This window comes from Sodalis sp. CWE (assembly GCF_019646055.1).
Taxonomy (GTDB): domain Bacteria; phylum Pseudomonadota; class Gammaproteobacteria; order Enterobacterales; family Enterobacteriaceae; genus CWE.
Genome location: NZ_JAESFE010000001.1, coordinates 519041 through 576711 on the forward strand (window position 1 = coordinate 519041; position 57671 = coordinate 576711).

The window sequence follows — 57671 nt, forward strand, 5'->3', positions numbered from 1 at the left end:
TGGTTTAAATCAGGATTAAAACAGTGGGATATTTGCCGAGATGCGCCCTATTTTGGTTTTAAGATTCCAGATATGCCTGGAAAATTTTTCTATGTTTGGATGGATGCTCCAATCGGATATATGGCAGCATTTCAAGACTTATGCAAGAAAAGAAATGATATTTGTTTTGATGAATTCTGGAATATAAACTCTAAAACCGAGTTATATCATTTTATTGGGAAAGATATTATCTATTTTCATTGCTTATTTTGGCCGGCTATCTTAGAAGGTAGTCAATTTCGTAAACCGACTAATCTATTTGTGCATGGATACGTCACTATAAATGGAGCTAGAATGTCTAAATCACGCGGTACTTTTATTAAGGCTAGTACATATTTAGCTCATTTAGATGCAGACTGTCTTCGTTATTATTACGCTACTAAATCATCTACGTGTATTAGTGATATCGATTTAAATTTGAAAGATTTTGTTCAGCGATTTAACGTTGATATTGTAAACAAAATTATCAATTTAGCCGCACGAAGTGCTAGTTTTATTAATAAACGATTTAATAATCGACTGTCAGATGTAATTTGTGATGATAATCTTTATGCGACTTTTATTAATGCCGAAACTTCAATAGGTAAATCCTTCCATGATCGAGAAACTAGTCGCGCAACTCGTGAAATTATAACTCTAGCAGATTTAGCTAATCGCTACATTGATAAGCAAGCTCCTTGGATGATAGCGAAACAAAAAAATTCTGAAATAAACTTACATAATGTTTGCTCAATGGGAATCCAATTGTTTCGGATATTGATGATCTATTTAAAACCAATTCTTCCAGCTTTAGCAAAGCGATCTGAACTATTTCTTTCTACTTCTCTTTCTTGGGATCTCCTTTCAAAACCTTTACTATCACATAAAATTTGTTCATTCGAAATATTGTTTAGCCGTATTAAAGAAGAACAAATCATGGAAATAATCAAACAATCGCTAATTAAAAAAAATATCTAATGAATTGATAGGATTATTTGAGAAATTTTTGTTAATTAACTCTCCAAAACTGCTACTTAAAATAGCAAAAAATTTTTAAAAACTTTTTTCTAAAAAAAGGAATAATAATTATTGGCTAATTGATTCTTTTATTTTTTAATTAGAAGCATTAATTAAAAATTAATTAAAATGTTTCTAATTAATATAGAACACTAAACTAGTATGTCTACTTGATTATGAATAGTTAAAAATATTGTTTATTAGTAATAATTACTATTAGCAACATAACCTATGCGCACTAATTTTACTAAATTTAATAGTAAAATGCCTAAAAAGATCTTCTAATAACTATATTATAATCTTTTCTCTAAAATAGAAATACATTATTAGAAATGTACGTTTATTTTAGATCCATGGATGCACTGTTCTCTCTTCTATAGAAGAGAATGTTATACCGTATTTTAGAATAAAAATTAGTTACAAAAAAAACTATTTTAAATAGCATTACTTATTTTTTTATTTGCAAATAATATTATATCTTTATTTTAAATATCGCTTTCTTCTAGGCCAGAAGAAAGCGATATTCTTTATATTGATTATTAAGAATATATAGTATTAATTTCGTTGAAATTTCTCGTTTATTATTAATTTAATATTTGTAAAATACAGCATGTTATTTTGAATAAAAAGACATTTGTCCTATAACTACTTTTATAACGAATAAAAAAAAGCATAATAATTAAAATTTTTTTATTTAAAAGTAATTTATGATAGACTCAATAAACGATGTTAAAGTTATTTAAATAAATTGTGTTTAGTTAATTTTTTATTATTGAAATGATCTTCTTTCTCTTTTTAATTAAAAATTTTTTATAGAAATATTCTATTTTTGAGATAAATCGGTAATTGATCTTTCTTTGAAAGAAAGAACAAACAATACTATTGCTTCGTAACGCATAACTATAAAATGCTGATAATATTTGCTGTGTTAAAAGTGATAGGGAAAGCTTCCTACCTCTTTTAATTAATTTGTTCCTTTTTAACAACTTCAAAAACTAGACATATCCCTTTAATTAAGAAGTTTACTGATACAAGTTCTTTAGTAAAAGAAAATAAAATGTATCTATACTTACTACCGACGATTGATTTATCAAAAAAAGATTACTTTTTTCTTTTCTGCTATCCTTCTTATTACAGATAATATGATTTGTTCACTTATAAATAATGGCGCAACTATCTATGCCACATCTATTCACCAATATAGGAGAATATCCTACTGGTTTAATGTTAGTGTTCGCATTAGTTTTTGTTTTAATTTATGAGGCCATCAATGGTTTTCATGATACAGCTAATGCTGTTGCCATTGTGATTTATACTCGTACTTTGTGCTCCAAATTAGCAGTTATTATGTCCGGAGTGTTTAATTTTTTTGGAGTATTAACGGGTGGATTGAGTGTGGCTTATACTATCATTCATTTATTTCCAACTGAACTTTTACTCAATATTAGCTCAATTTGTGGTTTGGCGATGATGTTTTCTATGTTATTAGCAGCTATTTTGTGGAATATAGGAACATGGTATTTTGGATTACCTACATCTAGTTCGCATACTCTTATTGGTTCAATCATTGGAATTGGTTTAACTAATGCTTTAATAAGTAACACTTCCATGATCCAGGCATTAAATGTATCAAAACTGATCGAAGTTTGCCTATCTCTTATCATTTCACCGATTGTTGGTTTAGTTCCAGCTGGAGCGATAGTGTTTTGTTTTCGTCATTATTGTAATGATAAAAAAACATATTTTCGTATTAATCTAACCCCAACAGAAAGAGAAAAAAAAGACGGAAAGCAAAAACCACCTTTCTGGACTCGTATTGCTTTAATCCTTTCGGCTGCCGGTGTGAGTTTTTCCCATGGTTCTAATGATGGACAAAAAGGCATAGGGCTTATTATGTTAATGTTGATAGGTATAATGCCGGCAAAATTTGTAGTCAATATGAATGCCAACGACTATGATATCAGTCGTACTTACGACGCAGTGAGTCGTTTAGAACGGTACTATATGCAACATTATTCAAATGAATTGATTTCAAATCCTATTATTATATATTCGACCAATAAAAATGTACTAACAGTTTTCAATAGTCAGACATTGAATCAAATAAATCATCATGTATGCTCTCAAGCTAAAACGAATAATTGTGGTACACCTGAAAGAGTTCTATGTGCAATCAATTATTTATTATTGTTATTAAATAACTTGGATAATTATGAAACACTTAATGCTGATCAGCGTTCCAGTGTGCGATACTTGCTGATATACATTGCTGATATCGCTGATAATATGGCATTACTACCTGAAATGCCAACTGTAGATAAACGTCTATTACTAAATTTACGTAAAGATTTACTTAATACTATTGAGTACGCTCCAACTTGGGTTATTTTTGCCGTAGCGCTTTCACTCTCTATAGGAACTACAGTAGGGTGGCGTCGTGTGGTTACGACTGTTGGAGAAAAAATTGGAAAAAAAAATATGACTTACGCTCAGGGGCTTTCTGCACAATTGACAGCAGCAATATCTATTGGAATTGCCAGCTATACTGGAATGCCAGTTTCTACTACTCACGTAGTATCATCAGCAGTAACCGGCTCCATGTTAATCGATGGAGGGGGATTACAAATTACAACTATAAAAAATATTCTTTTAGCCTGGATACTGACCCTTCCGGTAACAATCATTCTTGCCGGAAGTTTATATTGGACATTGTTTTGTTTAATCTAAAAAAATTGGCAACTAGGATTATTCTAAATAAAGCCTTTTACAACACCAACAATCAGCTGTGAGATCTCTAGATCATTTTTTAGTTTTTTTATTAAATAGAGTGAAGTTTATTAAATATTCAACCATAATAAAAATTAATAATATTTATTCGCTCTAATAAATATCTTCTAAAAAGTCTAAATAACTTTTTTAAAACAATTTTATTTAGGAAATTTTTTGAACGTATTGTAACGAATTCCATGAAATACGATCAAACAGAAATTATTTAGGCTGCTTTTTATAAAAAAATCACTAAAAGTACCCTTTAGACGTTAAAACTAAAATTGAAAAAAAATAATAATTCTATTCGTCACAAGATACCGCGTTTAGAGATACATATTAGCAATGTTGTTTTTCATCAAAAATAATCTTCTATATTAGAATTTTCTTGATCAAAAGAAAAAAACGGTTTATTCAAACTAATTTAAATGTAATTGTTCTGAATGAATTCTCGAGTTAATTTTTAATCGAATAAAAATTGAAAAAATATTATAGATCAATCTTAAAATTATTTCATAACATCTCTAGTTTACTTCTTTTATTGATTTATTATATATACTCTAAATCACTAGAAATGAGTTCTATTTAAAATCAAAACAAACACTTCAATATTTAATATTCTTAATTATATTAAGATTTCTAATTTAGAATTAGATATTTGTTAAATACATGTGCATTACTAACTTTTTAAAAAAGTCCCATCTTTGTAAGAGAGATAAAAAAACCTTTTTAAAAAATCATCGTGATATGTATTTCGTATTGATTAATTAATTATCAAAACCGCTCGTTGCTAACATTCACGCTGAACGGCTCTCATAGGTAATTTTAATGAAAATATCTGTGGTTTAGAATATGACCCCTTTTATTATCATTAAATAATGACATTAATTTGCTTCAAGAGTTTAAATATCCAATGAATTATAAGTATATCTTGAATGCTGATTTTTATTCTTGAAAACCATAATGACGAAGCATAGTCTGTAATTTCGGTTTACGTCCACGAAATCGAGAAAAAAGCACAATCGGATCTTCAGATCCTCCGCGTGAGAGTATTGTTTCGAGAAACAATTTACCAACGCTTCTATTAAAAATTCCTTCTTCTTCAAATCGAGACCAAACATCTACTGCTAGTACATCTGCCCATAAATAACTATAATATCCTGCCGCATAACCACCAGAAAAAATATGGTTAAATGCATGTGGAAATCGCCCCCATGGCACACTAGGAATTACCGATACCTGTCTTTTTACTTCTATTAGTGTATTTAAAATACATGAATCATATTCCGGAGCAAACTGGCAGTGAATAAGAAAGTCGAATAAACTAAGTTCTAGTTGACGAAGCATAAATAGCGCCACTTGATAGTTTTTTAGCTTTAAAATTTGTATTAATAACTTATTAGGAATTGGTTCATTGGTTTCATAGTGGCCAGAAATGAGTGCAATTGATTCAGACTTCCAACAGTAATTTTCCATAAACTGACTTGGCAACTCAACAGCATCCCAAGGAACACCATTAATGCCAGCTACTCCAGGTGTATCAACACAAGTAAGAATATGATGCAACCCATGACCAAATTCGTGAAATAAAGTTACTACTTCACTATGTGTCAGTAAAGCGGGTCTATTCCCCATTGGACAACTAAAGTTGCAAGTGAGATAAGCTATCGGTTTTTGCAGTTCCCCATTTTTTTTACGTAATAAACTAACATATTCTTCCATCCAAGCGCCACTGCGTTTATTATCACGCGTATATAAATCTAAATAAAAACTACCACAGAGCTCTCCATTTTCATTAAATAAGTCAAAAAAACGAACATCAGGATGCCATGTATCTATGTTAGTGCGTTCTTTAGTGGAAATGCCATAAATACGTTTAATGACTTCAAATAAGCCGTTAATAACACGCGCAACTGGAAAATAAGGACGAAGTTCTTCTTCGTTAATTGAGAAAAAATATTGTTTTTGTTTTTCTCCATAGTAGGAAATATCCCACGGATGTAATGTATCGCAATGAAAATAATGTGCTGAAAATGAACGTAATTTCGCTAATTCCTTTTTTCCATAAGGGCGAACAAGCTTTATTAAATCCATAAGGAAATCTAATACTTTCTGTGGATTTTTTGCCATTTTTGTGACTAAAGATTTTTCAGCATAATTGTTAAAACCTAGCAATTTCGCTAATTCATAACGCAATGCAAGAATTTCTTTCATAACAGGACTATTATCCCATTTACCAGCATTTGGTCCCTGATCGGAAGCTCGAGTATTATAAGCATGATAAATTTCTTCTCGTAGAATTGCATTGTCACAATAAGTAAGTACAGAAAGATAACATGGAGCATCAAGAGTTAATAACCATCCTTCTTTCGCTTGATCCTTTGCACGAGCACGTGCAAAAGAAACCGTACTTTCGGGAATTCCAGTCAATTCCTTTTTATTGGTAATCAACTTACTCCATCCCATGGTTGCGTCTAAAACGTTATTACTATAAGTTGATCCCAATGCAGATAATCTAGAAACTATTTGCCTGTATCTTTGCTGGTCTTCTTTCGATAGGTTAATACCAGATAACTCAAAATCACGCAATGCGTTATCTATTGCTTTTTTCTTTGGAAGATCCATTGTTTTATAGCATTTACTTTCGCGAAGAGTTTGATAAGCTTCATATAAATTCTTGTTTTGTCCTATCCAAGAACTATAATCAGATAGCAATAAAAGACTTTTTTCGTAAGCTTCACGTAATTCTTTACTATTTTTTACTGCATTTAAATGATTAATTGGTCCCCAGATCCTACTTAAATTATTATCTGCTTCTGCTATAGGCTGACAAAGGTTTTCCCAAGTAAAAGGACCAGATTGTGCTATGACTTTTTCAACTGTATTACGACAGTGTTTAAGAGCGCTTGTTACTGCCGGTACAACATATTCAGGAATAATGGAAGAAAATGGAGGCAAAAAAAACGACTTTAATAAAGGGTTAATCATATGAAGTCCTGCTTCCTTAACTGACAAATGAACGATAAATGTATAATCTGTTTTGCTTTTTTTTAAAGAAGAAAAGAAAAAGTATAATAATTTAAATGATTCATAAAGGAAATACCATTTTTTTTAAAAAAATTCATTTGTGAATTAAAAAATATATTTAATAAATAAAGGTTTATGTTTATTGTTTGTTGAAAACAATAACCGCAATTAGGATTTTTTTTGATCATAAATTAATAGCTTATGCTATTAATTTATGATCAAAAAAATCAAAAAAAAATAATATTTTCTTAATTTCCCTATATTTGGTTAACTTTATATGTACTATTAATACTAATAATCTACTTGAGCAGGAAGTGCATAAATGAAATAGGTGTCCTATTTGTTCGATTTTAATCATCTTGATTTATAAGATTATTTATTCTACTCAATTACCAGTAGAATATTTTAACTACATTTATAAGCAAAATTATTATCAATATAGTACGATTTTGCAAACAATACGTAAAAATTAATTAAATTTATCAATTTTTAAAAACTCCCATTTATGGTTAAAAAAATAGTTGAGCAAATTCTTTCTACATAGATAGAAAGACCTACGTCTTATTAAAATTATTAAATCATTGAGCACATTCTAAATTTTGAATAACTAACAGCTTATTTAAATATTAAAATTTCCTAAATATATCATTTAAACATTAATAAACATCGTACATTAAAAATTTTATGTTAACCTTGAGAGCATATGTTTTAATCAACATAAATACTTCTCTAATATATTTTTGGTTATACATTGCATAGTTACATATAAAAAACGTAAAAATTGGTTAGTTCAAAAGTTAAATTTTCAATTATATGTTTTTGTCAAAATTGGAAATAATTACTATGTAATAGCGCTTTGTAACAGCTAGAATAAATTGCTGAATTTCTTTTTAAGAGAAAGCTCGCTTTTATTTACTAGTTTTTTCTAGATTGACAAGCCCAAGCAGAATGATCAGATTCAATTTTTCATTTTGAATACTAAAAACTGTATAGAAAATCTTTTTGTTTGTAAATGCCAATCAGGCTATCTCTAAGTAAATGGTCCGTCTTATAAAACCATAAAAATTGAAAAATTCAGCTCGTGGAGATAATGGGAAGGAGGCTATTAAGTATGTTTGAACTTTTTAAAGAAGTTGGTTTAGGCCTAATAATGCTGCTTCCTTTAGTAAATCCACTTGCTACCATAGTATTATTTCTTAGTCTTAGTGAAGGAATGAGTGTAGCAGAACGAAATAAACAGGCCCTTCTAACTTCGGTATGCGTTTTTACTACTATGGTGATTACTTTTTATGCTGGAACGTTGATTATGAATGTTTTTGGTATTTCTATGTCAGGTTTACGAATTGCTGGAGGTGTTATTGTATTTTTTATCGGTTTTCATATGTTATTCCCAAAGGAAATTGATAGTGATTTAGATTATTTTAAATTTGATATACAAAAAAATCATAAAAAAACTACCACTAGTATTGCTTTCGTACCGTTAACTATGCCAAGTACGGTAGGTCCGGGGGCTATTTCAATGATTATTAGTTGGGTTTCAACCTTTAATAAAACTCTTTATTTTTCCTATTTAGTTGTTTTATTTGCGCCGATATTAGTTTTTTTATCTATTAGCTTTCTTGTTTGGATAGGGTTACGTGGCTCATGTGTCATCATGAATTTGATTGGTGCAACTGGAATTAAGGCAATTTCGAGAATAATGGGATTTATTTTAGTATGCATGGGGGTCCAATTTATCATTAACGGTATATTAGAAATCATTACTAACTGTCATCTTTAATTCTACTTTAAGTTTCGAAATCAAACACATTGATTCTAGTTAAAAATTAAAAGTGATAACTGCACAAATAGAAAACTGATGCTGTTTTAGCATAGTGAAAAACAATATTTTCTTCTTTAGAAGAGAATAATTAAACGATTAGAATACTTTAAAAAAGTAACATATACTAAAATTCTACTTTAAATTTAATTAACATGAAATTTCATTTCAGCAATGCGTTGTAGTCCTACTACACGTTCGTTTTCTGTAGTACGAATCAGTGCTACACCTTGAGTATTGCGACCTATGATGCTTACCTCAGAAACTCTGGTACGAACTAAAGTTCCTACATCTGTAATCATCATAATTTGATTGTGATCATCTACTTGTACAGCACCAATTACCTTACCATTTCGTTTATTTACTTTAATAGAGATAACGCCTCGTGTAGCACGAGACTTAATCGGGTATTCAGTTTGAGTAGTGCGCTTTCCATAACCATTTTGTGTTACTGTTAAGATAGTTCCAGAACCACGTGGAATTATAAGAGACACCACCTTATCACCCTCAATTAATTTAATCCCGCGAACACCAGCTGCAGCGCGTCCCATACTTCTTACTTGATTCTCTGAAAATCGAACTACCTTTCCATAAGCAGAAAACAACATTATATCATGGCTTCCATCTGTCAGATCTACACCAATTAACTCATCTCCATTATTTAAGTTAACAGCGATAATTCCAGCGCTACGAGGACGACTAAAGCTAGCAAGAGGAGTTTTTTTAACAATACCACTAGCGGTTGCCATAAAGACATGAAGATGATTTGCATATTCACGAATTGGTAAAGGCAAAATAGCAGTAATTCGTTCTTTTGGCTCTAAAGGAATTAAATTGGCTATTGGACGACCTCTAGCACCATGACTAGCTTCCGGTAATTGATAAACTTTCATCCAATACATTCGACCAAAACTAGAAAATAGCAAAATTATATCATGTGTATTTGCTACCAATAATCTTTCGATAAAATCTTCCTCTTTAATACTAGCTGCGGATTTTCCTTTTCCACCACGACGTTGCGCTTCGTAATCAGTTAAAGGCTGATACTTTACATATCCTTGGTGAGATAGAGTAACAACAATATCTTCTTGATTAATTAAATCTTCGGTGTTGATATCTAATCTCCTAATTGTAATCTCTGTACGACGCGGATCTTTATATTGTTCTTGTATGATTAAAAGTTCTTTGCGAATAACTTTTATTAATTGATTAGGATCATTTAGGATTTTGGTCAGATCAGCGATTTGAACTAATAATTTTTTATATTCGTCCAAAACTTTTTTGTGTTCTAAGCTCGTTAATTTTTGTAGACGTAAATCTAAAATTGTCTGAGCATGTTCTTCTGTTAAGAAATAATGACTTTTATGAATGCTACTTTCTGTTTCTAACTCCTTTCCAATTTCTGTGATGAGACCAGAAGACCATGGACGGGCAATCAAAGCATTCTTTGCTTCCATTGGCGTTGATGCTTGACAAATTAATTCAATTATTGGATTAATGTTTGTCAACGCTACTGCAAGTGCTTCTAAAATATGAATACGCTCATGAGCCTTTCGTAATTCAAAGATTGTGCGTCTCGTCACTACTTCACGACGATGACTTATAAAAGCAGATAAAATTTCCCTTAAAGAGAGGGTTTTTGGTAATCCATAATGTAGCGCAACCATATTGATACTAAATAAAACCTGCATCTGAGTCAGAGAATAGAGATTATTTAACACTACTTTTCCTACGGAATCTCTTTTAATTTCTATGACAATACGCATACCATCTTTATCAGATTCATCTCGTAATCCTCTAATACCTCTGATACGCTTTTCTTTTACCAGTTCAGCAATCTTTTCAAGAAGACGTGCTTTGTTTACTTGATAAGGAATCTCATTTACGACGATAACTTCTCGTCCAGATTTATTATCTGTTTTTACTTCTGCGCGTGCACGAATATAAACTTTTCCTCTTCCAGTACGGTAAGCTTCTTTAATACCACATTGGCCATTAATAATGGCAGCTGTCGGAAAATCAGGACCAGGAATATACTTCATTAACTTTTCTGTACTGATATTTTCATTATCAATATAAGCTAAACATCCATTAATAACCTCTGAAAGGTTATGAGGTGGTATGTTAGTAGCCATGCCAACTGCAATACCGGAAGATCCGTTGATTAACAAATTAGGCACTCTCGTTGGGAGAATACTTGGAATTTTTTCTGTTCCATCGTAATTAGGAACAAAATCAATTGTTTCTTTTTCCAAGTCAGCTAGAAGTTCATGGGCTATTTTTGCCATTCGTACTTCTGTGTAGCGCATTGCCGCAGCAGTATCGCCGTCAACAGACCCAAAGTTGCCTTGACCGTCAATTAACATATAGCGTAATGAAAAAGGCTGCGCCATCCGTACAATTGTGTCATAAACTGCAGAATCTCCATGAGGATGATATTTTCCAATAACATCCCCTACAATACGTGCAGATTTTTTGTAAGGCTTATTCCAATCATTACCAAGTACATTCATTGCAAATAATACACGACGATGTACGGGTTTAAGTCCATCACGTACATCGGGTAAGGCACGTCCAACAATAACAGACATAGCATAGTCTAGATAGGAACGTTTTAATTCTTCTTCAATATTAACTGACGTAATTTCTTTGGCAAACTCGTTCATGAAACTGCTATCTCTCTACGTATTAGATGATAAGATTGTTTATTTCTTGCTCAGCTTTAACTGAACCCTATAAAAGACACATCATTCTTATTTTGCAAGATAGAATAAAGCTAATCGATTAGATTAGATCTAGCAAATTTCTCTTCATTAGAAGAAAAGAAAATATACTTCAATCATAATTTATGGTGGCATAGTGAATAAAATTAAATTATATACTTTGTTTTTTAAAAAAATTCAGCTTTATATTTTTACTGCCCTTATGATTTATTAGAATATGTTACTCTCTACCATTTACATGTCAAATAATAGAAGATATTTATGATTAAAAAAATCGCTGATAAACGAATAAATAATAAAAAACAGTTTACTGATAAAAAAAATTTTGATCCAAAAGAAATTGCTAAATTTGATGATGAAGATGAAATTTGGTGGGATCCTAATGGAAAATTTAAATTATTACATCGTATAAATTCATTGCGTATGGATTATGTGTTAAAACATACTAATAATGGACTTTTTGGTAAGGACGTATTAGATGTTGGCTGCGGTGGAGGTATTTTATCGGAAAGCATGACACGAGAAGGAGCAAAAGTTACAGGATTGGACGTTAGTATTAAATCGCTACAGTCAGCTCGCTTGCATGCACTCAAAAATGATTTAAATTTAAATTATCAACAACAAACAGCCGAAGAGCACGCTAAAGAAAATCCTAACGCTTATGATGTTGTAACTTGTATGGAAGTATTAGAACATGTACCTAATCCATCTTCAGTTGTTTTTGCCTGTGCTAATTTAGTAAAACCTGGTGGAGAAGTTTTTTTCTCAACAATAAATCGTAATTTAAAATCTTGGTTAGCAGTTGTTCTTGGAGCTGAGTATATACTTCGTATGTTGCCAATAGGCACTCATAACATAACAAAATTTATCCAACCATCTGAGTTGTTAACTTGGATAGATAATACTTCATTATGTGAATATCATATTGTTGGTTTACATTACAATCTATTACTAGATCGCTTTTATCTTGATAATAATGTTGATATTAACTATATACTATATACCCGTCGGGAGAGATGAATCATAAATTTCTCTAATGTCAATTTTAATATTAAAACAATTGCTTTTAAAAAAATTTTATATCTAAAAAAATTATTCTTGAGTAAGGTGCTTATTTTTGCATAAAGTTTATGTATATTGATTCTTTTCGCTCTATGAGCTTTTTCTAAAGACTAAGTTTATTCTAAAATCTCTCGTGATCGACAACATGAGGTATTCTCAAACAAAAATCATTCATTTTTAATGACTTACTGTTAACAAAAAATTGTCTGAAAAACAACTGAACAACTGATTACTTACGTTGTATAAACTGTATCACTTTTTTGTAAAACTAATAACAGATTCCATATAGACGTCGATTCTTAATAAATTAATCTCAAAGAATTAAAAAAGAGAACGATATTTTTGGATCATCTAGGCAGGTGTGATGTACACATGAACCAAGGTTTTTTCGTTACAAAACGTAATGGGCGCAAAGAAATTATCAATCTTAATAAGATTCATCGAATTATTGATTTGGCAGCAGATGGGTTAGAAAACGTTTCCACTGCTCAAGTTGAATGGAAATCTCGTATGCAATTTTATAACGGCATTAAAACTACTGATATTCATGAAACAATTATTAAGGTTGCAGCAGATTTAATTTCCTATGAAATACCAGATTACCAATATCTTGCTGCCAGACTAGCTATTTTTTATTTACGTAAAAAAGCTTACGGAAAATTTGAACCACCAAAATTGTATGATCATGTATTTAAATTGGTTACTATGGGCAAATATGATAAACATCTTTTAATAGATTATTCTGCTGAAGAGTTTGGGCAAATGGACAGATTTATCGATCATTATCGAGATATGAATTTCTCCTATGCTGCAGTTAAACAGCTAGAAGGAAAATATTTAGTCCAAAATAGGGTTACTGGTGAAATTTATGAAAGTGCTCAGATTTTATATATGTTGGTTTCGGCTTGTTTGTTTTCTAGTTATCCACGCGGATCTCGACTAGACTATGTTAAACGTTTTTATAATGCTGTATCAACATTTAAAATCTCGCTTCCAACCCCGATTATGTCTGGGGTACGCACACCAACTCGTCAATTTAGTTCTTGTGTATTAATAGAGTGTGGAGATAGTCTTAATTCTATTAATGCCTCTTCTAATGCAATTGTAAAATACATATCTCAACGTGCTGGAATAGGAATCAATGCTGGTCGTATTCGTGCATTAGGAAGTCCAATTCGTGGAGGAGAAGCTCTCCATACTGGTTGTATTCCTTTCTATAAACACTTTCAGACTGCAGTTAAATCTTGTTCTCAAGGTGGAGTACGAGGTGGAGCCGCTACGTTATTTTATCCTATTTGGCATCTCGAAGTAGAAAGTTTACTAATCTTAAAAAACAATCGAGGAATAGAAGATAACAGAGTTCGTCATATGGATTACGGTGTGCAACTCAATAGATTAATGTACCAACGATTAGTTAAAGGGGATAATATTACACTATTTAGTCCTTCAGACGTTCCAAAATTATATGATACTTTTTTTTCAGATCAAGATGAATTTGAATATCTTTATATTAAGTACGAACAGAAAAAAAATATTCGTCAACGTCGTGTTAAAGCAATAGATCTTTTTTCTTTAATGATGCAAGAACGAACTTCTACAGGGAGAATTTATATTCAAAATGTAGACCATTGCAATACTCACAGTTCCTTTGATGCGTCTGTAGCACCAATTCGTCAATCAAATTTATGTTTGGAAATTACTCTTCCCACTAAACCATTAGAAGATGTTAATAGCGAAATTGCATTATGTACTTTATCTGCTTTTAATCTTGGAGCTATAGATAATCTTGACGATTTAAAAGAACTTGCTATATTAGTTGTACGTGCATTGGATTCATTGCTTGATTATCAAGAATATCCAATTCATGCTGCAAGAAATGGCGCCATGGGTCGTAGAACCCTTGGAATTGGTGTAATTAATTTTGCTTACTATTTGGCTAAATATAATATGCGCTATTCTGATGGAAGCGCTATTAATTTAACCCATCGTACGTTCGAAGCCATTCAGTATTACCTTTTGAAAGCTTCCAACGATCTTGCTCGTGAACGCGGAGCTTGCCCTCGATTTCATGAAACCACTTATTCGCATGGTATTCTACCGATCGATACATATAAAAAGGATCTTGATAACATTGTTACTGAAACATTACATTATGATTGGGAAGCGCTACGAGCGGATATTAAAAAACATGGTTTACGTAATTCTACTTTATCAGCATTAATGCCATCAGAAACATCTTCGCAGATTTGTAATGCTACCAATGGTATTGAACCGCCTCGTGGCCTAGTGAGCATTAAAGTTTCCAAAGATGGAATTTTACGCCAAGTGGTACCAGAGGCTACCCGCCTTCAAAAGGCGTATGAACTGTTATGGGATATGCCAAATAACAATGGTTATTTACACTTAGTTAGTGTAATGCAGAAATTTATTGATCAGTCTATTTCTACTAATACAAACTATGATCCCTCTCGATTTCCAAATGGAAAGATTCCGATGAAACAATTATTAAAGGACTTACTAACTGCGTATAAACTTGGAGTAAAGACTTTGTATTATCAAAATACACGGGATGGTGCGAGCGATTCACAGGAGGATATACAAATAACTCAACAGGATGATTGCAAAAGCGATGCTTGTAAAATCTAAGTTAATGAAACTAAACTAGATATAAGCAAGAAACAGTAGTTGTGTAAAAATAGCGGAGCGCCAATGACTTACACCACTTTTTCACGAACCAAAAATGATCAACTTTTAGAACCAATGTTTTTCGGTCAATCAGTTAATATTGCACGGTTTGATCAACAAAAATTTAATGTGTTTGAAAAATTAATTGAAAAACAACTATCTTTCTTCTGGCGTCCAGAAGAGATTGATATTTCTTATGATCGAATCAACTATCAAATGCTGCATGAACATGAGAAACATATCTTTATAAGTAATCTTAAGTACCAAACATTATTGGATTCTATTCAAGGACGTAGCCCTAATATCGCACTACTACCCTTAATTTCAATTCCAGAGCTAGAAACTTGGGTAGAAACTTGGTCGTTCTTTGAAACTATTCACTCACGTTCATATACTTATATTATTCGTAATATTACTAACGATCCAGCTTCTATTTTTGATAGTATCATCACAAATGAAGAAATCTTAAAGCGGGCTCAAGACATCTCTAAATATTATGATGAACTTATTGAATTAACTAATTATTACCACTTATTAGGTACAGGCATCCATCAAGTTAATAATAAGACAATCATTGTTAATCTTCGAGAACTGAAGAAAAAGCTTTATCTTTGTTTGATTAGCGTCAATGTGCTAGAAGCAATTCGTTTTTATGTTAGCTTTTCTTGTTCCTTTGCTTTTGCTGAACGTAAATTAATGGAAGGTAATGCGAAAATTATTCGTTTTATCGCCCGTGATGAGGCGTTGCATTTAACTGGAACTCAGCATATATTAAATCTAATGCGTTCAGGCGAAGATGATCCAGAAATGGCTGAAATATCTCGTGAATGTCAGAAAGAAAGCTATGATTTGTTTTTATCAGCAGCCCAGCAAGAAAAGGATTGGGCAAATTATTTATTTCGAGATGGTTCTATGGTTGGTTTGAATAAAGATATTTTATGCAAATACATCGAGTATATTACAAATATCCGAATGCAGGCGGTTGGATTACATCTACCATTTGTCGTTCGATCCAACCCCATTCCATGGATCAATTCTTGGCTAGTATCGGAAAACGTACAAATGGCTCCACAAGAAGTAGAAGTTAGCTCTTATTTAGTTGGCCAAATTGACGCTAAGGTTGATGATGATGATCTTAGAGATTTTCATCTATAGAGATAATGGCAAATACGCATCCTATTGTATATCTACGTTGCAGGGGGATTTCTTTTCCTTACGAAGGAGGGGTGCGTTCTTCCCTACTTGAATTACTACTAGCGCACCAAATAGCAGTAGAGTTTCAATGTCTGTCCGGATTTTGTGGAAGTTGTCGTCTGCGACTGAACGCAGGTAGCGGTCAAGTAAAATACTATAAAGAACCACTAGCTTTTGTTAATCGCAAAGAAATATTACCATGTTGTTGTTTCCCACTCGATGATATTGAATTAGAATTATAATTTTAATATCTCCATATAGTTTCAAAAACTTTTTGCCAAAAAACTAATAGACAATTAATGATTTCAACTTTTACTTACCAAAGTAAAAATGATTAAGTTTTCAGTTTACAAAAAGAAAATTAATTACTGATCTCTTTTAAGTTATCTTTTTAAGATTTTTTCAACTAAAAAAATTAAAGAATAATTTAATTTAAAAATTAAAAACTTTTAATTAGCTATCTAATGTCACTGATCTTACTAATGAAATAAGAGTTGTAGGATATAAACCAAATAACAACAATAGCGAAGAAGAGAAAACTACAACTATTTTAGTTAATCCGTCACTCAATGTTTCACTAGATGAAACGTTATCATATCGAGTTTTTTTCGATAATGGCAGAAACATATTAATTATAATGCGCATATAGTAAAATAGTCCAATAGTGTTAGATATAATTATTATACTAGTTAATAAAAAGAAATGATCCTTTACTTTTTCACCTAAAGCAAGAATATAGCACTTACCAATAAAACCAAGGGTCATAGGTATTCCTGCCAAGGAAGAAAACATTATTGTCAGAACAAAGGTTAAAAATGGATGATGCCAAAATAAACCACGGTAAGAATATAATGAATCCTTTTCATTTTGATAAAAATTGGATTTTAAGTTTATTATGGTAAATATTCCAAGACTAGCAAAAAGATATCCAATTAAGCAAATACCAATAGCTTCCAATGAAAATATATGATTAGTTTGCATTGTAATCAATCCAACTAGTAAATAACCAAAATGAGAAACAGAAGAATAACCCATGATCCGTTTGATGTTATCCTGATTTATAGCCATCAAGTTTCCAAATAACATGGAAGCGCATGCAATAACTATCAATGTTAGTTGAATTGAATGACTATTCATAATTACTGTAGACAAAAAAAGACGGGTGACAATTGTAAATATTGCAATTTTGCTAGAAGTGGATAGTAAAGCTGATACTAAAACTGGAGCGCCCTGATAAACATCGGGAGTCCATAAGTGGAAAGGTACTAACGATAATTTAAAACCAATGCTAACTATCATCAATCCTAAACCCACCAAAAGTACTGGTTGTGTTAAGTATGTTGTGCTGTTATCATATATTTTCTCACAAAAGGAAGAAAAAGATAACTGACCTGTTTGGACATATACTAAAGCTATACCAAAAAGTAAAAAAGCTGATGAAACTGAAGATAGAAGCATATATTTAATACTAGCCTCCAATGAGGATCTTTGCTGAATTATATAACCGATCATTCCAAAAAATGGCAGCGAAGTTAGTTCAATACCAATAAAAAAAGTTATTAAATGTTTAGTGTTAATTAACAAAATACATCCCATAAGAGAAATTAACATCAGTAAATAGAATTCATCTCGATTTCCTGAATATTCATCCAACCAAGCATATACTTGCATGCTAATTATTAGACTAGCTATTAATATCAATCCAGTATAAAACAAGGAATACTTATCGACTCGTATCAATGAAGTCACATCTATTGATGGTGGATTGTTTTGAACAATAAACCAAAGTGACGCTAGAGCTAGTATTTGACCAAAAATTGTTAGAATAAAGCTAATAAAGTGATTGCGCTTCCACGCAGTGCATAACACTGCAACCATGACTGTTGATCCAATAATTAAAAGCGGCAATAATGCGATTAATTGTTGATGCAATAAGTTTATTTCCATAAGGTAGAGTCATCTTCCTGTTTATGGTGAAAAGATAAAGCAAATTCAGACAATAAATTAGGATCTAAAATTTGCTTTATGGTGCTAAAAGAAACATCCATAATCAGATATGGAAAAAATCCAAAAAGTATTATTAATACTGCCAGTGACAAAACAATCAATTTTTCACGTAACGTTGAATCTGAAAGTGAGTTCAAAGATCTCTCTGGCCCGTTATAAACAGAATAGATTATCATAAGCGAACAAATCGATACAAACACCAAACCAAACGTAGCAGTCACTGCAATCATTGGATCAATTTGAAAATTACCGAACAGAGTGATAATCTCACCAACAAAATTGATAGTCCCAGGGATTCCTAATGTAGCAATTGTAAAAAATAAAAATGATGTAGGAATAAAATTTAATCGTTTGCATAATCGACCTATGCTCTGTATATCACGTTTTTGCGAACGTTCATATATTTGTCCACAAACAATAAACATTCCAGACGCGGACAATCCATGAGCAATCATTTGTATTACGGCACCCTGACAGGCAAGTTGATTACCACTGTAAATCGCAATTAATACAAGACCCATGTGAGATATTCCGATGTATGCAATAAGGCGCTTAATATCTGTTTGTAACAAAGCTACCAAAGCACCGTAAAAAATGTTAATTAAACCTAACCACATAGCAATCGGTGCAAAATGATATGAAGCATGAGGAAACAAAGGTAAAATAAAACGTAATATTCCATAAGCCGCTGTTTTGAGTAACACTCCTGCTAAATCAACTGATCCAGCAGTTGGTGTATAACTATGAACATCCGGCAACCAACCATGTAATGGGACTATCGGAAATTTAATTGCGAAAGATAAAAAGAAGCCTAACATAAGTAATAGTTCTTTCTGATGTGACATTGGAGTATTTTTTAAATGTTCATAATCGAATGTCCAAAATCCAGTTGCGCTGTAATGTGTCATTACTAAGCCAAAAATAGATACTAACATTACTAAGCCACTTATTTGGGTATAAATACAAAATTTCATTGCAACAGAAACCTTATCTTTATAGTCGGTTTTGCTATTACTTCGCCCCCATAGTACAATGAGAAAAAACATCGGCAAAAGCATCATTTCCCAAAATAAAAAGAAAAGAAACATATCAATTGCCAAGAATACACCAATTACGCTAGTAAAAATCCACAGAAGATTGAAGTAAAATAATCCTCGATGATTTTGTACTTCACGCCATGAACAAAGAACAGCTAGAATTCCGAAAAACCCCGTCAAGGACACCATTAATATCGATAAACCATCTAGAGCAAGATGAATGTTTATGTTAAAACGAGGAATCCATGGATATAGAAACTCTATCTTCCATTTTGTTAACTTAAGCTTCCCTTGATCTAGATTGTCCAACTGCCATAAAAATAATGATAAAGTTAACGTGAAAACCATGGTAATTAAAGCTATCCAGCAAGGTGTTTTTTTGTTTTCCAAACGTTCACATGACCAACATAGTAGACCTCCAATAAAAGGAATAAGAACTAGACAAGGTAACAACATAACGTGTTTATTTCCTAAATTTTATAATAATGTTTGAAACAATAAATATTATAAATTCTCACAATTTCTAACTAAAAACAATTGCGAGGATTATTTGATTTTAAATGAATATTAAAAACGATAATAACACAAATATTGCACCAAGACCTATTGATGCTATGTACCATCTTATCTGTCCATTTTCACTCATCGTTAAAATTCGCCTAATCCACAGTATTAATAAAGCAGTTACATTATCTATTATTTTTTTAACTGGGTCATATGTTATTGTTCTTGCAATGGTAACGTAGGGTTCAACAAAGATTTTTTTGTAAATCCAATCAAATCCCCAAGCATGAAACCATAAAATCGTTAAAAAACGTCCTAATTTATTATCCGTTATAATTTTTATGAAATGGCACTTAGAAATCCAAACAACTGCTGCTAATAAAATACCAGCAAAACAAGTTGCGCTCGATACGATTTCTAGTATTAGTTTTTGATTATAATTGCAATGATATTGTTGATCGATTGGAAAGAATCCGGATAACGGAAGCATCATGGCCATCCAAGCTCCAAAAAAAGTTGATAACGTTAAGAAGGTTAGAAATGAAAGATAGTAGTTGATTGTATGGTAGCGAGTATGAATTTTAATTTTTTCATTTCCATGAAAAATCAAAAAAATCATGCGAAAAGTATAAGTGGAAGTAATAAACGATCCTAACAATCCAACAATGACCAAAATCGAATGCCCATTAGCCATAGCATGCCACAGAATGTCTTCTTTAGAGAAAAATCCTGCCGTAAACAGCGGAAATGCAGACAGCGAAGATCCTCCAATTAAAAAAGAAATATACATAAGTGGCATTGATTTTCTTAATCCCCCCATTCTAAAAATATTTTGTTCTTGACGACAGGCCAATATAACTGAACCAGCTGCTAAAAATAACAGTGATTTAAAAAAAGAATGGGTCACTAAATGGAAAATAGCAGCTTCCCATGCTTGAATACCTAATGCTAAAAACATATAGCCTACTTGCCCCATTGTGGAGTAAGCTAAAATTCGTTTAATATCAGTTTGTACCAAAGCAGTAAATCCAGCCAGCACTAAAGTTATTGCTCCTATAATTCCAACAAGATGCAGTACATTAGTAGCCATTAAAAATAAGTGATGAGTTCTAGCAATTAGATATACACCAGCGGTTACCATGGTAGCAGCATGAATTAACGCCGAGGCTGGAGTAGGTCCAGTCATAGCATCCGCTAACCATCCTTGCAGGGGAAATTGTGCTGACTTTCCAACTGCTCCACCCAATAGTAATAGAGTTATTAAAGTAATTGTTAGAGAATTTTTTGTTATTTTTTGAGGTATTAGTGTGATTATCTCTTGAAGATTGAGGGTCCCAAATTTATTGTATAGCATAAAAAGTGCAAAAACTAATAATACATCTCCGAACCTGGTAATAATGAATGCTTTCATAGCTGCCATACCATTTTTTGGTTCAGGATAGAATCCAATAAGTAAATAACTACAAAGACCAACACCTTCCCATCCAAGATAAATCAATAATAAATTATCTGCTAATGTTAGCAGTATCATATTGGCAATAAATAAATCAGTATAAGCAAAGAAACGAACATAATTATCTGTCTCATTCATGTACCAAGAAGCATAGAGTTGAATAAAAAATCCAACTCCAGTAACAACACAGACCATTGTTAGTGATAAACAGTTAAGATTGAACACAATTGAAATATGAAAATCATCCAATACTATCCAGTTCCATAATGTTTGAATATATTCCAAAGTGCCATTAGTGGTATTTCCATATGTACTAGAAAAATCTAGTGCTATAAAAAAGGTGATTAATGCTGCTACTCCAATACTTCCAACACCAATTATTGTAGAAACAGTTTCGCTCCAACGACCCTGTGAAAATGTAAGTAATAGAAATCCACAAAAAGGAAATAATGGAACTAAATAAACCAAATTCATTCTCGTAGCTCGTTTATGCGATCAATATCTAGGGTTCCATTGCTTCGATAAAGCAACAATAGCATTGCTAGTCCAATGCTGGCTTCTGCAGCAGCTAAGGTTACTATTAAGATATACATAACCTGTCCATCTGCATGAATCCAATAACTACCTCCTACTACGCAAGCTAATGCTGAAGCATTCATCATAATTTCCAATCCTAATAAAATAAAAAATAAATTTCGACGGACGATCATACCTGTTAATCCTAATATAAAAAGGATTCCTGCTAGGATAAGACCGTGTGACAATGGGACCATATTTTGTTTCTCTCCATTCATAAACCAGTATTTTCTCTGATTGAATAAAATTAATAATGTGCCAATTATTTATCATGACCAAAATGATAAGCTACTATTAATCCTGCCAATAGTAGCATAGACACTATTTCAACTACTAAGATGTAAGAACTAAACAGTGCAATTCCAACAGTTTTTGTTGATATTAAATTCCCAGTAATATGCTCTTCACCATAATCATTTATAAAATAAATTAATATTATTAGAAATAGCAGTGAAATCATTGATGACCCAATCCAATTGGCAATTTTTCTTATCCATGAATGTTTTTTTTTATTTTCATTGTTTTTTACATTTAGAACCATGATTACAAATACGAATAAAACCATAATAGCGGCAGCATAAATGATAATTTCTAATGCTCCGGCAAAATGCGCTCCTAAAGAAAAGAAAACACAAGAAATAGATAAAAATGAAAAAATAAGATACAATAATGAATATACTGGCTGAGTGTGAGTGATAACACGAAACGTTGATAAAATTGCTAGAAGTCCAGAGAAATAGAATATTAGATGCATGTCTTTTCCTTGAAAGAGCATTGATTAATTTTCTTTGTGTTATAAAGCTATTTGGTCAAGATTTAGGGTAATAAGTTTTTTACGTCAATAGGCTTGTTCTCGTTTTTTGCTTCGCCTTTTCTTTTTCCAGAAATTTCTGTTCCAGAAATGCGATAAAAATCATAATCTGGGTATTTTCCTGGTCCTGAAATTAGTAAATCTGTTTTTTCATATACTAAATCCTGTCTTTTGTACTCGCTCATTTCAAAATCTGGTATAAGTTGAATACAAGCAGTTGGGCAAGCTTCTTCGCAAAAACCGCAGAAAATACAACGAGAAAAATTAATACGAAAAAATTCTGGATACCATCGACCATCTTTAGTCTCCGCTTTTTGCAGAGAAATACAGTCAACTGGACAAACGACAGCACATAAGTTACATGCTACACATCGTTCGTTTCCGTTCGAATCACGTGTTAAAACAATTCTACCTCGAAAGCGAGGAGATAGATTTACTGGCACTTCAGGATACATACGCGTTTCACGTTTGCTAAATGCCTGCATACCAATTATCAAAATACTTCTTAAAATCGTTCCAAATCCAATTATTAAATCTTTTATTGTCATAATCTACGCACTACTTAATGTAGGTTGTATAAGATAAAAGAAGCAGTCATTAACATATTTAATAGCGCTATAGGTAAACAAATTTTCCAACCAAAAGCCATCATTTGATCGTAACGTGGACGCGGCAATGCGGCACGAATCAAAACGAATAATATCAAAAAAAAAGCGGTTTTCACTACGAACCAAAATAATGGTGGTAACCATGGTCCATGCCACCCACCAAGGAACACCGTTACTGCTAGTCCTGAAACGGTCACAACATTAATATACTCCCCAATGAAAAATAAGCCGAATTTCATTCCTGAATATTCTACGTGGTATCCATCGGCCAACTCTTGTTCTGCTTCAGGTTGGTCAAAGGGATGACGATGACATACTGCTATAGCAGCTAACATAAAAGTAATAAAACCAAAAAACTGAGGAACTATATTCCATAAATATTCTTGTGCGTCAACAATCTTACTAAGATTGAATGAATCAGTTTGGATCACTACACCCATTAATGATAATCCTAGAAATACTTCATAACTTAATGTTTGCGCTGCAGCTCTTATGGCTCCAAGAAGAGCATATTTATTATTGCTTGACCATCCGGCAAATAATAAAGCATACACAGTTAATCCAGACATCATCAGAAAAAATAATATTCCGATATTTAAATCAATAATCACTAAAGAAGGAGTTATCGGAATTACAGAAAAAGTAACTAACGGCAATAAAAAAGAAGCAGCCGGAGACAACACAAAAATACCTCGATCAGAAAACGATGGAACCCAATCTTCTTTAAACATCATTTTTAAAATATCGGCAAGTATTTGCAACGACCCTCCCCAACCAACGCGATTTGGACCATACCGATTTTGAAACAAGCCTAAAAGGCGTCGTTCAATAAAAACCATATAAGAACTAAAAAAAACTACCATAAGTAAAATCAGAATTACTTTCATCGATTCACCAAAGTATCGCTTACAATTTAAATAACTTGAGTTTTAACTTTTTGTAAGTTTTTAATATAATGGCCTGACAGAATTGGTGGAATACCTGGCAAACCTAGAGGAAGTCCAATTTGTCCGGTACTTAAATAGCGACTAACTCGTGCCGGCAAGCACATGTTTATTCCCATACAATTAAATGAAAATAATGCAGTATTATTGTCAATATTTAGTTTTTTAGCATCAGACTGACTTATTACTATATATAGTTTCGGCATTTTATTTTGGATGGCTGAGGAACGTTGAGATGTTTCCTCACTGCCAAATAAATGCCAATAAGGTGCTACATACCACTCATTATCTTTAGATGGCAAAAGTGCAATTGGAACATTACTAAAATAATCTAAGTTGCTTGTTTTTAACTCCAACAAACGTACTCCAGGATCACCGTATTTTAAATGTCCTCCAACTGTATCTTGAAATTTATTCCATGCTTGCGAAGAGTTCCAGCCTGGCGTCCAAGCAAAAGTTATTTGCTGATTCGGTGCTTGGAAAGCGATGCTTCCTTCCATTGAGAAAGTAAACATAGTATCGTGATCGTATGGAACACGAGGTTCATGAATATTGATATTGGCATTCATTGAAGTACGGCCGCTATATCGATTTGGTCCTCGAGCTATCTTCTGTCCTTGAATGCGAAAACTAGCGTCTGGCGCAGCTTTCTTGATATCAGCTAAGTGCGGCAATGCTTCAATGAGATGATCAATAACATGATCAAGTTTCGTCCAATTTGTTTTTTTATATGTATGCATTGAATGAATTGAGTAAAGCCAACGCCAGCTAGCTAATATTATCGACTGATCATCATAATATGCGGGATCATATACTTGAAAAAACCGCTGCGCGCGACCTTCTTGATTAATAAGAGTACCACTACTTTCGGTAAAGTTAGCTGCCGATAGAATCAAATTAGCTTTTTCTTGTAAAGAAGAATGTAGATGATCCAGAACGATAAAATAACTTATTTTATCCAAAGCAGCATTAACGCGAGTCTCTGATGCATGACGATAAAGATCATTTTCCAAAACAATTAAACTATCTGCAGCTCCCTGTTCTAGCATATCCAAAGCTTCGTCTATGCTTTTTCCGCCTATCATTGTAATTCCCATACTGTTAGCTTCGGAAAGGATAAAACTAATTCCAACGTTTTTGCCTTGTTTTTTCAAGGCAAGAGCAATGTTAGTGGCCCCAGCAATTAATTCCTTGCTTCCAGCACCGCTACCTGAAATGATAAGTGGTTTTTTTGCGTTAGCTAATGTTTTTGCGATTAAATCAATCTTACTTTGTAAGGCTGTATCCAAATCATTCACTGTTGGTGCTGTTTTGTCCAGTGAATGAGCAATAGCAAAGCTTAAACGGGCTTGATCACTTACAGACGCGTAATAATTCCAAGCAGCAATATCATCTAAACGAGTTTTATCAACACTAGTAATAAACAAAGGATATCTAGAATTTTGCCCAACGTTTATTATGGCGGCTGCATGCCAGTTGGCAATTTTTTGTTGTGCAGCTATTTCACGTACCTTTCCTTTAATTGCTTGACGAATTGCTAATGCAATACGTGCACCTGTCTGGGTTACATCTTCTCCTAATATCAAAATAGCATCATAATTTTCTATTTCACAGAGTGAAGGTGTATGAATCCCAGAATTTTGCAAAATACTAAGCATTAACAATAATTCCTCTTTTTCGCTATGAGAAACTCCAATATAGAAATTATTCATTCCTACTAATTTAAGTAAAGCGAAATTACTTTCCATGCTAGCTCGTGCTGAACCAATACCAATTAACTTATGTGCGTGACGTAGTATTTTAGATGCTTCTTGCACAGCTTCATTAGCATTTAGCATAACCCATCTATTTCCACGACGAATCATTGGATGCCGAGGACGATCTTTAAGATTAACATAATCGTATCCAAAACGACCACGATCACATAAAAAATAACCATTAATACATCCGTTGTAACGGTTTTCAATACGTCGTAATTTTCCATAACGCTCTTCTAAAATAATATTGCAACCAATGCTACATTGATGACAAATGCTTGGTGAAAACTGCATGTCCCATTTACGACTATATCTTTTAGAAAAAGTTTTATCAATGAGTGCACCAGTTGGGCAAATTTCTACTAAATTTCCAGAAAATTCGCTGTCTAATTCTCCTTCTTGGTAGCGACCAAAATAAATGTTATCACGAGCTCCATATACACCAAAATCGTTACCATCAGCATAGTCTTTATAATATCGTACACAACGATAACAAGAAATACATCGATTCATATCATGGGAAATAAACGGTCCTAAATACTGATTAAAATGGGTACGTTTACTAAATCGATAACGACGAGAAATGTGACCAGACATCATCGTCATGTCTTGAAGATGACAACTCCCCCCTTCTTCACAAACTGGACAGTCGTGCGGATGATTGATCATTAACCATTCTATTACACTGCGGCGAAACTCTCTTGCTTCATGGTCTTTGATGGAAATCCACAAACCATTTTTAACTGGCGTCATACAAGACATAACTATTTGACCCAAATTGTTTTTATTATTTTGATATTGTTTAACTGCACACTGTCGACAAATGCCGACACTACCTAATGCCGGATGCCAGCAAAAATAAGGAATATCAATGCCTAAAGTTAGACACGCCTCTAAAAGGTTGCTGGATTCGTTAACCACTTTATATTCTTTTCCATCTATATTAATAGTGATCATATAATTACCAATCAAAATAGTAAGATAAACATATATTCTACTTCTTTTTTAAAACATAGAATTAATCTGAAAAACGTTTATTAACATGATTCAGTGAGTTTTTACTGTACATTTTTAATAGTGTATTTATTGTCTAAATATTTAATGTTTACACCTTTTTCAAATTCGGAACGAAAATACTTAATTGCACTTTTCAGTGGTCCTATTGCTCCTAGTGCATGAGCACAGAAAGTTTTTCCTGGACCGAGAAACTGGCATAATTGCTCCAAAATCTTAATATCTTCAGGTTGTCCTTGGCCATTTTCTAATGCATATAATAAACGAACGCCCCATGGAAGACCATCACGACAAGGGGTACAAAGCCCACAAGATTCACGGGAAAAAAACTCTTCAAGATTACGGATTAATGATACCATGTTGATTTCATTGTCAACTGCTATAGCCAACGCAGTACCAAGACGGCTTCCAGCTTTAGAGATACCTTCAAAATCCATAGGAAAATCTAAGTGATCTGGGATAAGAAAATCAGTTCCAGCACCACCCGGCTGCCAAGCTTTTAATTTCAAACGACGCTGCATACCGCCAGCATAATCTTCGAAGATTTCACGAGCAGTAATACCGAATGGTAACTCCCATACCCCAGGATTTTTTACACGACCAGAGAAACCCATCATTTTAGTACCAGTGTCTTTACTTTTCCCTGCTGCAATATTACGATACCAATTAACCCCTCTCTCTAGAATTGCTGGTATGTTACATAAAGTTTCAACATTATTGATACAGGTCGGTTTTCCCCATGCTCCTACTTCAGCAGGAAAAGGAGGCTTTGCGCGTGGATTAGGTCGACGTCCTTCAAGTGAATTAATTAATGCAGTTTCTTCACCGCATATGTAACGACCAGCTCCTGTATGAAGAATTAGTTCAAAAGAAAAATTACTTCCTAAAATATTTCTACCAAGAAAACCAGTTTCATTTGCTTCAAATATTGCGCGACGAAGATTAATTTCAGCCTTAACATATTCACTACGCAAGAAAATGTAACCGCGATAACTTTTTAGTGCAAAAGCAGAAATTAACATTCCTTCTATTAAAAGATGTGGTAGTTGTTCCATTAATAAACGATCCTTATATGTACCTGGTTCCATTTCATCTGCATTACATATTAAATATCGTATTTTCTCAGAACAATTTTTAGACATGAGGCTCCATTTTAATCCAGTAGAAAAACCAGCTCCGCCTCGCCCTTTTAATCCGGAATCTAGTACGAGTTTGATGATATCATCATGACTCATTTCTCTTATCGCTTTACGTGCACCAGAATAACCATTTTTTTTTTGATATTCGGTGATCCATATCGGTTGACCATCTTCACGTAATCGCCATGTTAATGGATGTGTTTCTTCCAATCGAAGAATGACTCTATTCATTTATATTTCTCTAGTAATAAAAAGACATCTTCTGATGTTACATGTGCGTAAGTATCATCATCTATCATTATGGTTGGAGCATGATCACAATTGCCTAAACAGCACGTAGGAAGTAAGGTAAAGTGTGCATCATTGGTTGTTTGCCCAGATTTGATGTTTAATAACCGTTCTAGTTCTTTAAGAACTTTCTGATAACCGGTAATATAACAAACCACACTATCGCAATATCGAATAATATGTCTGCCTACTGGCTGACGAAAGATTTGACTGTAAAAAGTAGCTACTTCTTCAACATCGCTACTTGGAATATTCAATATCTCTGCGATAGCAGATACAGCTTCATCTGGAACCCAATGTCGATATTTTTGTACAACCTTGAGCGCCTCAATTAGAGCTCCTCGTGGGTGTTCATAATGATATTTGTGATGCTCAATAGCTACGCGTTCCTCATGACTTAATTCGAATGCTTTGATTAAAGTCTTCATTGTTATTAATGTTGATTAACGATCTACGTCTGACATAACAAAATCGATGCTTCCAAGATATACAATTAAATCTGATATGAGACTACCTTGTATCACTGATGGAATTTGCTGTAAATGAGGAAAGCTGGGTGTTCGGATGCGTGTTCGATAACTCATTGTTCCACCATCGCTAATAAGATAATAGCTATTTATCCCTTTAGTAGCTTCTATCATTTGAAATGATTCATTGGCTGGTATAATTGGACCCCAAGAAACTTGTAAGAAGTGTGTGATAAGAGTTTCGATATGCTTCAAAGTACGCTCTTTTGGAGGAGGAGTAGTTAGTGGATGATCAGCCTTAAACGGTCCTGTTGGCATGTTATTTAAACATTGTTTAAGAATTCGAAGACTTTGTAATATTTCTTCTATCTTTAGCATAACTCGACTATAACAGTCACTAATTCCACTACCTATCGGTACTTCAAAATCAAAATTTTCATAGCCGGAATATGGACGCCACTTACGTACATCAAATCCAATGCCAGTAGCACGCAACGCGGCTCCTGTTACTCCCCAATCTAAAGCTTCTTTTGCTCCATAAGCAGCTATGCCCTCCGCACGGGCGCGAAGTATACTATTTTTTAGTGCTACTTTAATATAAGTATTTAATCTTTTTGGTAACCAATTAAGGAACTCACGTAATAAGTTCTCCCATCCACGTGGTAAATCTTGTGCAACGCCGCCAATACGAAACCAAGCTGGATGCATGCGGGCACCAGTAATGGCTTCAATAATATCATAAATCTTCTGACGATCAGTAAATGCTAGAAAAATGGTAGTCATTCCACCTATATCTTGTATATAAGTGCTAACGTATAATAAGTGACTATTAATGCGAAACAATTCTGATAGCATAATTCGAATTACATTAACGCGATCTGGTACTATAATACCAGCTAACTTTTCTACTGCTAGTACATAAGGCATTTCATTAATACAGCCACCGAGATATTCAATGCGATCAGTATAAGGAATAAATCCATGCCAAGACTGACGTTCTCCCATCTTTTCAGCACCACGGTGGTGGTAACCAATATCAGGAACACAATCAATAATTTCTTCACCGTCCAACTGGAGTACAATACGAAACGCGCCATGTACGGAAGGATGATTAGGTCCTAAATTAAGAAACATGAAACTTTCATTACCTGTTCCACGTTTCATACCCCATTCTTCTGGTTTAAAAGTCAAGTCATCCATTTCTAAATCTTCCTTTTGTTTTGTAAGAAAAAAAGGATTAAATTCTGTCGCTCGAGCGGGATAATCTTTACGCAATGGATACCCCTTCCAGGTTTTAGGCATTAAAATACGCGTCAAATTTGGATGTTCGTCAAAAATTACGCCAAACATTTCCCAAGTTTCTCGTTCATACCAATTAGCATTAAGAAAAATACTAGTACAACTAGGTAAATGTAGATCGTATTCTGATAAAGCAACCTTCAATATAACATCACGATTACGATCAATAGAAATTAAGTGATAAAAAATAGTAAAATCTTTTGTAGGAAGATTGTTTTTGCAAGAGCGAAGACGTTCATCTATCCCATGTAGATCATAGAGCATTAGATATGGTTTTGGCAGATTCTTCAAAAATTTAAGAACTTCAAGGAGTTGTTCACGTTTTATCCAAATAATTGGAATATCGGTATAAGCTAACTGAACGTTAAAAACGTCTGATGCAAAATGATTACCTAATTCATTAATAATCGTATCATCTTCTAGATAAATCGATTTTTTCCAGAAATGAGGATAGTCCGTACACCGTGTCAACTCTTTCATAACCTCTGCACTGCTTTAAAACATATTAAGCTACGTTATTATTCAACAACCAGGGATCTTAGTTAAGAGGGATTGTTTTCTTTTACCAAACAAGTTTCATCTGGAGAATATAAATTGGTAACTGCAATACGATGGTCATGCTTGCGCTTTCGTTCTGGTTCTAAATTAGCACGATAAACACCTTGATCACCCATTATCCAAGAAAGTGGACGGCGCTCTTTACTGATGGTTTTTTTCAACAAAAGCAGTGATTGAATATAGGCTTCAGGTCTAGGGGGACAACCAGGAATATAAATATCTACTGGTAGAAATTTATCAACACCTTGTACAACCGAATAGATATCGTACATCCCACCAGAATTAGCGCAAGCTCCCATAGAAATAACCCATTTTGGTTCTAACATTTGATCATAAAGACGCTGTATAACGGGAGCCATTTTAATAAATGGTGTTCCAGCTATTACCATAAAATCTGATTGACGTGGTGAGGCGCGTATAACTTCTGCTCCAAATCTTGATACATCATGGACAGAAGTAAAAGCAGTAGCCATTTCAACGTAACAACAAGACAATCCAAAATTATATGGCCAAAGTGAATTACCCCTTCCCCAATTTACCATATCATGAATTGCTTTTTTAAGTTTGCCAAAGCAGACATGATTTTTTAGATACATTTTTAATGGATCAGGCACAACCTTTTTCTTTTGTAAGGGATATCGTTCGCTTCTATCAGAATCTAGGTTAGGACGAGTAAGAGTATAATCCATTTTTACTTCATTATCAGTTTTTTTCTTAGCGCCCACTCGAATGCTCCAATGCGATCTAGATAAAATAAATCTATGAATAACATAGTAATAAAGATACTTATTTCAATAAAACCCATCCAACCTGCTTCACGTATAGTGATAGCCCAAACGTAAAGATATAAAGCTTCAGCATCAAAAATTACAAAAAACATTGCTATTAAATAAAATTTGGCCGAAAAACATGTCCTGGCAGTACTAACTGAGTCAATTCCAGATTCAAACGGAGTATGTTTTGCTCTAGCTACTGCGCGACCACCTAATAAAAAACCACAAACAAGCATAAAGACGCAAAGACTTAGCGCACCTAACAAAAATAAAGAAAAAGTCCAATAATCAGCTTCAAAATTAGTGGTCATTAACATTTTAATACTAATTAAATGAAAAATTATTCTAATCTACATTCTTCTTCAGAAGAAGTATATTTTGTGTACTAACATGTCTCATGCTGTAAGGTTAAACTACATGTTGCTTTGTAAAAGCACAACCTATGTTTATATTTTTGATAATTTTAATATAAATAACAGAAATTTACTTGATTTTGCTAACTTTACATGTTTTTTATTCGTAGATACTAAGTAAATAACCATTTCTGATAGCGAAACTAGAGTTAAAATATTGTATTAGTAACTGTCATCAGGATTGTATAATATTTTATTTCTTCTAAAAAGAAGATGAAAAGCTCATTTTATTAAAAAAAACAATCAATAGCAACGAATACTTTTCATTTAAAAAATTTTTCATAGTAAACGGCAGTTACATATTCAAATTTAGAACGAAAAACTTTTTGAATTGAAATATGAAAAGATCAATTTCTTACGAAATTACGCTATTCTTTCTGATTTCTAAATATTTAATTTTTAAACCTTTGATTTACGTAAGAATTGTTCGGAAAAACTTCCATATATTCTCGCGTGCTAAGCATAAGATGTTTATCAAGGAGATGACGTCGATTTATGAATAAAAATCTAATTTTAGAAAAATCAAAAGCAGTTACTTTAAAAACTGATTTCGATTTTAATTATTGAATAGTACTAAGATCTTCTTAGTTAAGAACCAAAAATAAATATCATTAAATTAACGGATTTAAAATTAAAACTTTTTTGCTAAAAAACTATTATAGAGTGCCCTTCTTCTTACCTGACTACAATAGGAAGAGCTTACAATTTCGTACAATAGAAGGTAACTCCTTAAAAAGGAGGATATAATTTCTATATTTCAAATATGCTAAACTTTTAAAAAAAACTTTGTAGGTTTTTGAAAAATTAGGCTTTTAATCTTCATAAATTAAAAAATTTAATGCTATGCAAAATTCTTTTGCTAAGGTACATATAGCACGTTTTTAATATACTTATTCTTTTTTCCATGCAAGAATTAAAACATCGATAAATTATTATACTTTAATAAATTTTTTTACTTTAAAATTAAACTTTATAAAAGAATAAACAATTTTTTTTAAAAAACTTATAAGAACGATTTTTTTAAAAATAGAGAAATGGATCAATAGTTTTGACTAGGCAAAATTCTAATTTTAAAAGAAAACTTACGGAGGTAATTATGATTTTTATAAACTCCAATATTTGGAAAACAGTTAGTTATTTATAATGCAAAACTTATTGAAATGTAAGCAGTAAAGACTGTAATACTTTAGTAAGATAATATAAAATTTTCTACGTTTGAAGCATGTTTTTTTGAAAAAAGTTTAAATTGTTCACATTCTAAAATTTTATTTAGTCAGTTAAGTTTAATTTTTGAAAACCCAAAAAACCTAAAATAAATTAAGTATACTAACATTTACTAAAAAGTATTACCAATGCTTCAAATAATAAATAAATTTGTCCTGTAAGTGTATTTGTTTGTTAGAATATTTAATTCTGAATTGTATGGTAAAAGGCAACTATTTTAACGATTATTAATTATTGCTTTAACATCAATAAATTGGATTATTTTTAATAAAAGTTTTTTCTTTCAAAGAAAGGAGTTATTTCTTTTAGATAAAGAAAAGAATCAGAATCCTCTAAATTTCTTTTAAAGAACTAAGTTTTTAAACGTTAATTGAATTTAAATAAAATCTATAATTTCATCAATTGAAAATTATGTGAATTCTTAATGGAGTTATTACATAATTTTCAAAAAAAAGAGATAAAAGAAAAGATAGTTAAATGATAAATTGTCTGAGAAGCTAGTACTTTAAAATACGCTATTGATTAAAATTATTCGGAAAATTAATAATGTATATTACAGCGATATACACACAATGTAAAAAGTAGGTTTCTATGTCAAGAAAGCCAGTACTAGTCCTTAACTGTGGTAGTTCATCTCTGAAGTTTGCTGTCATTGATGCTGTTGGTGGTAAAGAATGTATTTCCGGCTTTGCTGAATACCTAAATTCACCGGACGCACATATCGAGTGGAAGATAAATAATGTTAAGAAGCAAATAACGTTAGGTGTTAACAGTTCATATAGCAAAGTTATGCACTGTATTTTTAATACAATTCTTACAGAAAAACCAGAATTATTAAAGCAACTAATCGCTATTGGACACAGAATTGTCCATGGTGGTAGTCGTTTTATTCAATCTACTATTATTGACGACAATGTAATAAAAGGTATTGAAGATTCCATTCCATTTGCACCTCTTCATAATCCTGCTCATCTTATAGGAATTCGCGAATCATTAAGAAATTTTTTACAATTAGAAAAAAAAAATGTAGCAGTTTTCGACACTGCTTTTCATCAAACAATGCCAGAAGAATCGTATCTCTACGCTTTGCCTTATTCTCTATATAAAAATCATGCTATCCGTCGTTATGGTGCGCATGGTATTAGTCATTTTTATGTCAGCCGTATAGCAGCTAAACTGCTTGACACGCCTGTAAATCGTTTAAATGTCATTACATGTCACCTAGGAAACGGAAGTTCTGTTTGTGCTATTCAAAATGGAAAATGTGTAGATACCTCTATGGGCATGACGCCATTAGAAGGACTTGTTATGGGAACCAGAAGTGGCGACATTGATCCAGCTATTATTTTCTATTTGCATGAAACTTTAGGAATGCCAATTACTAAAATTAATACGTTATTGACAAGAAAATCAGGACTACTTGGATTAAGCGGAATAACAAGCGACTGTCGTTATATTGAAGATCATTATCACGAAAAAAATAGCAACTCTAGGCGCGCTATAGATATATATTGTCATCGACTTGCTAAATATATTGGTGCTTATAGTACTCTAATGGAAGGCAGACTAGACGCTATTATCTTTACTGGTGGTATTGGTGAGAATGCTGCGATAGTACGCGAGTTATCACTCAAAAAGTTAGGATTACTAAAATTCAAGGTAGACCATGACCGTAATTTAGCAACTCGTTTTGGCCGTATTGGAATAATAACTACTGAAACTAGCCTTCCAGCCATTGTCATTCCGACTAATGAGGAATTAGTTATTGCTCAAGATGCTGCTCGCCTAATCGAATCACAATGATATTATATTTTCTGACAGAATTCTAAAAAGGTATTTTTAATTGAAAAAATCGTTAAACAAAGAGGTTTAATGTGTCACGTACAATCATGTTAATACCGACTGGTATTAATGTCGGTTTGACCAGTATTACTCTTGGTATCATACAAGCTATAAAGCAAAAAGGAATAAAAATCAACATATTCAAACCTATTGCACAGCCGCGATCCAGTATGGATTCTCTTGATGCTACCATACATATAGTTCGTACTAATTTAAATATATCTTCTTCTATAGAACCATTAGCTATAAGCTATGTTGAATCGATGATTAACTGTAATCAAAAAGATATCCTAATGGAGAAAATCCTCGCCATTTATTATGCTAATAAGCTTAAAGAAGAAATAGTTTTGGTAGAAGGCTTAACTCTAAGCGATAGATATCAATTTATTACTGCATTAAATTATGAAATTGCTAGTATACTAAACGCCGAAATAATTTTTGTTTCATCACCAAACAGTGATTCTTATTTAAATCAATTAAAAAATTACATTAAATCAGTTCGTTCAAATTTCAATAGAAATGTTACCGGCGTTATCATTAATAAGTTAAATGCTCCAGTCAACAAAAAGGGTTGCATAGAATCAAATTTTTCGGATATTTTTAACAACCTTATTGGAGAGGCTAATACCTCTCAAATTAATCTAAATCAACTGATTCAAGATGATTCTTTTCCAATATTAGGCTGTATTCCCTGGAATTCTGATCTTATCGCTGTACGTACTATTGATATAGCACGCTATTTAAATGCTACGATTATAAATGAAGGAGAAATTAGAACTCGTCGAGTAAAATCTGTTATATTTTGCTCTAGTGGTCTATCAAGCATAATAGAGTGCTTTCGTACTGGATTGTTATTAGTGACTCCGATTGATCGACCAGAAATATTGATTTCTGCTTGTCTGTCTGCAGTGAATGGAGTGAAAATTAGCGCAGTTTTATTAACAGGAGGTAATAATGTAAATCAAAAAATTTATCGATTATGTAAACAAGCTTTCGTTGATACAGGATTGCCAATTTTTATTGTAAATATTAACTTACAGCAGGTTTTTCTCAGCTTACAAAAATTTAACTTAGAAATTCCTTTTGATGATCACATTCGAGTAGAAAATTTAAAGCATTATATTGCAACTCATATTGATAAAGCGTGGGTTGAGTCTTTATTATCTGTGAGATCTAAATATCCAAGACGTTTAACGCCTCCCTTGTTTCGTTATCAGTTAACTGAATTAGCTCGTCAATCTAGAAGAAGCATTATCTTGCCAGAGGGCAGTGAACCTCGAATTATTAAAGCAGCGTCTATTTGTACTAAACGAGAAATTGCGCACTGTGTTTTGCTTGGTAACTCCAATGAAATTAATAAAATAGCTTCTTTAGAAGGCATACTTCTGAGTGAGAATATCAAAATTATTGATCCAAAAATTGTACGGGAAAAGTATATTAGCCGTTTAGTTGAACTTCGAAAAAATAAAGGATTAACAGAAGAAGAAGCGAAATCTCAACTAGAGGACAATATAACATTAGGTACGTTAATGTTAGAGCGAGGGGAAGTAGATGGATTAGTATCAGGAGTAACACATACTACCGCAAACACTATTCGTCCATCATTGCAGCTTATAAAAATGGCACCTGGTAATTCGCTAGTATCATCTATATTTTTTATGCTACTTCCCGAACAGGTATTGGTATATGGAGACTGCGCAATTAATCCTAACCCAACTGTAGAGCAATTGGCAGAAATCGCTATTCAGTCAGCTAATTCTGCTGCTAGTTTTGGCATTGAACCACGCGTAGCAATGATTTCCTATTCGACAGGTCATTCAGGGATTGGTAAAGATGTTGAAAAAGTACGTAAAGCCACTCGATTAGTAAAGGAGAAGTGTCCGAAATTACTAATTGACGGTCCATTACAATATGATGCTGCTATCATGGCCGATGTTGCACAATCAAAAGCGCCTAATTCTCCAGTAGCCGGACAAGCAACAGTATTCATCTTTCCAGACTTAAATACTGGAAATACAACATACAAAGCAGTGCAACGTTCAGCAAATCTGATTTCCATTGGTCCTATGTTACAAGGAATGCGTAAACCAGTTAATGATCTTTCACGAGGTGCATTGGTAGACGATATTGTATACACTATCGCTTTGACTGCAATTCAATCGAAAGAAATAAAAAATTGATTTTTGTATTATTGGTTTAATCAATAAATTATTTCTAGTTGATATATACATGTCTAGATGTTAGTGCTTAAAAAGATCAATTTTTATGGATTAGGATTTACAATGAAAGTATTTTATTAAGATACTCCTTGCCAACGTGGAAAAAGATCTTTCGGCAAAAATAAACTAAATTGATCCAATATTCTGTTTATTGTTTGATCAATAATATCGTTTATTTGAGTGGGACGATTGTAAAAAGATGGTACTGGGGGCATGATAATCGCGCCTAGTTCGGCAGCCGAAGCCATTAAACGTAAATGACCTAAATGCAATGGAGTTTCCCTTACTCCTAAAACTAGTTTACGACGCTCTTTTAGAATAACATCTGCAGCTCGTTCCAATAGTCCGTCACTATAACTATGTACAATTCCAGACAGCGCTTTCATCGAACAAGGTAAAATTACCATTCCAAGAGTTTGAAATGAACCGGAGCTAATATTTGCGGCTATATTACGGGAATCATGTACAAAGTTTGCTAATTTCTGTACGTCATGTATACTATATGTAGTCTCAATTTTTAATGTTTGATAAGCGGCTAAACTAATTACTAAATGAGTTTCTATTGTTGGCAGCATTGTTAATGCCTGCAATAAACGGATACCGTAAATAGTTCCACTGGCGCCGCTGATACCGATAATCAGACGTTTCATTTTATATTTTATTTATTATTTTAACTTTTCGACCTAAAGAAGCCAGTCTAACTCCATTAGCAAATTAGAAGTGATTTATTAGTGAGAAGAATCTTTCTTAAATTCTAAAAGAGAAGGTCACTTTTATAAAAAAGTCAACTTTGATGATATTTCAATTTTCTTTATAAAAGAAGAAATTTACTTCTATTAAAAAACAGCCCTACCAAAAAGTTTAATTTAAATTACAGAATCGCGAGGATAATATTTCATTTAAATAAAAACCCAAATATCTTAGATAATATCTATCTATTTCCCATCCTTAAGTTTTTATTCAGAATGATAATTTTGTGATAGTCTAGATTCTCTTATGGATGGTAAGTAACTGCTTTTTCCTTTGCTATTTTTTACACCAAATCAAAAAATGTATAAACTAAGAAAAGTCCTAAATATTTATCAAAAAAGTTAGAAATACAGTTACACTTATGATTAAATAATCATATTTCAATCAATAGAACAGCCATATTCCATTAGTGTTTTTTCAAATTCATTAAAATTGATAACTAAAATCATTAACTATTTATCTTTTAATTAGTTTTTAGTTGAAAAAACTGACTTTTAGTTTATCTTTAATCGTTCCTATCTTCTCAGAAGAGACTGCTCTCTTAAAGAGAGTTAATGAATAAATTAATTTCACTAAATAGAATGAAATTACGATATTTTTTAATTAGCAGATTCAATTTTTAACATTATTTTACATTGAATTTTTTCTAAATAAAAGATAATTAAACACTAATCTGATAAGTCAATTAACTTATTTACAGTTACTTTTCTTTCAGATCAGAAGATAAAGGCATATGATAAGACCATTGTTTCGGTCAATACAAAAAGGTTGCGATATTAATTTAAAATTTAATTAACTTTAGCTAAGTTTATTATCTGAAATAAACAATAATATTTTCGTTAATCGTTCATAACTGAGGAAACAGTATAAAAAGATCCAAACACCAATATACAATCGTTCAATGCAGCTTCTTTTACTGCTTGACGCCAAGCATCTTTTACGCTCTTAAATTTTTTTGCATTCCCATCAAGAAATATGGCTAATTGTTCAGCGCTAGCAGAACGGGGACCTTTAAGCGAAGCACAATACCAAACATCGACTTGTTCACGTAAACATATAAGTGTTCCAGGAATGTCTTTATCTAACAACATACCTACTACTGCTCGAATTTTTCCAGTGCAAGAAAGCGTTGTTAAATACTTAGATAAATAACTTGCAGCGTGAGGGTTATGCGCTACGTCTAAAATGGTTAGTGGAGCTAAATTAAAATGTTGCAAGCGACCAGGAAGGATAGCTTCTCGAAGGCCTTGACGTACTGCTAATTCTGATGTCAAAAAAGGAAGACAGGCAACTGTAGCTAATGCTGTCGCTGCATTTTCCAATGGAATAGATGGTAATGTTAATGCTGTAAGATTATGAAAACTATCCCACCAATGCCAGTGATGACCATCAATTCTCCACCACCAATCACGATTGCAAGCATACAATTTCGCACCACAACTAACAATTTCTTTATCTAACGTTTCCGGTCGGTCAGGTTCGCCTATTACAGCTGGCTTTCCATGTCGGAAAATGCCGGCTTTTTCTTTTGCGATACTGTTACGATCTGGTCCAAGCCAATTTGTATGATCAAGAGCAATAGAAGTAATTACAGCAACGTCAGCATGTACGACATTTGTTGCGTCTAATCGTCCTCCGAGTCCCACTTCGAGAATCACCACGTCTAGTATTGCTTTCCGAAAAAGCTGCAGTGCCGCTAAAGTTCCAAACTCAAAATAACTTAACGATATGGCGCCACGTCCAGCTTCGATAAACATTAGCGCTTCACTGTGAGCAGATTCTGGTAATTCTTTACCATGAATTCTTACTCGCTCAGTATAGCGAAGTAAGTGCGGTGAACTATATAAACCAACTCGCATTTTATTAGCTAGTAAAATAGCTTCCAACAGACGACAAGTAGTACCTTTACCATTAGTTCCGCCAACAGTAATAATCCAACGTGCTGGATGAAAAAGATTTAATCTACTAGCCACGCATTGGACTCGATCTAGACCTAAGTCAATTGGCTTATCGTGTAAATGTTCAAGATAATAAAGCCATGAAGATAACGAAGATGTAGCTTGAGGTTTAGAAGATATATTCTCCATTATAGGTACTCACTTAAAACGACATTCATATTAATTTTTAAAAAATATATTGCACTAAATAAATTTAGTAATTATTCTTTGGCAAACTGGGTCAGGTATATTATCTCTTTTTAAGATTTTGTAGATTGGTCCTGAAATGAAGTTAATGGTAGTGCTTCTTTTGGAAGTGGTTGATGAGTTAGTTTTGCTAACAAACTACCTAATCGAAAACGCATTTCTGGACGTCTTATGATAAGATCAATGGATCCTTTTTCTAACAGAAATTCACTTCGTTGAAATTCAGCTGGCAATACTTCACGTACTGTCTGTTCTATTACTCTTGGACCAGCAAAACCAATCAGTGCTTTTGGTTCAGCAATATTTAGATCGCCTAACATAGCTAGGCTAGCAGATACTCCTCCCATAGTAGGATCAGTTAACACTGAGATATATGGTAAACAATTTTTACGAAGTCGTACTAATGCAGCGCTGGTTTTAGCCATTTGCATTAATGATATTAAGGCTTCCTGAACGCGGGCACCTCCGCTAACAGAAAAACATATCAAAGGACAGTTATCTTTTAAAGCTTGCTCTACTGCAAGAACGAAACGTGCACCAACTACTGAAGACATTGAACCACCAATAAAGGCAAACTCAAAAGAAGCTACTACAACTGGCATATTATATAATTTACCTTTCATTACTATTAAAGCATCCTTTTCACCAGTCACTTTTTGAGCTATGGCTAGGCGATCTTTATATTTTTTCAAATCTTTAAAATTTAAGATATCTTTTGGTGTTAAATCGCTTCCAAGTTCAGATTCACTATTTTTATCTAAAAAAGCAAGTAAACGTATGCGTGCACCTATTCGCATATGATGATCGCATTTTGGACAAACGTTCAAATTACGTTCTAATTCTATTCGATATAATATTTGACCACAGCTACTACACTTAGTCCATATTCCTTCTGGAATATGGACTTTTTTTGAAGGACCGACAGTTTTTTTATAAAAAATTCGTTCAATCCAACTCATCGATAATCTTCGCTAATCATAAGCGCCTCTATATGTTTTAGGTATAATCATTATGTATTAATTACAATACAATTTCCTGTGAAGGAAATTTTCTTTTTCCTATTGGATTACTATTCGTTAATAAAATTAAACATGTCAAGTCTTAAGAAACAAAGGACCTATTTTAGACTGTGGTAAAGAAAAATAAAAAGGGTAGTTTACTTCTACCAAGTATAGTCCTTTTGCTGGTGCAGTGCACCCAGCCTTTGTTCTATCTCGACATGCCAATAATTCAATAAACCACTCCTTTGATCGGTTGCCACAACCTACCTCTAACAAACTGCCTACAATATTGCGAACCATCTTTTGAACAAAAGAGTTCGCTTTAATATCGATTATTACATAATTCTTTTGACGTGTAACATACAAATGATACACATTTCGCCATGGACTTTTTGAAAAACACTTTAAAGCACGAAAAGATGAAAAATCATTTTCCCCTATCAAGCATTGGCCAGCTTGTTGCATTATTGAAACATTGAGAGGATAACGATAATGAGTTAATCCAAAATGTAAAAGTGCCGGACGAAGATGATGATTATAAATAAGATAACGATAGCGTCGAGTAATCGCGCTGAAGCGTGCATGAAAGTGATTCGGAACTGGAACCATCCACTGTATTGCGATATCGGGCGGTAGGCAAGAATTAACTCCGATTGTCCAGGCAGCATCTGGTCTTTGCGACTTAGTGCTAAAATGAACAATTTGTCCTGTAGCGTGCACTCCAGCATCGGTACGACCGGCACAAATAACCGTAATGGTTTCATTAGCAATTATTGATATGGCATTCTCAAGACATTTTTGTACAGTATTCATTTTATGTTGACTTTGCCATCCAGCATACGCGCTACCGTTATACTCAATTCCTAATGCTAATTTTTTCATTTTCTATATTTTAAGTGGAAATTATTTGAAATTTTGAAAGAGACCATTTCCATAAATGGAATAGAGTACTTCATAAGTAAGTTCATATATGATTATATAAATAAATATTTAAAGAAATTTTTATGGAGATCTGTTTAATTACATACATTGAACTAATTAATAAACGAAATTACATTCAAGTTAAAACATAATATTGTAGCCTTGAATTATTAAATTTTAAATTTTTCTGGTCAAAGTTATTAGTAGCAAGTTAGTTAAATCATCGAATTAAATTTGTTTACTTGCAGAAACTATGCCGTATATCTTTATTAATTTTTAATTCGAAGATCCCTATGGGGTGCATTATGTAAATATAGTAAATATCTGATATGCAATCTTATTCTTAATAACTCTTATTAAGAATAAAGTTTCATAATTATATGGATGAAAAATTCGACTTCTTTATAGGAAATTAATAACATTTATATTTAATTAATAATTCCTATCAAGGAGAGCTAATTTTATGATAAAATTGAACTGCGTTGGATGGCTTTCAATATAGTTATTTTAGTATTGAGAAAAATCAATTTCTATGAATTAATAATTATCGTTTTACTTTATCATTCATAAGAATTTATGAGATTATTCGGTTTTTTTAATTGCAAGTACGGTAATTAGCCCTAAACCCTATATTCTGTAATATAGAACATCCAACATAATCCTCGATTTCTACTACAATCGACGACCATTCTCTGCGTGGATGGTAATTTTTTCGCAAGCGATCAAAAACATCTGGTATTGTCATTGAACGCCTTAGATGCATATCGTCTTTTCGTATGTCATAAATTAAATTAGCTAACAATCGCAATATTTCTTCGTCAACTCCATTGCTTAAATGGATGTATCTTATTGTTGGGGGAGGTAACAAATCTTGCAGATTTGTACGTATTTCGCTTCCAACGTGAGCGCTATAAGAATTGAACACTTGTGCTGTCCCACGTGCTTTACCTTCTAAGCTGTAACCAGCAATATGAGGTGTTCCTATATCAATGTGAGACAGCAAATCCAGTGAAATACAAGGCTCCAACTCCCACACGTCCAATACAACGTTTAAATTTTTTCCGCTTTTTAATGCTTGAAGCAAAGCAACATTATCTATCACTGCACCTCTGCAAGTATTTATTATAATACGACCATCAGGAAGTGCTGCTAGCACAGAATCATCGACTAAATGCCAAGTAGAATGTCGACCAGTATATGTAAGAGGCGTATGAAAAGTTAATATATCAGCATTATTTACCAATGTTTCTAGTGACTGCCAGTTTTCGTCGTAGATACCCGCCTCCGCCAATGGCGGATCACATAGCAAAGTTCGTATTCCAAATATATTAAGCCGTTTTTGCAATTCTCTTCCGATATGACCAACACCAATAATACCAACAACCTTATCATGTAGTGAGAAACCATCCCGCTGCGAAAGATATAAAAGCGCTGAAAGAACATACTCTACTACGGCAATTGCATTGCAACCTAAAGCTGCTGAAAAGCTAATCCCTGCTTGTTGTAACCATTCTTTATCAACATGATCAGTACCAGAAGTAGCGCTGCCAACAAATTTTACTTGACTTCCATCGAGTAAAGCTTTATTAACCTTAGTTACAGAACGTACTATTAATGCACTGACTTGCTTCGGTATAGGTGCAAAAATCTCTCTACCAGGCAAACTTTTCACCTCACCAAAACACTGAAAAAGTTTATTGGCATAAAGCACGTTTTCATCTATAAGAAATTTCATGTAATTTCCTCCAGCTAATTAAAGATATAACCTCCTACAGTTACTTATGAGTATTTCGCTTGAATAAAACCCATTACATTTCAATTTATTGTTCTATTTAAATTATAAGAATTGTCGAATTTTTTATGTAGCATTTTCATATATGTCAAAAAATTTTTCTCTATTATTTGTGAGTAATTTTGATCTTTATAAAATCTTATAGAGGTTAGATATATGAAAAGCTAATAATATTTGCGCATGACAAGTGTTGCGTTTGTTCCACCAAAACCAAAACTGTTACTCATAACAGTCTTTAAATCTGATTGTGTTGGTTTGGTAATTACATTCATACCTTCTGCATGTGGATCAAGTTGGTCAATATTAATACTTGGAGCAATGAATGCATATTCAAGCATAAGAAGAGTAAAAATTGTTTCATGAACACCAGCAGCACCCAATGAATGACCTGTCATGGCTTTGGTTGAGGAAAGTGCAGGATGTTGATTTCCGAACGTCTCACGGATTGCCCATAACTCTTTTATATCTCCGATCGGAGTTGAAGTACCATGAACATTCAGATAATCTACCGGAGTATCAACATTCTTTAGAGCCATCTTCATACAACGAACCGCTCCTTCTCCAGAAGGAGAAACCATATCTACACCGTCAGAAGTGGCGCCATATCCAATAATTTCAGCATAAATATGGGCTCCACGAGATAAAGCATGCTCTAATTCTTCTACTACTACGATGCCTCCACCGCCAGAAATAACAAAACCATCACGATTGACGTCGTAAGTACGAGAAGCTTTTGTTGGTGTTTTATTATAGTGAGTAGATAGTGCGCCCATAGCATCAAACTCGCAAGCCATTTCCCAGCATAGTTCTTCACCACCACCAGCAAAAACTATATCTTGCTTTCCAAATTGGATCATTTCCAATGCGTTTCCAATACAATGTGCAGAAGTAGAACATGCAGAGCTAATAGAATAATTAACGCCACGAATTTTAAAGGAAATAGCAAGACATGCTGATACACCAGAGGCCATTGCTTTAGTAACCATGTATGGACCAACTCCACGAAGACCACTAGCACGCATTCCGTCGGATCCAGCAACTTGATTACGAGGCGACCCACCACCAGAACCAACAATAAGACCAGTTCGGTCATTAGATACCATATTAGGCGTTAATCCAGAGTCGGCAATTGCTTGTTCCATAGATAAACAAGCATAAATGGAAGCATCGCTCATGAAGCGAGCTACCTTGCGATTAATTAGACCAGTTGTATCAAGTTTAACATTCCCCCAAACATGACTTCGCATACCAGAATCTTTTAATTCTTGAGAAAAAGTAATTCCAGAACGACCCTCTTGCAGCGAAGTTAAAACTTCTTTCGGGTTGTTACCGATGCTTGATAAAATTCCTAGACCGGTAATCACCGCACGTTTCATCTGAAACCTCTTTATAATCTTTATATAGTGTGTGAGCATAAAAGCCATTACTAAAAAATTAAATGGCAATTTAGCTTACAGCTGTAAGTTAAACAAGCCCTTGATTAAAAGATCTTAACAAAATTTACGTTAGAAATCCTATGTGATTAAATCGTTCTATAATGTTATATCTTCTTGAAAAAAGAAGAGAGGTACAATATGCAAGTTAAGCATGCGTACCTCTCAATAATAGTATAAATACTTAATCTGCTTTTTTTTAGAGAGAATCAGACTATTAGCGTCAATTTCAATAACTTTCTTATTTAAGAACCATATCTTAATAAGAAAATTAAATTGAATTAAAATTTGTTGATTTCTGCTTATTCTATATTTTCTTAATATATCTTACTCAACTAAAGTGAGTTCTACTATTTTTAACGATTAGTGATATATAGGAATATATTTTGAGTTTTTAAAAAACTAGTTTTACATTTAAATTAAATAACTTTTTTATTTCTCATAAATAATTGAATCTTAAGTTTAAGATAAAAAATTATACTGATTGTAAGATAAACACCGACGAACAAGTATCTAAAGAAATTAAGAATTCAGATGCTACATTATTGTGGTAACTAATCTTTTGTCATACACTATTTTCAACATAATTTTAAAGTCAAAGTTTTTATTAGTTTATAATAAACTAACCGATGCTTCTTAAGCAGAAGCTTAATCATTGTAGTGCTTTTGTTTTTTAACAAAATCTTCTTTTTTAGGTATACAAAATTTCGTACATTGCATACGTATAATATGTTTCTGAAAAATTAACTAATTTATAAAACCCTATGAAAAAGTGTATTATAGTCTATAATTTTTGTGTCTACGAGAACAATACTCACTATGTAGCTTTTAATTCACGTTAAAAACTTTAAAGCGAATACTATCTCTTCTTAAGGTTTTCGTGAATCACTGTATATTTAATACTAATTGAGTAGTTCATTATATTACTTAATCTGCAATGCAGCTTACCTGTTTATTGGTTATAATGGAGCGACATCTGCGCATTGCGCGCGATGACATAAAAAATGATCCATTAATACAATAGCCGTCATTGCTTCAGCGATCGGTACTGCTCGAATTCCAATACAAGGATCGTGTCGACCAAAGACTTTTATTTCTATTTGGTCACCGTTGTGATTTATTGTCCGGCCAGGAACCATAACGCTAGAAGTTGGTTTTATAGCAAGATGAATAATAATCGATTGTCCACTACTAATTCCACCAAGAATACCACCAGCATGATTACTTTGAAAACCCTCTGCAGTAATTTCGTCACGATGCTCGCTGCCACGTTGATTAATAACCGCAAAACCATCGCCTATTTCTACTCCTTTTACTGCATTTATACCCATTAAAGCATGTGCTAAGTCAGCATCAAGACGATCAAATACTGGTGATCCTAGTCCAATTGGAAGATTTTTTGCTACAACTGTTACTTTAGATCCAATGGAATCACCGATTTCCTGTAAATGTCGTATCATTGAACTTAATGCATCCAATTGATCAACATCAGGACAGAAAAAATGATTCTTTTCTATTTGTGTCCAATCTTTAAGATCGCACTGAATATTACCCATTTGTGCTAAAAAAGCACGTATCCATATTCCATTCTTTTGTGCCAAGTACTTCTTGGCAATTGCGCCAGCTGCAACGCGAATGGCTGTTTCACGTGCTGACGCTCTACCTCCTCCGCGATAATCGCGTCTACCGTACTTTTTTGAATAGGTGTAATCAGCGTGTCCAGGTCGGTATAGATCTTTAAGGAAATCATATTCTTTTGGACGTTGATCGGTATTCTCAATGAGAAGTCCAATACTAGTACCAGTTGTAAAGCCTTCAAATACACCGGAGAGTATTTGTATACGATCCATCTCGCGTCGTTGTGTAGTATATGAAGATAAACTTGGTTTCCTACGATCAAGATCTTTTTGAATATCTTCTTCGCAAAGAGCAATTCCAGGAGGCACGCCATCAACGATTCCTCCCAATGCTATTCCATGAGACTCACCGAAAGTAGTCAAACGAAAAATTTTTCCTATACTATTCCCTGCCATTTTAACTCCTTATAAATCATCAAAAGATGATTCTAGCTTTATCAAATGCACTAATAGATCTACGATGATCGTTTAATAAAATAAAAATTTTTTATAAAGAATAAGAATCATTTACGTGAGGTATTCTGTATAAAAAATTTTGGCTATTTTTGTAGTATCTTACTATTTTCTAATTTTTACATTTTTTGTAAAACAATAGATCATAATAATTTTTATATCTCTGTACTATACAAAAATATAAATCTATTCAAGATAAAGATTTATTGAATGAATTTTAAATTAATTAATTAATCGAAGTTTATCTTTTAATAAAAAAAAATCAGTTTTAAAATGAATACTATTTATTAAAATAATAATTTTTGTTTTTTTATGTAAAAACAATTTACATTTTAAGACTAAAAAATAAATTTTTAATTAATTATCAACATCCAACTATAAAAAAATATAAATAAACTTTCATTACACAGGTAAATTTCTTTTAAAGAAACTTTTAATTTCATTAAAAAATTCTTTTAGATTACTATGATTTATTAAAAGGATATACACAGAGACCTGTCCTGTTAATATAGTTCAATGTTATTTTTATAGTTAATAAACATTAAAAAATTATATAGAAATGAAGCACTAAATGAATTTATTTAACGAACAATGAAAACAGTTAACTTTAGTTACTAACTATAGAAAATTTTCAAAAGTTTAGCTTGAATTATATTCTTCGCAGTTACTTCTTGAAGAAGAAAATAATTTTTCTTATTTGCTCTTCTTAGAGTTTACGAAAAATATTTCATTTATATCAAAATATTTAATCTGAAGTTTACTTTTCATAAGTAATACTCATAGATGTAGATTACAATGCTTTTGAATTAGCTAATTAAATGTAATGTATCGTAATGCGTGATAATGTATTATTTATATTTTTTCCTATAAAAGGAAAAATTTCTTTTTCTTCTTCTTATAGAATATAAGACAGAATTTTTTATGAAAATTAGAAAAATTATATCTTTAATATTACTAACTCTCTCCAAGAGAGTTTCAGTTTATACAATGAAATCTATTTTCAATTTATGTAAAAATTAATCATTAAAATTGATTCTAAATATAGAATATGTAAATTTTACATTTCTTAATTTATTTAAGAATAAAAAGCTGCTTAACAAGCAAGCAAGTATATATTCAAATGATTATAAATGATAGAAATAAACAGGATTTTAAATCTTCAATTTATTTTAAATTTTAAATAAAGAAATTTTTTGTACATGAATCTGTATAATTATACATAATTATATTATTATTAATGATAATTTTTATTTAGGTTTTATGTTTTACTAAATTTTTTATTTTCTTATTTGAAAGATTTTTTAATTAAAAAAATAAACGCTTTTCAAAAAGCTGAATGCAATTTCAATTGCTAATCATTGGAAGTAAATAATTAGTTTAGTTTTAAAAGAACTGATTTTTTCTTTTACTTTTTTAATTTAAATTATATGATCGAAACATAATAATTATGAAGTGAAAAAAACAATCAATCTTTAAAAGATTCATTTATTTAGTAAACGTTTGTATTAAAAATGGACAAATATAATGTAGAAACTGATTTATATGTCTCTGTAGTTAAAATGGACATAACAATCCCCTCCTAAGGGCTAGTTACAGGTTCGACTCCTGTCAGAGACGTTTTTCTTGCTCATTGCAGACATTCATATACTGAGAATATTTCTAAAAATTTTTAATAAAAAAAATCAGTTATATGTCTTATATGTAAGTTTTTTAAAAAAATTCAAAGAAAGTAAGTCATTTATAAGTTAATTGAGTAAAACATAACCTAATTGAAAAATAGAAATTCTTTAAAACTATCTAAATATAGAGTTTCTCATTTAGAATTAACAATTATCTATCTATTTTAGATACAATACATATAAATCAAATCATAATTTCTTATGGAGGTTTGATTGTTGAGGTAATGATTCAATTTTCTAAATAAATTAGCTTATTATTTAATTATTGAGACCATTTGATTTTTTAGAAAAAATTTAAAGAATTATTTAATTTTAAAAAAAGGTAAACCTTATTTAAAGTTTTTATTGGGATCGATAAAGATAATTTATAATGGAAAGATTATTATAAATAAATAGCTTTTTAATTATTGTTTGGATTGAATTATTTACATAGATATTTTTGTTTTTTTTAAAAAAATTATAAACGATAGTCGTATTTAATAACGAAATGACTTAAGAAATAATTTTTATTGTTTACTATTTAGTTATATGACAAAATCAACTTTTCATTATTTAATAACAATTCTTCTAAAAAGTTTTCAAGAAAATAAAACTATTTAGAATAGCAATCTCTTCTTAAAAAGAAATTCTTAATGAAGAAACGCTTTGATGAAGATTTGCTTAATTCTAAAAAAAACCAAGTTTATTTAAACTACTCAATTTATCTGAACTACTGCTTTTGACTAATAAAGGAAATAACTTTTTAGAAAATAAGCAGAAAGTAGTCGGTTTCGTTTTTTTAGGCAATCATCTCTGATCATAACTATTTCAATGTTGATAAGTATCTTAAGCGTATCTTATACCTTTCCTCTTTTTTTTCGTATTATCAGAATTACGCAATCTAAAACAAATAAAAAAAACAAACTAGAGTCATTTAAATGACATTTAACTTTCTAAAATTTAGTCAACTAGAAAATTTTATTATTTATAGAAATAAACTTGAAACAAGTTCTGATTCTTAAAAATGTCTCTTTTATCGCAATAAAAGATCGATAGAATTTATATCTTTCATGAGCTCTTACATAATTATATTGTTATGATAATATATTTTTATACCTTTAATTTTAAATAAATTACTCTTACCTACTTCTTCTAAACTCAGATTTGTCGATAAAAAAGAGGATCCATAATTTTTTTAATGTATAAAAAACGATTTGCTCCCAATGCTTATTAAGCATATTCTCATGCTTTCTTAAAGCAACAGTAAAAATTTTGCAGTGATGATTATTGGCTTCTGATTTGTTGAAGCTTTACTTATTGTTATTAAGTGTGTTAGTTCTCACAGTATTCTTGGAATCTATATTTTGCTTAAAAAATAGAAAGACGATCAATAAAATTTTAAAAATCATAAAATTAATAGTATTTTAGTTATCAAATTAATATTAAATGAGCTATTACTTTGATTGGATTACATAATAAAATAAAGAAATTATTTTCACGTTTAAAAAATTTTGACAACATTTTAATATCATTTTTTAATTCATTTTCTATTGGAATTTTTTTAAAAATTGTTAAAGACTTCAATAATCATAAAAGAAAAGTAGTTTTTACTTTTCCTTAAATTGGTCTGAAATATTGTTCTGATTCTTGTGTTGAACTTCGTTCTGGCTAAATTAGTAATTTAAAATATCTATTGCACAAAGCGACTATTTTATTGGTCTATAAAAAGGAGTGCGTCATTATTGATAATGGCAACTCTTAATGTTTTTTGATGGAGCTAAGCGGAATCGAACCGCTGACCTCTTGCATGCCATGCAAGTGCTCTTCCAACTGAGCTACAGCCCCAGTATCTAATTGGTTCATAAAAAGCTAAAAATCAATTTTTTTAAAATTTTCGAAATTTATAAACAAAAATCACCCTTCTTCGATTGGATCAGTTTAATAAACCTATTAATCCGAGATAAACAACGTGATTGACCTATAGCATGCATAGTAACATCAAGGGAAGGAGAACAACATCCTCCAGTGATAGCAATACGTATCGGCATACCAATTTTCCCTATATTAACTTGTAGCTCTTTAGAGATATTTTCAATAACTACGTGAATGTTGTCCGGCATCCATTCTTTAATTTCTTTTATCCTAGCATAGACTGTTTTTAAAATTGAAAGAGATTCAAAACATAAGTGTTTTTTGATCGCGTCAGAATCAAATTTATTAAGATCTTCTATATAGAAATAGTAACCGTTAGTTACTATTTCTTTTAAAGTTTTGCAACGACTACCCAATAATTTTACTAAATCTGTTAATTGAGGTCCATTTTGGATATTAATTTCTTGTTTCTTTATTTGTAAAGCTAAATTCTTTACTACATAATCGATTGGCAGATGATTAATATAATAATGGTTGAGCCATAGTAATTTTTTGATGCTAAAAGTACTTGCTGATCTACTAATAGAATTGAAGTTAAATAGTTGCTTCATTTCTTCGATATTAAAAATTTCTTGATTGCCATGAGACCATCCAAGTCGTACTAGACAGTTTAATAATGCTTCCGGGAGAAAGCCGTTATTACGATATTGCATAATATCTATTGCACCATGGCGTTTTGAAATCTTTTTTCCACTATTATCAAGAATAAATGGTACATGAGCATATTTTGGAATCGACAATCCTAATGCTCTAAAAATATTAATTTGGCGAGGAGTATTATTAATATGCTCTTCTCCCCGGATTACATGGGATATTTTCATATCAGAGTCATCGACTACTGAACAAAAGTTATAAGTAGGAGTTCCATCAGAACGACGAATGATAAAATCATCTAACTCTTGATTACTGAATTTGATAGGTCCGTAAATTAAATCATTAAATATTACTACTCCGTCTCTTGGATTACGGAATCTTACTACAAAAGGTGTATCATCAGAATAATTTTTATGCTTATTACGACAACAACCATCGTAACGTGGTTTTTTTCCTTGGGCTATCAACTCTGTCCGAAGTAATTGCAATCTTTTTTTTGAACAGTAACATAGATAGGCTGTACCTTTTAATAACATCTCATTAATTATGAAATTATATCTTTGAAGACGCCGAGTTTGAAAATAGGGACCTTCGTCCCAATCTAGAGTAAGCCATATCATATCATTCATAATAGATTTAATTGCTGGTTGTATGGAACGCTTAGCATCAGTATCTTCTATGCGCAATATAAACTTACCTCCATAGTGGCGAGCAAACAGCCATGAGTAGAGGGCGGTTCGTGCATTTCCAATATGCAAACAACCAGTTGGGCTTGGTGCAAAACGAGTTCTAATGTTCATTGATCATAGTCATTAAAAAATAAAAATTTCGACAAAGTTTTTCTAAATTAGAAAACTAACTTTTTAGTTAGAAATAAACATTATTATTCTATCTAATTTTTTTAGCTCGATTAATCTTTCTTAAGAAAATAAAGTGAAAAAAACTGCCTTCCATAAAGAAAAATATTCTAAATAGAAAATTATTGACTTATTTTATTGTTTTCCTGTAGCATTACGAAAAGTGTCACAGTTGGGTGATTAGCTCAGCTGGGAGAGCACCTCCCTTACAAGGAGGGGGTCGGCGGTTCAATTCCGTCATCACCCACCATTTTTCCTTTGTGGGTCGTTAGCTCAGTTGGTAGAGCAGTTGACTTTTAATCAATTGGTCGCAGGTTCGAATCCTGCACGACCCAAAATTTATCTTTTCAAGAATCTCTTCATCATTATTATTTACAAACGTAGATAGGAGTCTTAAACGTTGTTTTTATGTCTATAAAATTCTCTATTTCAAAGAAATAGTAACATATCTCAATACTTTGAGAATTTAGTTGATAGGTCAATTTTTTACTATTATAGTTAATGAAATTATAATATGAGAAGGCTTTCTTGATGTTTCAAGTGAATTAATGTCTTTAAAAAAGTTTTATAATGATTAAAAATTACAACAAATAATGATATTAATTTTAGATTGTTAGTCTTCCATCCTATCTTCACTATGATTTATTGATAGAATATGGAATGCTTTTCTTGCTTTTAAGATTGGAATGTTTAATTTTCTTGCCTGAATTAATTTTTTCCCAGGTTTGTTTCCAACAATAACTAAATCAGTTTTAGTGGAGATACTTTCTCTAACTTTTGCGCCAAACGATATCAATTGTTTTTTAAATTTACTCCTTGAGAAAACAAACGTTCCTGTTAGGACAACAGTTTTTCCAATAAAAAAGCTATCACTCTTCAGAATATTTGACAATGTCGGCTGAGACCAATAAATGCCAACTTCAGAACCTATTAAATCTTGTATTAACTTTATATTGTACGGAATCTTAAAAAAGTTATTGATCCGAGCCGCAAGGATTTTACCAATATTTGGCACAGTTGTTAAAGAACTAACATCGGCTTTAATTAGAGCGTCAAGTGTTTTATAAAAATTAGCTAAATTAGTAGCAATAGTTTCACCAACGCCATGAATTCCGAGTGCAAACAAAAAACGTGCAAAAGTGGTTTTTTTAGATTTTTCTAATGCTATCAACAAATTTTTTGCTGACTTTTGCCCTAATTTATCTAATTGAGACAAAGTTGTTTTACTCAAGCGAAATAAATCAGCAGGATTTCTTATTAATCCTCGCTCTAAAAGTTGATTGATAATTTTATCTCCAATCTTATCAATATTCATTGCTTTTCTAGAAACAAAATGCTTCAATATTTCTTTGCGTTGCGCTATGCAATTCAATCCAGCAGTACAGCGCATCATTGTTGTATTTTTATTTATCTCAATATTTGCACTACATGCTGGGCAACAGGAAGGAATTGTTACTGGACGTGTATCTTTTTTTAATCGAGGTGTAACAACACGAATAATCTGTGGTATTACGTCACCAGCACGACGAACAATTACCATATCTCCGATCATGATTCCTAATCGTTTCATTTCAGAAATATTGTGCAAAGTAGCTTTATTTATCATAGCGCCAGAAATTAATACAGGTGTAATACTTGCAACCGGTGTGATTGCTCCAGTTCTTCCTACTTGAAACTCTATATTACGAATCTGACTTATTCTTTCTTGAGCTGGAAACTTATAAGCAATAGCCCATCGTGGCGATCGAGTAACAGAGCCAAGTCGTCTCTGTAATGCTAGTGAATCCACCTTTATCACTACTCCATCAATATCGAATTCAAGAGATTCACGCATTTCGTTTGCTAGTCGATAAAAATCGAATACTTCTTCAGTTCCAGTACAAAGACAAAGATGATTGCAGATAGGTATTCCCCAATCTTTAAACTGCTGCAAACATTCCCAATGACTTTCCGGCAATTTTCCTTTTTGTTGAATACCAATGCCATGACAGTAAAATTGTAGCGGTCTTCCAGCAGTAACAGTAGGATTTAGCTGACGCAAAGAACCGGCAGCAGCGTTGCGAGCATTAACAAATTCTTTGCAACCATTTTTTTTAGCAGAGTCATTAAGATATTGAAAATCTACTTTCGATATAAATACTTCACCCCGCACTTCCAACAAGTACGGAAGACTACTGCTTTTTTTTAAATGCAAAGGAATAGTGCGAATGGTAATCGCATTGTCAGTAATATTTTCCCCGATACTTCCATCTCCCCGAGTGGAAGCTTGTACTAATTTTCCATCTCGATATAGTAGATTAATCGCTACACCGTCTAACTTTAACTCACAACAATAGGTTATGTTCCCGATATATTTAAGTCTTTCATGAGTTCGTTTGTCAAAAGCTAAAAAATCTGTCCGTTCAAAAACATTGTCTAACGACAACATTGGTATTTTATGGTTCACCTTCTGAAAACCATTTTGTGTTGTTCCACCAACACATTGACTTGGAGAATCGGAACGTAACAAATTTGGTCGTCTACTTTCTAGCATACGTAGCTCTGCCATAACTAAATCATATTCGCTGTCAGTTACCTCAGGAGCAGCTTTTACGTAATAAAGATATTCCCATCGCCGTAATTGTTTTCTTAATCTTGAGATATGTTGCTTTATTTGTTTCTCCATAAATACATTCAAAAATTGAAAAAAATCAATTAAAAAATAAACTAGAAAATAATTTTGCTGACAAGAAGACTTGTTTTAGTTCAATATTAATTTTCAGATAAACTTGTCATTGAAACTTAAAAAAGTTAATAAGTTCTTCTTAAGAAAGAATCCTTTAGGCTAGTTTTTATAAATCACTATGTTTGATTGTTTTTTTTGTATAATTGTTACAATATATAATTTTTTTGCATAACACTATACTCATTATGCGTAGAATAAATGTACTTACTTCTTGTGCTTATAGTCTTTTTTGTCATTTATTCTTTAATATTGATCTTAATATAAAGCTAATTGTAGCATAATATGTTTTATTACACTAAATACAAATTTAATTACATTAATTTTATCGAGTTAAGACTTTAAGAAAGTTTTATTGATTATTGTTGTTCTTACAGAAAATATCAATAATATTGAAGATTTTGAATTAGTCAGTCTAATTAGATTTAAAATAATATTAAAACTAACTTAACGGAATGTGCACATACTTTTAATGAATTAACCGCAACAAACTATATCAGATGGTGCATATTGCTAATAGCAAAATGTGCTTAATGTAATTAATTAGTTTTTTCTTTTCCAGATCGTTTTTAAATCTGTACAATGCTTTACATCGAAAGTGTTAATTCTTAATTCTTATTAAGATGTATATAAAATGATTACTAATAATTACTGTTATATAACTTCGTTTAATACGAAGGAATAAATAAAGACAGGTTAATTTATTTTTAATAAAAAACGTGAAATTATCATTAATTTTAATAAACATTACTTAATCTAATTGATTTGATATCTTCATTTTAATAAATAAATTATCTATTGATAAATATAAAATTGTGTACACTCTTTGTTTGATAGTTATCAAACAATAAACGAAGGATCTTTTGTATATGTATGTATCTATTGATTTTTCCTTCTAGATTCTAGAAAAGCAATCTAAATAGATTATTTTTAATAGAAACGTCAGTTGATATTCATACTAAAGAAAATTTTTAGTCGATTAAATTAAGAAGTTGCACTACGTTCTTATGGTCAAGATATGAAAAATCGAATTGAATAACTTTTTCAAGGATTATTCAAGAATTAATAAATAGTTTTTAATTTTCTATCTATAAATTTTACCCAGCAGTTAAAGACTGCACTCTTTATTTATTTTAAATTTAGTTTAGAAATAAATTATACTTATTGTTATATATCTATAACTTTAGAAAAATGATTGTCGAAAACAACGAGTAATTGTATCCCAACAGAATATAGTGATGTTTTCAAAATTATATCAATTTCCATAAAACCATATGAGCTTAAATGGTCCTTTTAAGATAAAATTTGACTCTTATTAATACCAATGCGGCTAAGTAAATTGGGGAAAAAAAATGTACTGGAAAGAAGTTACGATTACTGCTTTTAATGGTCTTCACACTCGTCCTGCTGTTCAATTCGTCAAGGAAGCTAAAAGATTTAGTTCCGAGATTACTGTAACCTCTAATGGGAAAGAGGCTAGCGCTAAAAGTTTATTTAAACTCCAAACTTTGGAGTTAGCAAAAGGAACTGCTGTTGTTATTACTGCCGATGGCGAAGACGAGAAAAGAGCAGTAGAATGTTTAGCTAAATTAATAACAGAGCTTGAATAATATAATTTTATTCCTGTTTAGTTAATCAATAGGTTCTATCTCATCTAGTAATTAGCTTGCGTTGTAAACAAAAGGTGGAGTCATGATTTCTGGCATTTTAGTATCACCTGGCATTGCTTTTGGAAAAGCGTTGCTACTGAAAGAAGATGAAATTGTCATCAACCAAAAAAAGATTACTACAGATCAAATTGAACAAGAAATTAAACGTTTTCTTGTTGGACGAAAAAAATCTTCTGCACAGCTAGAGGCAATCAAAAATAAAGCGGGTAAAATCCTCGGTGAGGAAAAAGAAGCTATTTTTGCAGGACACATTATGTTGTTAGAAGATGAAGAATTTGAACAAGACGTTATCTCTCTTATAAAAGAAAAGCATATCAGTGCAGATGCTGCAGTTCATTCTGTAATTGAAACCCAGGCCAAAGCTTTAGAAGAACTTGACGATGAATATCTTAAGGAACGAGCTATTGATGTGCGTGACATCGGTAAACGTTTACTACATAATATTCTAGTAATGCCAATCATTGATTTAAGCGCTATTAATGAAGAGGCTATAGTGGTAGCAGTAAGCTTAACACCATCAGAAACTGCACAATTAAATTTAGACAAGGTACTAGGTTTTGTTACTGATAGTGGCGGACAAACTTCACACACATCTATCATGGCTCGATCACTTGAATTACCAGCAATTGTCGGCACTGGCAATATCACTAAAAAAGTAATTAACGGAGATTATTTAATTCTAGATGCGATCAATAATCGAGTTTATGTTAATCCCACTACAGCAATCATCCAAAAATTAAAAGTGTTGCAAAATAAATATTTTGCAGAAAAACGAAAATTAGCAAATATTAAAGATCTTCCAGCAATTACTCTTGATGGAAGACGAGTAGAAATTTGTGCTAATATTGGCACCATTCGAGACG

32 protein-coding genes, 4 tRNA genes and 3 pseudogenes (2 of these 39 running past the window's edge) are annotated in these 57671 nt (G+C 32.1%); 14 read left to right on the forward strand and 25 right to left on the reverse strand.

Annotated features, from left to right (window positions below; translation table 11 throughout):
* A pseudogene (gene metG, locus JK145_RS02010) lies at positions 1-975 on the forward strand (methionine--tRNA ligase) (its annotated part extends 678 nt beyond the left edge of the window); the annotation flags it as partial.
* A 1239-nt stretch (positions 976-2214) separates the two neighbouring features.
* Entirely contained in the window at positions 2215-3762 is a 1548-nt protein-coding gene (locus JK145_RS02015; RefSeq protein ID WP_220665267.1) for an inorganic phosphate transporter, read from the forward strand.
* 984 nt (positions 3763-4746) lie between these two features.
* On the opposite strand, the gene prlC is transcribed toward JK145_RS02015, so the two are convergent.
* Positions 4747-6789 carry an oligopeptidase A gene (gene prlC, locus JK145_RS02020; protein ID WP_220665175.1) on the reverse strand — a complete coding sequence of 681 codons (2043 nt, stop codon included), beginning with the start codon at positions 6787-6789 and terminating at the stop codon, positions 4747-4749.
* A gap of 1150 nt (positions 6790-7939) precedes the next feature.
* On the opposite strand from prlC, the gene JK145_RS02025 reads away from it, so the two are divergent.
* Entirely contained in the window at positions 7940-8608 is a 669-nt protein-coding gene (locus JK145_RS02025; protein ID WP_220665176.1) for a MarC family NAAT transporter, read from the forward strand.
* 206 nt (positions 8609-8814) lie between these two features.
* Here the strand turns inward: JK145_RS02025 and gyrA are convergent.
* Positions 8815-11313 (reverse strand): annotated as a pseudogene (gene gyrA / locus JK145_RS02030) (DNA topoisomerase (ATP-hydrolyzing) subunit A); the annotation flags it as partial.
* Between the two features lie 318 nt (positions 11314-11631).
* Between gyrA and ubiG the strand changes: the two are divergent.
* The 4 genes from ubiG (at position 11632) to yfaE (ending at position 16553) form a co-directional block, all read left to right on the forward strand.
* Positions 11632-12390, forward strand: coding sequence for a bifunctional 2-polyprenyl-6-hydroxyphenol methylase/3-demethylubiquinol 3-O-methyltransferase UbiG (ubiG, locus tag JK145_RS02035; protein WP_220665178.1), 759 nt, complete (start codon positions 11632-11634; stop codon positions 12388-12390).
* A 414-nt stretch (positions 12391-12804) separates the two neighbouring features.
* Positions 12805-15078 carry a class 1a ribonucleoside-diphosphate reductase subunit alpha gene (gene nrdA, locus JK145_RS02040; protein WP_220665179.1) on the forward strand — a complete coding sequence of 758 codons (2274 nt, stop codon included), beginning with the start codon at positions 12805-12807 and terminating at the stop codon, positions 15076-15078.
* A 63-nt stretch (positions 15079-15141) separates the two neighbouring features.
* Positions 15142-16272, forward strand: coding sequence for a class Ia ribonucleoside-diphosphate reductase subunit beta (gene nrdB / locus JK145_RS02045; RefSeq protein ID WP_220665180.1), 1131 nt, complete (start codon positions 15142-15144; stop codon positions 16270-16272).
* A 5-nt stretch (positions 16273-16277) separates the two neighbouring features.
* On the forward strand, positions 16278-16553 hold the full coding sequence (gene yfaE, locus JK145_RS02050; RefSeq protein WP_220665181.1) for a class I ribonucleotide reductase maintenance protein YfaE: 276 nt from the start codon (positions 16278-16280) through the stop codon (positions 16551-16553).
* Between the two features lie 211 nt (positions 16554-16764).
* On the opposite strand, the gene nuoN is transcribed toward yfaE, so the two are convergent.
* The 13 genes and pseudogenes from nuoN to ndhC form a co-directional block, all read right to left on the reverse strand.
* On the reverse strand, positions 16765-18252 hold the full coding sequence (gene nuoN / locus JK145_RS02055) for an NADH-quinone oxidoreductase subunit NuoN (protein WP_220665268.1): 1488 nt from the start codon (positions 18250-18252) through the stop codon (positions 16765-16767).
* Positions 18249-19811 (reverse strand): NADH-quinone oxidoreductase subunit M, encoded by a 1563-nt coding sequence (nuoM, locus tag JK145_RS02060; RefSeq protein WP_220665182.1) that lies wholly within the window; start codon positions 19809-19811, stop codon positions 18249-18251. The genes nuoN and nuoM overlap by 4 nt, the downstream gene beginning before the upstream one ends.
* 100 nt (positions 19812-19911) lie before the next feature.
* Positions 19912-21786 carry an NADH-quinone oxidoreductase subunit L gene (gene nuoL, locus JK145_RS02065; RefSeq protein ID WP_220665183.1) on the reverse strand — a complete coding sequence of 625 codons (1875 nt, stop codon included), beginning with the start codon at positions 21784-21786 and terminating at the stop codon, positions 19912-19914.
* Positions 21783-22085: an NADH-quinone oxidoreductase subunit NuoK gene (gene nuoK, locus JK145_RS02070; RefSeq protein WP_220665269.1), complete on the reverse strand. Its 303-nt coding sequence runs from the start codon at positions 22083-22085 to the stop codon at positions 21783-21785. Before nuoK ends, nuoL begins: the two co-directional genes overlap by 4 nt.
* 65 nt (positions 22086-22150) lie before the next feature.
* Positions 22151-22642: an NADH-quinone oxidoreductase subunit J gene (nuoJ, locus tag JK145_RS02075; RefSeq protein ID WP_220665184.1), complete on the reverse strand. Its 492-nt coding sequence runs from the start codon at positions 22640-22642 to the stop codon at positions 22151-22153.
* Positions 22643-22704: 62 nt separating this feature from the next.
* Positions 22705-23247 (reverse strand): NADH-quinone oxidoreductase subunit NuoI, encoded by a 543-nt coding sequence (nuoI, locus tag JK145_RS02080; protein WP_220665185.1) that lies wholly within the window; start codon positions 23245-23247, stop codon positions 22705-22707.
* A 14-nt stretch (positions 23248-23261) separates the two neighbouring features.
* Positions 23262-24194 (reverse strand): NADH-quinone oxidoreductase subunit NuoH, encoded by a 933-nt coding sequence (gene nuoH, locus JK145_RS02085; protein WP_220665186.1) that lies wholly within the window; start codon positions 24192-24194, stop codon positions 23262-23264.
* Positions 24195-24220: 26 nt separating this feature from the next.
* Positions 24221-26965 (reverse strand): NADH-quinone oxidoreductase subunit NuoG, encoded by a 2745-nt coding sequence (gene nuoG / locus JK145_RS02090; RefSeq protein ID WP_220665187.1) that lies wholly within the window; start codon positions 26963-26965, stop codon positions 24221-24223.
* Between the two features lie 101 nt (positions 26966-27066).
* Complete coding sequence (gene nuoF, locus JK145_RS02095; RefSeq protein ID WP_220665188.1) at positions 27067-28392, reverse strand: NADH-quinone oxidoreductase subunit NuoF; 1326 nt, start codon at positions 28390-28392, stop codon at positions 27067-27069.
* The gene (gene nuoE, locus JK145_RS02100; RefSeq protein WP_220665189.1) at positions 28389-28877 is read right to left on the reverse strand and encodes an NADH-quinone oxidoreductase subunit NuoE; all 489 of its coding nucleotides are present in this window, start codon (positions 28875-28877) and stop codon (positions 28389-28391) included. Before nuoE ends, nuoF begins: the two co-directional genes overlap by 4 nt.
* 15 nt (positions 28878-28892) lie before the next feature.
* On the reverse strand, positions 28893-30695 hold the full coding sequence (nuoC, locus tag JK145_RS02105) for an NADH-quinone oxidoreductase subunit C/D (RefSeq protein WP_220665190.1): 1803 nt from the start codon (positions 30693-30695) through the stop codon (positions 28893-28895).
* Between the two features lie 62 nt (positions 30696-30757).
* Positions 30758-31462: an NADH-quinone oxidoreductase subunit B family protein gene (locus JK145_RS02110; RefSeq protein ID WP_220665270.1), complete on the reverse strand. Its 705-nt coding sequence runs from the start codon at positions 31460-31462 to the stop codon at positions 30758-30760.
* 32 nt (positions 31463-31494) lie between these two features.
* Positions 31495-31863 (reverse strand): annotated as a pseudogene (ndhC, locus tag JK145_RS02115) (NADH-quinone oxidoreductase subunit A); the annotation flags it as partial.
* Positions 31864-33774: 1911 nt separating this feature from the next.
* Between ndhC and JK145_RS02120 the strand changes: the two are divergent.
* A complete protein-coding gene (locus JK145_RS02120; protein WP_220665192.1) occupies positions 33775-34986 on the forward strand; it encodes an acetate kinase in 1212 nt (403 codons plus the stop codon).
* A 71-nt stretch (positions 34987-35057) separates the two neighbouring features.
* The gene (gene pta, locus JK145_RS02125; protein ID WP_220665193.1) at positions 35058-37205 is read left to right on the forward strand and encodes a phosphate acetyltransferase; all 2148 of its coding nucleotides are present in this window, start codon (positions 35058-35060) and stop codon (positions 37203-37205) included.
* 116 nt (positions 37206-37321) lie between these two features.
* Here the strand turns inward: pta and JK145_RS02130 are convergent, their stop codons facing one another.
* The 7 genes from JK145_RS02130 to aroC form a co-directional block, all read right to left on the reverse strand.
* Entirely contained in the window at positions 37322-37894 is a 573-nt protein-coding gene (locus JK145_RS02130; RefSeq protein WP_220665194.1) for a UbiX family flavin prenyltransferase, read from the reverse strand.
* Between the two features lie 939 nt (positions 37895-38833).
* Positions 38834-40081: a bifunctional tetrahydrofolate synthase/dihydrofolate synthase gene (gene folC, locus JK145_RS02135; protein WP_220665195.1), complete on the reverse strand. Its 1248-nt coding sequence runs from the start codon at positions 40079-40081 to the stop codon at positions 38834-38836.
* 110 nt (positions 40082-40191) lie between these two features.
* The gene (accD, locus tag JK145_RS02140; RefSeq protein WP_220665196.1) at positions 40192-41097 is read right to left on the reverse strand and encodes an acetyl-CoA carboxylase, carboxyltransferase subunit beta; all 906 of its coding nucleotides are present in this window, start codon (positions 41095-41097) and stop codon (positions 40192-40194) included.
* Between the two features lie 135 nt (positions 41098-41232).
* Positions 41233-42021, reverse strand: coding sequence for a tRNA pseudouridine(38-40) synthase TruA (gene truA, locus JK145_RS02145; protein ID WP_220665197.1), 789 nt, complete (start codon positions 42019-42021; stop codon positions 41233-41235).
* Positions 42022-42655: 634 nt separating this feature from the next.
* Positions 42656-43795, reverse strand: coding sequence for a 4-phosphoerythronate dehydrogenase (locus tag JK145_RS02150; RefSeq protein WP_220665198.1), 1140 nt, complete (start codon positions 43793-43795; stop codon positions 42656-42658).
* 221 nt (positions 43796-44016) lie between these two features.
* Entirely contained in the window at positions 44017-45228 is a 1212-nt protein-coding gene (fabB, locus tag JK145_RS02155; protein ID WP_220665199.1) for a beta-ketoacyl-ACP synthase I, read from the reverse strand.
* A 1016-nt stretch (positions 45229-46244) separates the two neighbouring features.
* Positions 46245-47318, reverse strand: a complete 1074-nt coding sequence (gene aroC, locus JK145_RS02160; RefSeq protein ID WP_220665200.1) for a chorismate synthase — start codon at positions 47316-47318, stop codon at positions 46245-46247.
* 1601 nt (positions 47319-48919) lie between these two features.
* Between aroC and JK145_RS02165 the strand changes: the two genes are divergently transcribed.
* A tRNA-Arg gene (locus JK145_RS02165) sits at positions 48920-48992 on the forward strand.
* A gap of 1813 nt (positions 48993-50805) precedes the next feature.
* Here JK145_RS02165 and JK145_RS02170 read toward each other — a convergent pair.
* Both JK145_RS02170 and gltX read right to left on the reverse strand, forming a co-directional pair.
* Positions 50806-50878, reverse strand: a tRNA-Ala gene (locus tag JK145_RS02170).
* A gap of 56 nt (positions 50879-50934) precedes the next feature.
* Complete coding sequence (gltX, locus tag JK145_RS02175) at positions 50935-52359, reverse strand: glutamate--tRNA ligase (RefSeq protein ID WP_220665201.1); 1425 nt, start codon at positions 52357-52359, stop codon at positions 50935-50937.
* A gap of 231 nt (positions 52360-52590) precedes the next feature.
* Here gltX and JK145_RS02180 point away from each other — a divergent pair.
* Both JK145_RS02180 and JK145_RS02185 read left to right on the forward strand, forming a co-directional pair.
* Positions 52591-52666: transfer RNA gene (locus JK145_RS02180), tRNA-Val, on the forward strand.
* 12 nt (positions 52667-52678) lie between these two features.
* A tRNA-Lys gene (locus JK145_RS02185) sits at positions 52679-52751 on the forward strand.
* A 278-nt stretch (positions 52752-53029) separates the two neighbouring features.
* Here the strand turns inward: JK145_RS02185 and ligA are convergent.
* On the reverse strand, positions 53030-55081 hold the full coding sequence (gene ligA / locus JK145_RS02190; protein ID WP_220665202.1) for an NAD-dependent DNA ligase LigA: 2052 nt from the start codon (positions 55079-55081) through the stop codon (positions 53030-53032).
* Between the two features lie 1409 nt (positions 55082-56490).
* On the opposite strand from ligA, the gene JK145_RS02195 reads away from it, so the two are divergent.
* Positions 56491-56748: an HPr family phosphocarrier protein gene (locus JK145_RS02195; protein WP_220665203.1), complete on the forward strand. Its 258-nt coding sequence runs from the start codon at positions 56491-56493 to the stop codon at positions 56746-56748.
* An 82-nt stretch (positions 56749-56830) separates the two neighbouring features.
* A protein-coding gene (gene ptsI / locus JK145_RS02200; protein WP_220665204.1) for a phosphoenolpyruvate-protein phosphotransferase PtsI crosses the window boundary here: on the forward strand, positions 56831-57671 show its start. Its footprint extends 887 nt past the window's final position; only the first 841 of its 1728 coding nucleotides appear in the window; its start codon is at positions 56831-56833; the stop codon falls past the right edge of the window.

Bases quoted from the DNA above. Each gene is read 5' to 3' on its own strand.
- yfaE (WP_220665181.1), top strand. From the start codon at position 16,278: ATGGCAAATACGCATCCTATTGTATATCTACGTTGCAGGGGGATTTCT.
- nuoK (WP_220665269.1), bottom strand. From the start codon at position 22,085: ATGGTCCCATTGTCACACGGTCTTATCCTAGCAGGAATCCTTTTTATA.
- JK145_RS02195 (WP_220665203.1), top strand. From the start codon at position 56,491: ATGTACTGGAAAGAAGTTACGATTACTGCTTTTAATGGTCTTCACACT.
- nuoH (WP_220665186.1), bottom strand. From the start codon at position 24,194: ATGAAAGTAATTCTGATTTTACTTATGGTAGTTTTTTTTAGTTCTTAT.
- nuoF (WP_220665188.1), bottom strand. From the start codon at position 28,392: ATGAATAGAGTCATTCTTCGATTGGAAGAAACACATCCATTAACATGG.
- prlC (WP_220665175.1), bottom strand. From the start codon at position 6,789: ATGATTAACCCTTTATTAAAGTCGTTTTTTTTGCCTCCATTTTCTTCC.
- nuoM (WP_220665182.1), bottom strand. From the start codon at position 19,811: ATGTTGTTACCTTGTCTAGTTCTTATTCCTTTTATTGGAGGTCTACTA.
- nuoJ (WP_220665184.1), bottom strand. From the start codon at position 22,642: ATGCATCTAATATTCTATTTCTCTGGACTTCTAGCAATTTTATCAACG.
- nrdB (WP_220665180.1), top strand. From the start codon at position 15,142: ATGACTTACACCACTTTTTCACGAACCAAAAATGATCAACTTTTAGAA.
- JK145_RS02025 (WP_220665176.1), top strand. From the start codon at position 7,940: ATGTTTGAACTTTTTAAAGAAGTTGGTTTAGGCCTAATAATGCTGCTT.
- nuoC (WP_220665190.1), bottom strand. From the start codon at position 30,695: ATGAAAGAGTTGACACGGTGTACGGACTATCCTCATTTCTGGAAAAAA.
- truA (WP_220665197.1), bottom strand. From the start codon at position 42,021: ATGAAAAAATTAGCATTAGGAATTGAGTATAACGGTAGCGCGTATGCT.
- JK145_RS02110 (WP_220665270.1), bottom strand. From the start codon at position 31,462: ATGGATTATACTCTTACTCGTCCTAACCTAGATTCTGATAGAAGCGAA.
- nuoL (WP_220665183.1), bottom strand. From the start codon at position 21,786: ATGAATTTGGTTTATTTAGTTCCATTATTTCCTTTTTGTGGATTTCTA.
- ligA (WP_220665202.1), bottom strand. From the start codon at position 55,081: ATGGAGAAACAAATAAAGCAACATATCTCAAGATTAAGAAAACAATTA.
- fabB (WP_220665199.1), bottom strand. From the start codon at position 45,228: ATGAAACGTGCGGTGATTACCGGTCTAGGAATTTTATCAAGCATCGGT.
- nuoG (WP_220665187.1), bottom strand. From the start codon at position 26,965: ATGATCACTATTAATATAGATGGAAAAGAATATAAAGTGGTTAACGAA.
- JK145_RS02120 (WP_220665192.1), top strand. From the start codon at position 33,775: ATGTCAAGAAAGCCAGTACTAGTCCTTAACTGTGGTAGTTCATCTCTG.
- nuoI (WP_220665185.1), bottom strand. From the start codon at position 23,247: ATGACAATAAAAGATTTAATAATTGGATTTGGAACGATTTTAAGAAGT.
- JK145_RS02130 (WP_220665194.1), bottom strand. From the start codon at position 37,894: ATGAAACGTCTGATTATCGGTATCAGCGGCGCCAGTGGAACTATTTAC.
- aroC (WP_220665200.1), bottom strand. From the start codon at position 47,318: ATGGCAGGGAATAGTATAGGAAAAATTTTTCGTTTGACTACTTTCGGT.
- JK145_RS02150 (WP_220665198.1), bottom strand. From the start codon at position 43,795: ATGAAATTTCTTATAGATGAAAACGTGCTTTATGCCAATAAACTTTTT.
- ubiG (WP_220665178.1), top strand. From the start codon at position 11,632: ATGATTAAAAAAATCGCTGATAAACGAATAAATAATAAAAAACAGTTT.
- accD (WP_220665196.1), bottom strand. From the start codon at position 41,097: ATGAGTTGGATTGAACGAATTTTTTATAAAAAAACTGTCGGTCCTTCA.
- gltX (WP_220665201.1), bottom strand. From the start codon at position 52,359: ATGAACATTAGAACTCGTTTTGCACCAAGCCCAACTGGTTGTTTGCAT.
- nuoE (WP_220665189.1), bottom strand. From the start codon at position 28,877: ATGAAGACTTTAATCAAAGCATTCGAATTAAGTCATGAGGAACGCGTA.
- folC (WP_220665195.1), bottom strand. From the start codon at position 40,081: ATGGAGAATATATCTTCTAAACCTCAAGCTACATCTTCGTTATCTTCA.
- JK145_RS02015 (WP_220665267.1), top strand. From the start codon at position 2,215: ATGCCACATCTATTCACCAATATAGGAGAATATCCTACTGGTTTAATG.
- nrdA (WP_220665179.1), top strand. From the start codon at position 12,805: ATGAACCAAGGTTTTTTCGTTACAAAACGTAATGGGCGCAAAGAAATT.